This window comes from Shewanella waksmanii ATCC BAA-643, assembly GCF_000518805.1.
Lineage (GTDB): Bacteria > Pseudomonadota > Gammaproteobacteria > Enterobacterales > Shewanellaceae > Shewanella > Shewanella waksmanii.
In genome coordinates, this window is record NZ_JAEH01000009.1 from 57672 (window position 1) to 115342 (window position 57671).

Here is a 57671-nt window from a genome sequence, read left to right on the forward strand (position 1 = left end):
GGCGTGTCATTGTTAGGATCAATAGTGATAAATAAGAATGTCACCGCCAGTGTTTTTAGAACATCATCTTCAGCTATTACAGACTCAAGCTGATGCAACTGTTTAATACGAATAGGACAAATTTCAGAGCAGCTTAAGAATCCGGCGAACAGATAAGTATAAGTGGGTTGAGTAAAGGGAAACGAGCGATGATTCAACTGGCTGTCTTGCCATTCAAACGCCAGCGGCGCTAAAAACTCACCATTGATACCATATTGTGCAGTGGACTTGTCAGAAACGAGCCATTGGCTAGCCCACATAAGTACGGGGGCCAAAATAACAGCCGTAAAAATTATCACTGAAGCTGCAATAAATTGCATTTTTGACTTAAACAACCGCGTCTTACTCTACATATTACCCTGATTAAAACCAGTATAGACAATTGGCAGCAATCCACAGCCTAAAACAGTACGCAGTCAAGTTCACCCAGTAGCAACTTAAGAGTAAGAAAAAGGGGCGAAATGATATTCGCCCCTTTTTATCAATAAATGCCTATTACCGATAAATTATAGCTAGTTGCTAAATGTATTACTCAGCAATCGTTAGCGTTACAGCTGCTATAGCTACGCGCCATAGTGCCAGCGACAAATGCCCGGGTAGTAACAACAGCGTCATCTCCAAGAGCTAATGTTAAGAGCTAATGTTAAGAGCTCCTGCCAAGTGCTATAAGTACTTTATCCAGGCTTGTTTACTTTGGTGCTTGTACTGACTAAAGCGCTTTGTAGGAAAATACAGCAACACCGCCAACACTATGGTCATCAGCCAAACATAGCTCATACTACTGAAGGCATAGAGCTCTCCATAGTTAGGGCCGCATAAATTTAGCGCTAGTTGATACAAGACGAGTAGCAGATAAAGGTGGACAATATAAAAGAACATCGGCGCTGAGCCGAAAGTCGACAATACTTTTCCAGTTTGCAGTTTAACCGACTCTAACGCTCTTAAGCACAGTAGCATTCCGCCAAGAGTAAACAGTAAAAAGGCTAATGATGGCGGGTATTTAGTTAAGTTGAATATCGATTTAATAGTCATCGACAAACTTTCGCCCTGTTGCCAATCTAAGGTTTCACCATAGATATTCAGCCCGCGTAATATGGCAAACAACACAAAACACAATAACCCTAAGCCGATTAACCATCGGTGGCGCTGTTTATCATCAAAACTGGCGCTGTAAATGGGCCCCAACACATAACCCAATAAAATCACACCTATCCAAGGTAAAACCGGATAACTGGCGCGAATGCCGATAAGATCATTGGGCAGAATATTGCCACGTTCATGCAGTATCGCCCATAGGGTGTAGCCCCATTCATCAGGTGCCAAAGTAATGGGAGTCAGCAGATTATGGCCAAACACAATAGCAATGCCGATTGCCGCCAACCAAGTTCTTGGCAACGAAATGAGTGCAGCTAACGCCAACATGCTGACACCGATCGCCCAAATAACTTGCAACCAAATCATCTGATAATTCCCCATCCACTGGAATGTAATCACAGTGCATTCTAAGGCAATTAAAAACAGGCCACGTTTAATTAAGAAACTTCGCGCCGAACGCGGTGCGCCATGCTGAGGGTGACTATATAACCAAGCTGATACCCCGGTTAAAAACACAAACACCGGCGCGCAAAAATGCGCAGCAAGCCGACTGACAAACAGCTCGGTACTGGTTGTATCGAGCGCCATAGGATCGCTCACTTGCTGATGATAGAAAAATCGCTCTCTCACGTGATCTAATAACATGATCAACATGACGATTCCGCGCATGATATCGATACTATCAATACGCTTTTTAAGCACCGAAGGGCTCATAGCATTCATTAATTATAATCTCTTGGTCAATATACTACTGAAAGCTATGCCAGCGCACCCGTCTTATGGTTGCAAAATGCAGCTGGCAAGCCTATGCCTACTCCCCAATGTCATTGACTTGATAGCCGAACAACATGCGGTGATAAATAGGCTCAAATTGGAAAGGTAACGTTAAATATAAACGTTTCAGCAGCTAACCGGCGGTGCCCGACTAAGGTAAAAGGCCGTGTAAACATCATTAAATAAATGATGACTTGGGCTGAGATAAACCGTAAAAGAGTTTACGCTAATCAACTGCAGTGGCTGATAGGGTAAGCCTAACTGCTGTTGATATTTGTGAACACATAACGCGCAGGTGACTAATGAATCACTACTATGCTGCGCAACATGAGTAATGCTATGGGCAGCAGACACAACTGAAACAAACACCATTATGGCCAACAGCCACAATGATATGCTCCGTCGATATCGCGCTAACCTCGTCACCACTGCTCACCTATTTTGCTCACCTATTGTGAGCCCGCTTAAACAAAGGCCACGAGTATAGGTTAATCAAACTAAAAATGTAATTGTGCTGCTAGCAAAAACCGCAGTTAAATGGAGTTAAAGAACATGCCAGCCCCTTGGCAAGCGCCTGATAATGAACTCAATCCCTCAGCCATGTTCTGCAACGTTTAATGGCGCCAAAATGGGGCGCTGCCAACATGAAGTTAGCTCATTGGCTCTAGTAATAAAATCTAATCTGTAATACCTTGATAGCGTTAATAAATTGAATTTTCAGAACCTTTGTTATGGACAACGAATGACCAACGCCACAGGATTAACCAAGCCACCCCAAGCACCTTTACCAACCACTCGCCCAACGACAAGCTTAGCGACCGAACCTCACGCACAGGATCATACGCAGCGCTCAGCCAATCTAGATGCAATTCGTGGTTTTGCCTTGTTAGGCATCTTTTTCATGAATATCTATTTCATGGGCAATAATTTCTATGGCTACGCGCCGCATCAGCCACAAATTGCAAGCGATGTGATTGTCGAAGTACTAAGTAACTTTTTGGTTGAAGGACGGTTTATCAGTTTATTTAGCCTGCTTTTTGGAGTCGGCCTTTATATCCAATGCCAACGAATTGAACTGGATGAGCGACGCTCCATAGCACAAGTAAAGAGCAGACTGCGCTGGTTAATCGTGTTTGGCTTGGCGCATGGCCTACTGATTTTTTCTGGTGATATTTTGTTAACTTACGGCCTTTGCGGACTGCTGGCGCTTTGTTATATCGATTATCAACCTGAGCAATTGTTCCGCAAAGCCACTCAGTTTATTGTGATTGCTTTTGCCGTCATCGCCCTAGTCTCCATTACGATAGAATCTGATGGCTATTACCGCGGCTCTGAACTATTTTTAGAGCAGCTAACCATTTGGACGGGCTCATATAGCGATCAACTGCAAGCCCAAGCAATCATGATGGCTTACATGGCATTAGTCATTCCACTTACCCTGCTGTGGTACAACGGCGCACTGATGCTGATCGGCATTGCCTTGTATAAACGTGGCCACTTCGTCAACGGATTTTCCACCAGCCAGTTGCTTTTGATATTGATACTATCTTGCCTGTTAGCGCTGATAGATACCCTACTTGGTTTTAGCTCATCTGCCGTATTACAAGAATTAGCTAACCTATTTATGATGTTAGGGGCGATTCCTATGGCACTGATTTATATACATGTGCTCATAAAACTATGCCAAAACCGGCACCATTACCTAACATGGCTGCAGCAAGTCGGTAAGTTATCGCTAAGCTTATATATTCTTCAATCAATAGTAGGCATTATGCTATTTCGTCATTGGATGCCTGACTGGCAGCTTAGCTTTGATCGTTGGCATTACATGCTAGTCGCTGTGATATATACCTTGGTACAAATTGGCTTCGCCTGCGTGTATTTTAACTACTTCAAACAAGGACCTTTAGAGTACTTGTTACGTAGGCTCAGCCAGAAAACCAAGCTGCAAGGCAAAAGCACCACATGAGGCTAGCATCGCGGGTTTTACCTGGATTAACAAATAAACAAACAAAATTGAGCAAACATAGATGAATACAATGCGTGTTATCAAACCCCCAATTTTTATCATGCTAAGCCTATGTTTAACGGCTTGTATCAGCTGGGTGACACCGGATGTTGAGCCACAATTGCCTGAGCTGCAGCAAGGTGAGTATCAGCTCGATCCAAATCATGGTCGATTATTGTTTAAAATAGGCCATTTAGGCTTGTCGACTTATGTCGGTCGATTCAATCAATTTGACGCCAGTTTAGATTTTACCCCCCAAAACATGGCCCAAGCTAAGTTGTCGGCCGTGGTAGATATGAGCTCCATTGATATCAATAACACTAAACTAGAAGAGACTTTACGCGGCGGCAATTGGCTTAATGTTAATCAATATCCGCAAGCGGTATTTGTCAGTGACAGCGTGACCCCTATAACTGCCAGCCAATTTAGTTTTAATGGCCAATTGACCTTTCGTGGGATCAGCAAGCCTGTTAGCTTTAACGCCACCTTTCACGGTGGCGCAGATAATTGGATGACAGGTAAATACACCTTAGGTTTTAGCGCCACTGGCACCATCAAGCGTTCTGATTTTGATATGGGCAGTTATGTCCCTATGGTGGATGATGAAGTCACCATTGAAATCTATGCTGAATTTTTGAAAAATCGCGGCTAAAGCCGGATTACCCATCAGTGTCAGTTAGCATTTTCTCGGTTCGCTGTTGCCAACGCAGCAACTCTTTTTGATCCCGAGTAACCGTTTGCCCTTGCAACTGTGCCTGCTGTACATGGTTTGCCAACATCTGCTCGGCATTGAGCTCTAACTTTTCTAACAACTGCAGCAACTGCGCTTGTTCCTGTGCTGTGATCCCCTGCATCAACTGGGTTTGACGTTGCTGCATATGCAGTACAACTTTGTCATATATCAACTGCCCCGCCGCAGTTATTTGAACGGGTTTACTGCGCTGTTTATCTGCACTGGATGCCGCTTCGATATAACCAGCTTGCAATAAGCTGTTGATGGCGCGATTAACTGAGTATGGATCCAGCCGAGACTGATACGCAACATCGGCCGCATTAATGGGACCGTAACTGCCAACATTCAGCAACACCCTTATCTCGCGTGTTTGTAACTGCGTCTGCTGGCCAATTTTAGCATCACGATCAATTGCCAGTAGATTACTGGTTATGGCCACTCGATAAGGAATATGCTGATATAAATCAAATAGTTCCTCATCATTGATAGCTAATTGAAACGCGCCTTGACGCTGATTAGTGGTCATACTTGTTCCCTGTGGAATGCTTTTTACGCTGAATAATTAGACAACACCCTGAACATTGCGCTAAGTTATGTTGCATATGCAACATAACTTAAACAACATTGAGGAATATTATGGCGCTAGTTAACCCCCTAACTCAAGATGCAAATGCAGAAGTCGCTGAGCTGGCGAAGTTTTTTAACGAAACTTTAGGGTTTTGCCCTAACAGTGTGCTGACAATGCAGATCCGCCCTGCCATTGCCCGCTCGTTTATCAACCTCAATAAGGCCGTTATGGAAAATCATGGCCGAGTGACCGCTGAGCTTAAACGCTTAATCGGTTATATCACCAGCGCCAATACCGGTTGTCGCTACTGCGAAGCCCACACGATCCTTGCCGCTAAGCGTTACGGCGGCAGTGATGGCAGACTGAACAATATTTGGCAATTTAGGCAGAGCGATCTGTTTACCTCTGCTGAAAAAACCGCATTTGAGTTTGCTCTTGCCGCATCTAGCGTCCCTAATGCTGTGGATGCCAGCATTAGCCAAGCAATGAACGAATATTGGGATGAAGGCGAGATTGTAGAAATTCTCGGGGTGATCTCACTGTTTGGTTATCTAAATCGTTGGAACGACTCGATGGCAACCACACTTGAAGAGGGAGCAATTAGCGCCGGTGAAGCGCATCTTAAACAAAACGGATGGCAAGTCAGTAAGCACCTATAAGCGTAATTTACACCATAAAAAAACCGAACCCTAAATCAAATTTAGGGTTCGGTTTTGTCTATCTTAACAGCAGTTGTTGAAGGTTACTCTTCAACACCTTTGCTTTTAAGAAACTCTTCATAACTGCCTTTAAAGTCATTGACACCTTTATCTGAGATTTCAATGACTCGTGTTGCTAATGAAGATACAAACGCGCGGTCATGACTGACGAAAATCAATGTGCCTTCGTACATCTCTAACGCGTTGTTTAATGATTCAATCGATTCCATATCTAAGTGGTTAGTCGGTTCATCCATCACCAAAATATTCGGCTTTTGCATGATCAACTTACCAAATAACATACGGCCTTTTTCACCACCAGATAGTACTTTGACCGACTTTTTAATGTCGTCTGAACTAAACAGCATACGGCCTAGGTAACCCCGTACCGATTGATCGTCATCTTCAGGTTTACGCCACTGACTCATCCAGTCGAACAAGGTCATATCATTGGCAAAGTCTGCTTCATGATCCTGAGCATAGTAACCAATAGATGAGTTCTCTGACCACTGAATCGTACCGCTATCTTGGGCCAAATCATGGATTAGGGTACGTAGCATGGTGGTTTTACCCACACCGTTTTCACCCAGTACCGCGATTCGCTCACCAACTTCAGCAATCATATTGAAATTGCTAAACAGCGGGCCTTCATCGAAGCCTTTGGTGAGCTCTTCAACAACCAGCGCATTACGGAACAATTTCTTCTCTTGCTCAAAACGAATGAACGGATTAACGCGGCTAGATGCTTTAACTTCATCAAGTTTGATCTTGTCAATTTGCTTAGCGCGAGAAGTCGCTTGCTTAGCTTTAGATGCGTTAGCAGAGAATCGCGCCACAAAGCCCTGCAGTTCAGCAATCTGTGCTTTTTTCTTGGCATTGTCTGACAACAGACGTTCTCTGGCCTGTGTAGCAGCCATCATGTACTCGTCATAGTTACCAGGATAAACACGCAGTTCACCATAGTCTAAATCTGCCATGTGGGTACATACAGAGTTTAAGAAATATCTATCATGCGAGATGATGATCATGGTGCTGTTACGCTGATTCAACATCTCTTGTAGCCAACGAATGGTATCGATGTCCAAGTTGTTGGTAGGCTCATCCAGCAGTAACACATCTGGATCACTAAATAGCGCCTGCGCAAGCAGCACGCGTAGTTTAAAGCCTGGGGCAATTTCGCTCATTAGCCCGAAATGTTGCTCTAGGGGAATACCGACACCTAATAGCAGTTCACCGGCACGAGATTCTGCGGTGTACCCGTCCATCTCGGCAAATTCCATTTCTAGCTCAGCCACTTTAATGCCGTCCTCTTCGCTCATTTCTGGCAAAGAATATATGCGGTCACGCTCTTGTTTCACTTTCCAAAGTTCAGTGTGGCCCATGATGACGGTATCAACCACGTTGTATTCTTCATAGCCAAACTGGTTCTGGCTCAACTTACCTAGGCGCTCATTGACATCTAATGACACGTTGCCTGAAGTCGGTTCTAATTCGCCACCCAAGATTTTCATAAAGGTAGACTTACCGCAGCCGTTTGCGCCGATAAGACCGTAACGGTTACCGCCGCCAAATTTAACTGAAATGTTCTCAAACAGCGGCTTAGAGCCAAACTGCATGGTAATGTTAGCTGTAGTAATCAATGTGAAAATTTCGCTCTTGGTTATATGATTAAGTTAATCATAGATAAAACAAAAACTAGTAATAGGCGGCTAAGTGTAAAGCCAACACCCTAAGACTAGTCGATGGTTGACGCGCTATCGCATCAAACCCTCAAAAATAAGCGCGACACTATAGCATTTCAGGTTAATTTATCAACTGACAATAGTCGCTTTAGCCGACAATTCACTGAATCTTAGCAAGATAATTACTCCCATAAATCCGCCGCGGCTAATGACACATTTAAGCCATTAGCCGTGAACATTTTTTAGCCTAGCTTCACGCTTCTTAGGCGGTTGGCATTGCTCACCACGGTAAGCGAGGACAGCGCCATCGCCGCACCGGCTACCACCGGACTGAGTAGCATCCCGGTAAACGGAAACAGCAACCCTGCAGCAACGGGAATACCTAAGGTGTTGTAAATAAAAGCACCAAATAGATTTTGCTTAATATTGCGCATGCTGGCTTTGGCCAACAACAGTGTCTCTGCAATGACCATTAGACGCGATGACAGCAAGGTAAAATCAGCACTTTCTATGGCCACTTCTGTGCCGCTGCCCATCGCAATGCCAACATCAGCGCTCATAAGTGCGGGAGCATCATTAATACCATCGCCTACCATCGCCACAATTTCGCCTTGCTGCTGCAGTTGTTTAACATGCATTTGCTTATCTTCTGGCAATACCTCAGCTAACACTGTGGTGATGGCCAATTGCTTTGCCACAGCTTCTGCAGTTTGCTGATTATCGCCACTGAGCAATATGACATTGAGTCCGGCTTGATGCATCTTTTGCACCGCCTGCTTGGCATCTGGTTTGATTGGATCTGCAATGGCGATAATAGCAATAAGCTGCAACTCGCGAGCCACAAACACTGGTGTTTGCGCTAACAACGCAAACTGCTCAGCTTGCTGATGCACGTCCGCTAAATTGGCAATGCCCACCTGCTGCATCAAACTGGCGTTGCCGATACTGTACTGGCTATCATTCACGGTACCGATAATGCCTTTACCAACCACATTAGTGAAAGATTGCGGTTCGATAAGTGCAACATTTTCCGCCTTGGCTTTGTCAATAATGGCATCAGCTAATGGGTGCTGTGAATGTTGTTCTAAGCTGGCGATATTGCTCAATAAATCTAATTCATCAAGCTGCTGCAACATTACCAACTCGGTAACTTTGGGCGCCCCCATCGTCAAGGTACCAGTTTTATCCAGCACCACAGTGGTGACCTTGCTAGCGGTTTGCAACGCTTCGCCATTACGTACTAACACCCCCATTTGTGCGGCTCGGCCAACTGACACCATAATCGACAGCGGTGTGGCTAAGCCCAGCGCACACGGACAAGCGATAATCAACACACTCGTTAACACCACCAGTGCGTGAGACAACGCCGGTGCTGGCCCGGTTAAATACCAAAGCAGAGATGCAATTAGCGCAATCACAACCACCGCGGGGACAAAATAGGCGGAAATTTTATCCGTTAAGCGACCGATGGGCATTTTCGATGTTTGTGCCTGCTGCACCAACTGAATAATCTTCGCTAACTTAGTATCCTGCGCCCCCGCCGTCGCGCGGTAGGTCAACACACCGTTGCCATTCACTGTGCCGGCATTGACTGTATCGCCAATGGCCTTGTTGACTGCAATCGGCTCGCCGGTAAGCATCGACTCGTTGATTAAGCTCTGTCCTGATAGCACTTCACCATCAAGTGCCACTCTATCTCCAGGCCGCAGGCGTAAAATGTCGCCTACTTGCAGCTCAGAAATCTGTACTTGCTCATCACCATCATCGGTCATTCTGATGGCGGTGGTCACCTGCAGCCCAAGCAAACGTTGTACTGCTTGACTGGTTTTACCGCGGGCACGCAGCTCCAACGCATGGCCTAAATTAATTAACCCCAGTATCATGACGCTGGCCTCAAAATAGACATGGCGCGTATCGGCTGGGAACCATTGCGGTGCGATAACCACCATCATCGAGTATACCCAAGCGGCGCTGGTACCTAGGGCGATGAGGGTATCCATATTGGCACTCTTAGCTTTAATGGCTCGCCACATTCCCTGATAAAAGTGACGCCCTGTCAGCAGCATGATCAGTAAGCTGACGGCGCCAACCACACCCCAAGCCATTTGCTGCTGCGAGTTATTGACGCTCATCTCACCACCTAACAAGCCCCACAACATCAAGGGTATACCTAGGCCTAAGCCCACAATGGCCTGTAATAAGCGCACTCGATACTCTTTATGCTCATCACTGTTTTTTTGCTGCACTGCAGCGGCTGCATCGATAACTGGCTCACTGTCGTACCCAACGCTGGCAATCAGCGCCATTGCATCGTTGGCGGACATATTGCCCGCAACTATCACCTGCTTGTCTGCCAAGTTAACAGTGGCTTTTATCGCTTTGTGCGCTGTGCTTGCTTGGTTAAACGCGTTTTCAATTTTTGCTACGCAGCTTGCACAACTCATTTTAGGTACATATAAAATTAGATTAGTCATTAGCCTACATCCTAATTTGTGTCTTGATACAACTAAGGGTAATGTCTCCCATAAGGGGAGAGTCAAAGCCAAATTTGAAAAAATATTAAATCAGCTAAACAGGAGTCGCGATGAAGATAGGCGAAGTGGCAAAACGGGTCGGACTGTCTGTCAAAACAATCCGCTATTACCATGATATTGGTCTTGTTGTCGGCCAACGAGGAGACAATGGCTATCGTGAGTATAGTCCGCAGTCTATTGAGGCGCTGAGCTTCATCCAACAAAGCCGCGCACTCGGGTTTACTTTAGAGGATTGCAAAGCCCTACTAGATTTGCAGAACAATCACCACCGTAAAGCCGCTGATGTGAAAGCCCTTGCCGCACATCACCTTGATGATATCGACAACCGAATAAGCCAATTGCAAGACTTACGTGGCCAACTAGCACGACTGATTGAAGACTGCCAAGGTGGCGAGCAGCCCGACTGTGCGATACTCGCGGGCCTTAAACAAGATAATGGGGTTAAATAGATAATTACAAAACGTGTCAGTTGTCCAAATTATCTATTTTTAGCTCAATGCCTTTACCTGCCGGTTTAAAACCAAAAACCTGACCATAAAAAGATAATTCAGCCCGCAATGCTTCGACCTTATGCTTGGGCTGCTTTAATCCATGGCCTTCATTTTGATAAGTGATCAGCGCGGTCGGTACGCCACGTTGCTTCAATGACTGATAAATTGCATCGGCACGCACGGCCGGGGCAAGAGGGTCATTTGATCCTTGGATCTGCAGTAGTGGCTCTTGTACCTGTGAGAGGTGCGACATTGGCGAGCGCTCGCGATACGCTTCAGCGGTCTTAATGTCATGGCCAATCAATTGGGCAAGGTAACCCTTTTCAAACTTGGTCGTGCGCTGACTTAACGCCTCTAAATCACTAATGGCCGAATACGCCACGCCCGCTTTAAAAGTGTTATAAAAAGCCAATGCCGACAACACCGTATAGCCACCCGCTCCGCTGCCGCGTATTGCCAATTGAGTACCGTCAACCCAACCTTTGTTGACTAAATGGCCGGCCACTCTCACCGTGTCTTCAACATCGGCAATCCCCCACTGACCATACAAGCTTTCGCGATAAGCGCGACCAAACCCTGAACTGCCACGGTAATTAAGATCCATCACTGCAAAGCCACGGCTTGTCCAGAATTGAATATCGCGGCGAAAGCGTAAACTGGCGCGTTTAGTTGGGCCATCATGTAACAGCACCAGCAATGGAGGACGCGTGTCATTGGGGGCGACAAAATTGGGGTTTACTGGCGGATAAAAATAACCATAGGCTTGACTGCCCTCGCCGGTTCTAAAATCAACATGTTGCGCACGGGAAACAAAACGTGGGTCAAGCATGGGTAATTCAGGGGTATAAATTAGCTCAATCCCTGGACCATTGACGCGGTAAATCCCCTGCTCTGGCGTCACTTTGTGGCCAACAAACATCACTTGACCGCCCGCACTGACCACTTGAGATATCTCGCCAAAATCAACGGCAATCGATTCAGTGATCCCTGTATCAAGGAAAATACGGATCAGTTCAGCACGGCCCTGAGTGACGTAACTAGCAATGATGGCGTTGGCAGACTCGAAGGCATAATTATGATTGCCAAACTGCCAATCAGGCACGGCAAATTCGGCATCCATATCTAAAATTTGCTTCAGCTCGCCATTGTCACTTAAATGATAAATATTCCACCAGTTATCAAAATCAGCCACAAAGTAGAGCTCATTTTGTGGGCTGAACATTGGCTGAGATATCGCACCTTGGTGTTGTTTGGCTAGCTGACGAATGTTATTGATGCCCCCTTTGGCATCAACGTCAGCCATCCACAATGTGGTGTTATCCCAAGGCATGTTAGGTTGCTGCCAACTAAGCCAGACGAGTTTTTTACCATTGGGCGAAATGCGCAGTGAAGAGTAAAAATCGCCGCCGCTTACCAGTGTGGTGCCTTCATCGGCAAAATTGAGGTTAATCGCTTCAATGGTAGCGATGACGTCATTGGGATCGCGGTGATCTTCACGAATACAAATTAATTGGGTGCCTTTATCAACGCCAACACAATCGGCGTGCCGGGTTCCCAAAGGCGTAAGCGGAAAAGGCGGCTGATTTGGGGCTATGCGGTATAGGCGCTGATCGTCGGCTTTAGATGCAAATAAGGTATTGCCAATACCTACAAATGGCGAGCCACCATGCTCATGTACCGTAGATTGAACATTAAACTGAGCGTCAACCACATTGGTGATACCCGCCTCACTGAGGCGATAAATACCATAACCACCACCAAACTGAGCATCTGATTGTACAAAGTACAGCGCATCATCAATGCTCTGTAACTCACCAAACTCATCGGCTAAGTCATAGACATCGCTTGCATTGATAGGCGAAGGCCAACTGCCATAACTGGCCACTTTTAAGCCGCTGTGGGCGTCAATTTCAAACTCATCAGAATAAGGTTCGCAAGCCGTTAGACCGAGCAAAGCAATTAGCAAGATCACCGCATACCTGCAAAAACTCATTTAATTCACCTTGTCCACTTGCGTTTAAACCATGCATGCACAGCAGTTTGTTGTTTGGGGGTCAAACCAAAATAGATACAGGCCCAGGGGCACAACAAGAACAGCCAGTTAATCGCAGCCACGTTTCTGCCGCTAAACAACAGATAGAAGAAGCCGCCATATATCACTACTAACCCCATAACCCCCACAACCAACATCATTGTTTTGGTTATGCGATCAAACCACGCCATCGTATTACTTACCTTCAAATATGTCTTTATTGTGATAATTATCACTCATTTATTGGCATTTGTTAAATCAAGGTTCATTGTGCCACAGCCAAAAACAAAAAAGCGGGCTTATGCCCGCTTTTAACGCTTCCAGGTCGAGATTAGATGCGGATACCGCCATCAATTTCAAACACGCGACCATTAACATAGTCGTTTTCAACAATAAAACGCACGGTTGACGCTATCTCTTCTGCTTGACCCAATCGACCCACTGGCACCATTTTCTCTAAACGTGCTAGCGCTTCAGGCTTCATAGCAGCTGTCATTTCTGTTTCAATCACACCCGGTGCAACTGCGGCACTGCGAATATTATAGCGGGCAAGCTCTTTGGCCCAACCCACAGACATGGCGGCAACACCAGCCTTAGACGCTGAGTAGTTAGTCTGACCAATATTACCCGCTTTCGCTAAGCTTGAAATATTCACAATCACCCCAGCTTGCTCCGACTCAATCATCGCAGCTGCCGCTTCACGGCCACACAAGAATGAACCGGTTAGGTTGACATTAATCACCGCTTGGAACTGCTCAAACGACATACGGTCAGTCACTTTGCCTTCTTTGGCTTTAACTAACATGCCATCGTATAAAATACCGGCGTTGTTCACCAATACGTTGACTTGACCAAAGTCTTCCAAAATAAATTTAAAACCAGCAACCACATCTTCTTCATCAGTAATATCAAAAGCGTAGCCTTGCACTTCCGTCGAGTCACCAATATCAGCACAAGCGCGTTCTAACTTGTCTTGATCAACATCAATCAAAGCCAGTTTCGCCCCTTGAGCAGCAAATTCACGCGCCATGGCAAAGCCGAGTCCACCAGCACCGCCTGTTATGACAACGACTTTATCTTTTACATCCATCTGCTTACCCTTTTTTATTAAACTGTTCAAAAATACTTGAGAAATCTCGTTTGCCATTGCCTTGGCGCGCGTGATTAACATATAAACTGCGCGCTAATGCCCCCATTGGCGTACTAGACTGAGATTGCAATGCGGCTTCCTGAGATAGTCCTAAGTCTTTGACCATCAAATCAACCATAAATCCGCCCTGATAATCATTCGATGAAGGCACATTTTCCATTACATCTGGACAAGGATTATATTTATTTAGCGTCCAATTACCACCACTACTGACCTTCATGATTTCAGATAACACGCTGGGATCTAATCCGTGGTCCATGCCCATCTGAATAGATTCACTGGTGGCAACCATCAATACTGACAACAACATATTGTTGCAGATCTTTGCCACCTGCCCCGCGCCCGGGCCACCAGCATGAAAAATATTGGCTCCCATATCTGACAATACCCCGTGGGCACGCTCATAGGCATTATCGCTGCCACCGCAAATAAAGGTTAATGTGCCCGCTGCTGCGCCCGCAGTCCCGCCAGATACTGGCGCATCAATGAAATCTAGCCCTTTATCACTGGCAGCCTGTGCCACTGTTTTTGCGCTATCGGCATCAATGGTTGAGCAGTCGATAAGCAGGGTATCGTTGGCGACGACATCAATAATCCCCTTATTATCGGTATCTCCGATGTACAGCCCACGCACGTGTTTGCCTGCTGGCAACATGGTTACCACGACATCGGCGCCCGCAGCAGCACCGCAAGCACTGCTGGCGGTTAATGCACCTTGCTGTGCCAGTTGATTCATCGCTTCTGGGACCAAATCAAACACTTTTACCGTTTTGCCGGCTTTAAGCAAATTAAGCGCCATGGGGCCGCCCATATTGCCCAATCCAATGAAAGCTACTGTTGTCATGTTGTTGTCTCCTTTGTTGGCTTTGGGCCAGCTTTAAGCTAAGTCAGCTAACGGGTGAGTTTGCTCATCCCATGGCGAAGCAAGTAGTTGGCTTAACACACTCGGTTCAATACGCTCGACATGGGGAAATAACCACTGCGGGTTACGGTCTTTATCAATCAATAACGCGCGTACGCCTTCAGCAAAATCGCCAATCGCACAACATTGTACGCTCAGTCCCAACTCAAACTGGAATGCCTCAGCCAGACTCATCTCAGTCAAGTTGGCCTGGGCATAAATCAACGCCTGACTTATTGGGCTGCCCGCTTTAAAGGTCGCAACCGCACGTGATAGCCATTTTTCATCAGTACTGAGGTCTGCAAGTCTAGCGGCAATTTCAGCCACAGAACCGGCCATTAGCGCATCAATCTCTTGCTGGTGCAGTGCTAATACACTGTCGGCCATCGGGATTTGACAACGTCCAGTCATGGCTTCCAACAATTGATCCAGCTTTTGGTGATTACTCTCAGCAGACGCCACCCAGTCGATGCTACTGAGTGCTTCCAATAGCGCATGTTTATCATCACGATTGAGATAGTGATTACCTAGCCCAACGTAATAGGCGTCACTGCCAGACATGTTGTACGCGGTTAACCCTAAAAACAGCCCTGATTTACCCGGCATGGTATTGAGGAAATAACTGCCGCCCACATCAGGATATAACCCTATTGTTACCTCTGGCATGGCAATCCGTGAATGCTCTGTCACCACGCGATGACTCGCACCGGCCATCAGTCCGACGCCACCGCCCATGACGATACCATCTGCCCAAACTAATACCGGTTTATCATAGGTATGCAGCAAGTAATCTAACCGGTACTCTTGCTCAAAAAAGGTTTGTGCCGCCTCGGTGACCTCCCCCGGCGTGTCGATAGATGCCTGATATAAGGCTCTTACATCACCACCAGCACAGAAGGCTTTTTCACCGCTGCCATCAAGCACGACCATAGCGATATTGTCATCACTTTGCCATTGAGTTAGCTGGGCCAACATCGCTTGCACCATATCTAGGTTCAATGCGTTAAGCGCTTTCTCGATATTGAGAGTCACTACGCCGATCTGTTGGCCTGAAATGGTACCTAAGGTTTGAAAAATCACATCATTGGTGGCTGGTTTCATTAGCAGTTCTTCCATTTTGCTTGACGCTTTTCTAAAAAGGCATTCACACCCTCTTTTTGATCTAGGGTATCGAATAAACCAACAAATAGCTCTCGTTCAAGTGGTAAGGCTTGTTGGCGTGGCATTTGGCGACCCGCTTGGATAAGTTGCTTACATACAGTCACACTCGATGGGCTTTGATTAGCCACTTTTTCGGCCAGTGCAATAGCGCTATCAAGTGCCGTTGCTGTTGCCACTACCTCTTCAACTAAGCCAATTTGTAGCGCTTGTTGTGACTTAATGCGCTCGCCGCACAAAATCATCCGTTTCGTCCAGCCTTCACCGACCAGCGCAGTGAGGTTTTGGGTGCCACCTGCACAAGGTAGCAAACCGACGGTAGCTTCAGGTAATGCCATCACTGCTTGGGTTTCGCACAGTCGAATATCACAAGCTAATGCAACCTCTAATCCGCCACCCATGGCATACCCATTAATCGCAGCAATCGACACACCACGAAAAGCTGACAACGCTTCAAAAGCCTCGCCAAAATACTTTGCCATTGATGCTGCGTTACCTTTGTCGCCATCAGCAAACAGTTTTAAATCGGCACCAGCAGAGAAGAACTTTTCGCCTTCACCCGTTAACACTAGTGCGTAAACGTCAGCATCGTCATTGAGCTGTTCAACACGCTGCTTTAATGCCTGTAATGATTCCGCCGTCCACGTATTGGCTGGCGGATTGCTCATAGTAATGACCGCAGTGTGTCCAATACGTTGCTCTAACAATCCATTCATTTGACGACTCCCTGTTATAGAATTTGGCTGGCTGTTTCATCCAGTAAACGACGGGCGATAATCAGACGCATGATCTCATTAGTGCCTTCTAAAATCTGGTGCACACGTACATCTCTAAAGTGACGCTCTAGTGGATATTCACGTATGTAACCATAACCTCCATGTAGTTGCAGCGCATTATCACAAACACTAAAACCGACATCAGTTGCAAATCGCTTGGCCATCGCACAATATGCGGTTGCTTCTGGGTCTTGCTCATCCAATTTAAAGGCGGCTAAACGCACCATCTGCCTTGCCGCAACCAATTCAGTTGCCATATCGGCGAGTTTGAATTGCAATGCTTGGAATGCCGCAATCGGTTTGCCAAACTGTTTGCGCTCATTCATATACTGAGTCGCGCGTTCAAGCGCCGCTTGGGCGGTACCGATTGAACAGGTGGCAATATTAATGCGGCCACCATCTAACCCTTTCATGGCAAAGGTAAAGCCTTGCCCCTCTTCACCCAACAGGTTACTCACGGGGACGCGAACATTATCAAAGGTGATCTCGCGGGTTGGCTGCGCATTCCAGCCCATTTTGTCTTCTGCTTTACCGTAGCTAATACCGGCACTATCAGCAGGTACCGCAATGGCTGAAATGCCTTTAGCGCCTGCTTCACCCGTACGGCACATCACCACGAGCATTTCGGTATCACCGGCACCAGAGATAAACATTTTCGCGCCAGAAATAAGGTAATCATCACCGTCGCGCACGGCTTTAGTTTTCAGTGATGCTGCATCACTGCCGGCGCCAGCTTCAGTTAAACAGTATGAAGCGAGCTTTGCGCCGCTGGTGAGATCTTCAGACCACTGGCCACGCAGTGTCTCGCTGCCAAAGCTGGTGACCATCCAAGTTGCCATGTTATGGATAGTTAACATCGCTGTGGTAGCGGTGCAACCCATAGCAAGTTGCTCAAAAATGATAGACGCATCAAGGCGAGATAGGCCCATGCCGCCTTCAGACTCTGGTGAGTACAGCGAGCAGAAACCCAGCTCACCAGCTTTTTGAATCACGTCTTTAGGAAAGTGGTGTTGCTCATCCCATTGGGCCGCAAACGGGGCTAACTCATCGGTGGCAAACTGAGCGGCTAGCTCGGCAAATTGACGTTGATCTTCATTGAGGTTGAAATCCATACCGCGAACTCCTATTGCACCTTTAGTAGGCTTTTGTCAGCCTTTATTTAGTTTGTGGTGCTGTTGCTTGTGAATACGGGCCGAGGTTGAGTCGGCCCCAATTGTCTACGTTTAATGGTTATTTTAAGGCAATGGTCATATTCGGTGCTGTTTGCTCTGCATCACCAATTTGTGACTCAAACCAACGTGAAGTGATGGTTTTTGTTTCGGTGTAAAAGCGCACAGCCTGCTTGCCATAGGCATGTTGGTCGCCATAAAAACTTCCCTTCCAGCCAGTGAACGAGAAGAAAGGCAGTGGCACAGGGATCGGCACATTAATACCGACCTGGCCCACTTCAATTTCATGTTGGTATTTACGTGCAGCAGCGCCGCTAGCAGTGAAAATTGAGGTGCCGTTGCCATACGGACTGTTATTGACAATCTCAATGGCTTCTTCAAGACTGTCTGTTTCCATGGTGCACAGCACCGGACCAAAAATCTCTTGCTGATAGATACTCATATCGGTAGTCACGCCACTGAACATAGTGGGGCCAATCCAGTTACCTTCCTCATGGCCTGCGACGGTATAATCTGAGCCATCCAGTAAGCAGTTTGCCCCTTGCTGTTTACCTTCTTCAATTAAAGCCAATACCCGAGCTTTAGCGGCAGGACTAATTAACGGACCGTAACCCGCCTGCGCGTCGTCCCACAGTCCTGGTTTAACTTTAGCTAGCGCCTCTTTTAGTTCAGGAATCCATGCTTTCGCTTCGCCAACAAACACCGCCACAGACAAGGCCATACAGCGCTGACCCGCAGCCCCCACAGATGCACCCACTAAGTTATTTATCACTTGCTGTTTGTCAGCATCTGGCATGATCACACAGTGATTCTTAGCACCGGCAAATGCTTGGCAACGCTTTAGGTTGTCGGTAGCCGTTTTATAGATGTACTGACCAACGCCCACAGAGCCAACAAATGAGATAGCTTTGATATCACGATGAGAGAGTAAGGTATCGACCGCTTCTTTATCACCATGCACCAGTTGCAGCACACCTTTTGGCGCGCCTGCTTCTTCGAACAATTCAACCAAGCGTTGCGGCGTCATTGGATCTTGCTCTGATGGTTTAAGCACAAAGGTGTTACCGCAGGCAATGGCCAAAGGGAACATCCATAACGGAATCATCGCAGGGAAATTAAATGGGGTGATCCCGGCGCAAACACCTAATGGCTGCGTGTAGCTGTAGGTATCAATTCCACGAGCAACGTTCTCGACGGTTTCACCCATTAGTAGCGTAGCAATATTACACGCGTGCTCCGCCACCTCAATTCCACGCCAAACATCACCCTTAGCATCTTCAAAAGTTTTACCGGTTTCTTTTGCTAAAATGGTCGCAATTTCATCATGATGAGCTTTAAGTAGATGCTGGTAGCGAAACATGACTCGAGCACGTTCTGATACCGCCACTTCTTTCCAACTTGCGAAAGCCTGCTTTGCACTGGCTACGGCTTGCTCAACTTCAGCAACAGTTGCAGCATTAATTTGGGCAATAGGCTGATTGTCGGCCGGATTGGTGACTGTGATCTGCTTGTTACCTTGACCGGTGACAAATTCACCATCGATGTAATGTTTAACTTGAGTCGTCATGTTGCTTCCTTTTTACTAATACTGACTATCCATCAGTATTAGTGCTTGTTGATGCCGCTTTATTATTTTATTGATGAGTTACGGCTTATTGCTGTCGCTAATATTGCGCAAAAAATAAGCCCACAAAGTGTTATTGCGGGCTTAACTTTTTAAACTTCGATTGCCATCGCGGTTGCTTCGCCACCACCAATACAAAGAGAGGCGACACCACGGCTGAGGCCTTTGGCCTTAAGTGCATGAATAAGGGTAACTAAAACACGTGCGCCAGAGCAGCCAATTGGATGACCCAATGCACAGGCGCCACCATAGATGTTGACTTTATCTTCATCCAATCCAAGCTCAGAGATTGCCAACATGGTGACCATGGCAAAAGCTTCATTAATTTCGAATAGATCCACATCTTGTTTTTGCCAAGCCACTTTTGCTAATAACTTGTTCATGGCGCCCACAGGAGCGGTAGTGAACATTGAAGGCTCTTGAGCATGAGTAGCATGACCTTTGATCGTAGCCATAACCGCGAGCCCACGTTTAGCCGCTTCGTCGCGACGCATTAACATCAATACTGCAGCGCCATCAGAGATGGAGCTTGAGTTGGCAGCTGTGATCGTGCCGTCTTTAGCGAAAGCAGGTCGTAAACTCGGAATTTTGTCAGGACGTGCATTACCCGGTTGCTCATCAGTGTCGACCACAGTATCACCGCGGCGTGAGCTGACTGTCACAGGTGCGATTTCTGCATCGAATGCACCGGTTTCAATGGCGCTATTGGCTTTTTGTAATGAGTTAAGTGCAAATTGATCCATTTGCTCACGAGTTAAATTGAAATCATCTGCGGTTTTCTGTGCAAACGTTCCCATGGCGCCGCCGGTGTACGCATCTTCTAGGCCGTCAAGAAACATATGATCAAGCACTTTGCCGTGCCCCATGCGCATGCCACCGCGGGCTTTATCGAGCAAGTACGGAGCTTGACTCATATTTTCCATTCCACCGGCAAGCACAATTTGCGCACTGTCAGCCTTAATTAGATCATGTGCAAGCATCACTGTTTTCATGCCTGATCCACAGACTTTATTCACCGTAGTTGCACCTACTGACAACGGCAGCTCTGCGCCTAACGCTGCTTGACGTGCAGGCGCTTGACCAAGCCCTGCAGGCAATACGCAACCCATTAACAGCTCATCGACATCGGCGCCATTGACACCTGTGTCATGCATCACGGCTTGTACTGCGGTAGATGCTAACACTGGAGAAGCGACACTTGACAATGCACCTTGAAAGCCACCCATAGGTGTACGTTTCGCCGCTACAATTACAATATCTTGATCTCGATTTTCGCTTGTCATGATTCACTCCAAACTGACAGAATTTATTCGTTAGGCAGCACATGTATGAATGTGATCTGCATCAAATAATAGCACTCTGACGTTTACGCGAACGTAAAGCAAGTATTGTTTTGCAATTAGTAAAAGATAATCACTGTGTGGTTGTCATGTTGAATTTACACCCGAGCAATGGCTGCCAGATGTCAGCAGCCACACCTAGGTATGGTAACGAGTAAGTAGGCTTAAATTAATACGCAAACTATTGATAATGCGCCAATTAGTAATGAAATACTCTAGCAGTATCAAAGCTAAAACTAGTCATTTAATGACCAAAATAGCGGCTGACCATAAACTTGCTGTTGTCCATGGCTGTAAACAATCACGTCATTATCACTGGCAAGTACTATGGTATCGCTGTGCAATTGATCTACGTGATCATCAGCAAATTGTTGTAGCTTAGGGACTAACGCTTGTGGGTCTGTCACATGGGGAACGTACAGATTAGGGTATAAGCCAAGGCCCGATAGGTCCTTAAGACCAACGGCATTGTTGTCGCCACAGAGCGGCGCAGTTGCAATAGTATCAGTTAACAACATTGCCCCCGCACTTAAGCCAATAAAACTGCCCCCTTGCAGATAATACTGCACCAGTTGTTCGCTAACCTGCCTTTGTATTACACCTTGCAGAAAGCCAAATGTGTCACCGCCTGCCAAATGAATCATGTCGCAGTTAAGTAAGTCACTAAAAGCTTGTTCACTGTAATCTTGGGTAAGTTCGCAATAGGTATCCATCTGCGCCCCGAAAGATGCATACACTTGTTGGGTTGCACTGAAGTATTGGCGCTGAGCTTCGTGGCCAGAGGCCAGATAGCCCACATTAGGTGCCGAAGTCGAAAAGCGCATATGTTGTTGTAAGGCGATGGCGACATTTGGGCTATCAAGGGCACTGAGTAATATCAATTTGCCCAACTGTTGATGACTTGCCATTTTTGCTTCCTGTTAAATTAGCGTCCCATTGATAACTTAAGCGATTCTAAGAGGTTAAGTAAACCGTCTACAGGCGATTTCTGCCAAAACAGTCAACACTTGGGATGGCCTATCACAAAAGCCTACGGCTTTAGCTTGGCTGAAAATTTAACGCCATTTTTTTAATCTGCGCTAAATGGACTTGATGTTGATTGCGCTCAGCACAGAGTTGTTGGTGGCTGGAATCGAGCGGATCACCCACTAAAACAATACGCACTTGATAGCCTAATGCTTTAGCAGCAATTTCGTATGCCATAAATTCCCACAGCGCTAAATTGGTATTGTCGCAAATAACAACAGGCTCTTTGCTTGCTAAGGCTTGTATAAATCCACTAAGGTTTTTTTGATGATATTCAGCCAGTTTATGCGCTTGAAAGCGATATTGTCCTTTATGATAAAACCACTTATCGGTTGAGAAGTAGCCACGCTGGCGTATCGCCAGCGCTTGCTCAATGGATTGCGATTGAATAAATTGCTCAACCCAGTGACTTTTACCACTGCCCGGCAGGCCACGCATAATGATGGCAACCGGCGCAGCAACAGCACGTGTGTCAGTATCCTTTGAAGTCGGGCTCATCTATGCAGTGAGTTCTGTTTCATATTGATCGCTTATCACCTCATCGTTCAAGATACGCTCAACCAAATGCGGCACTAAGCTACTGGCTTTACCCTGAAGGTGATACTGGAACTGACTGTCATTATCTGGTGCAACAATATTGACCTCAACGGTTTGCGCCCCGTGATGATTCGCCGTATCAACAAAACCTGCGGCAGGATAAACACTGCCAGAGGTACCAATGGCAATAAAGAGGTCACAATGATCTAACGCGTGCTGCACTCTGTCTAGACCAATGGGCATTTCACCAAACCACACCACATGGGGACGTAGGCGCTGCGCTGGGATACAGCAAGTACACGTGTGATCTTCACCTAATGGGTCACGCAGTAAAAAAGTTTGACGAGAACGCGGGCAGCGACCTTTAGACAATTCACCGTGCATATGCAGCAGTCGACGCGAACCAGCACGTTCATGCAAATCATCAATATTTTGCGTGACAATCAATAACTCGCCTTGGAACTCTTTTTCCAATTTGGCTAACGCGACATGAGCCAAGTTAGGTTCAACATCGCCACTGTGTAACTGACGCCAGCGCTCATTGTAAAAGCGCTCCACCAGTTGAGGATCGCGAGCATAACCTTCAGGTGTGGCGACATCTTCAATTAAATGCTCTTCCCATAAGCCATCTTGAGAGCGAAAAGTTCGTAAACCAGACTCTGCCGAAATGCCGGCGCCGGTAAGCACTACGATTTGTCGATACATCAGCTTTCCTTTTTAGGTTATTGTTATTTCTAGTCACACTGTAGAGCATGCCCTATCACAAATTAAGCTGCTATTGGGCGTTAGTATAAATAACACTACAAAATGTATGCTTAAATTGCAGCATTTATCGCAGGTTTACCCCACTAATTGACTAATTTATTTGCTAAGCATCTATAAAGGCAGATCAAAGGTTTAAGTTTTTAATTTGTGCCCCTATAATGGGTTACAATATTCACACCATGAACCGTAATTGGCTGTGCTAATGGTTCTGCAATCAAGAGATTCGTAATGACAGATGGAAATCAAGCGCTAAAAAAAGCGGGACTGAAAGTTACCCTACCACGAGTCAAGATCCTAGAACTGATGCAAGGACCCGAGAACCAACACATCAGCGCAGAAGATCTGTATAAGAAGTTATTGGACATTGGTGAAGAAATTGGCCTAGCGACGGTCTATCGCGTACTTAACCAATTTGATGATGCCGGTATTGTTACCCGCCACCACTTCGAAAGTGGTAAAGCCGTATTTGAATTATCAACCAGCCAGCATCACGACCACTTGGTGTGTTTATCATGCGGTAAAGTGATTGAGTTTTCTGATGACGTTATCGAAACTCGTCAAGATGAAATCGCCATGAAACATAACATTAAGCTGACTAACCACAGCTTATACCTTTATGGTGTGTGCACTAATGACGAGTGCGACCACGGCGACGCTTAATACACATTAGAGTTGATAAAAAAACCAGCATTATGCTGGTTTTTTTGTATTGGTTATCCAGTGATTTTAACTTAACTGTTTAAAATACACTTTAACCCCATGACCCATAAACGTTGAATTTTCTCTAAAATGCATCCCCACTTTCTGGGCGACTTTTTCAGACGCATCATTGCCATTTAAAATCAGTGCGATGGTTTGAGTAATACCAAAACGGCCAAATTGATCGAGCGCTGCATTGGCCGCTTCGACCCCAATACCTTGGCCCCAATATTTAGGGAAATAACGATAACCTAGCTCGACTTCATTAAACTCTTCAATAAACTTAGGACCACAAAAGCCAATCACTCGCTTATCGGCTTTATGCTCAACTGCCCAGCGGGTATAACCTCTCGACGCATAGTCTGGCAATAGCACTTCATTAAATAACACCCGCGCCTGGCGAATGTCAGTCATTGCTGGCGTAGGAATATAAGTGAGGATTTTGGGATCACGATTCATATCATACAAAGCCGGTATATCATCTTCGGTAAACTGCCGAATAATCAACCTTTCTGTTTCAGCTATCTGCATACTGCCCCCCGCGGCAACGATGAAATGAACAATCTCGCTCGCTGTAATAGCAACGAGTATAAGCATATTACTCTGAGCGAAAAAAAAGAGCTTTGCAATTATTTTCAAATAACTACAGACAAAACCATGATTAGCAATATAATCAACAATCATAAACTGCACAAACATTGTACGGTTGCCACAAGGAGGTTCTATGACAATTATGCAAAAAGTGTTTTGGCTGATTGCGACTTTAGGTAATGCGCTAGCACTTTACTGGTATAGCACTGTGGGTGGCACGATTAGTGCGTTAGCGTTGTGCTTTAGCGTAGGCTATTCCATTATTGGTTACTACGATATCAAGCACAGCCCGCATACCTTAAACCGCCTCTATCCTGTGGTTGCCTATATTCGCTACTTCCTCGAATCCTACCGTGTTGAAATACAGCAGTATTTTATAGCGAATGACACAGAAGAGCGTCCTTTTAATCGTGAACAACGCTCGCTGGTGTATCAGCGAGCTAAAAACGTACGCGATACCATTGCTTTTGGTACGCAGCGAGACCTACTAGAAGAGAATTACTTGAGTCTGTGGCACTCGCTTGCCCCCCAGACCATCCGCCCAGAAGCTAAACGTGTATCCATTGGCGGACCACAATGTCAGCAAGTCTACCAAGCTTCTTATCTCAATATTTCGGCGATGAGCTATGGCTCGTTAAGTGCAAATGCCATTGAAGCCCTCAATCTAGGCGCCAAACTTGCGGGTTGTTACCACAATACCGGCGAAGGTAGCGCCAGCCCTTATCATTTAAAGCACGGCGGCGATATTGTTTGGCAAATCGGCTCTGGGCTATTTGGCTGCCGCGATGATGACGGTAACTTTCACCCTGAACGTTTTGCCGCAATGGCCACTCGACCTGAAATCAAAATGATTGAGATTAAGCTCAGCCAAGGGGCGAAACCTGGTCACGGTGGTGTACTACCAAAAGCCAAAATAACCGAAGAAATTGCAACAATACGCCATATTCGCCGCGATAGAGACTGCGTATCACCTGCGGTAAACCCAGAATGCACCACGCCTAAAGATCTACTTAATTTCGTTAGTACTCTGCGTGAGCTCAGTGGTGGCAAGCCAATCGGCTTCAAGCTGTGTGTCGGTAATCCGGCTGAATTTATGGCAATTTGTAAAGCCATGTTGGCCACCAATATCCTGCCGGATTTTATCACCGTGGATGGCGCAGAAGGCGGTACGGGCGCGGCCCCAGTTGAATTCACCAACCGATTAGGCATGGTGTGTTTAGAAGGTGTTTACTTTGTCCATAATGTGCTGGTTGGTTGCGGGCTGAGAGACAACATTCGTATCATCGCCTCAGGTAAAACTGCCTCTAGCTTTGATATCTTAAGTAAAATTGCCGCCGGTGCTGATGTAGTCAATGCCGCGCGCACCATGATGTTAGCCTTGGGGTGTATTCAGTCAAGGCATTGCAACACCAACCTTTGTCCCACAGGCATTGCCACTCAAGATCCTGCTCGCTCGAAAGCCGTAGATGCTGAAGACAAAGGTATGCGAGTAAAGAACTTTCATAGTAATACGTTAAAAAGCTTCTACGAATTGGTGGGCAGCATGGGGCTTGACGATCCCGCTAAACTCACAGCGCAAATGATTAAACGCCGGTCTCCATACGGTTTACTGATATCTTCAAGCAGTTTAATTCAGCCGCTTCAAGCCAACGCACTACTTGAGGGCAATATCAGCGATCCGGCTTGGTTGACATGGTGGGACAGCTGCTCAAGCGAACAGTTTTATTGTGAAGATACCTATGTACTCAAGCCAGCTGAATTCACACAGCATCAAAACTAGTGACACATAAAAAAGGCGCCTCAATGGCGCCTTTTTTCTACGTTAAACTAGCGGCTAATTACCAGCCAGTTTTCGTACGTAGTGCTTTACCGATATCAGCAAGTGAGCGAACAGTGCTTACGCCCGCCGCTTCTAGTGCTGCAAATTTATCTTCAGCAGTACCTTTACCGCCAGCGATAATTGCGCCGGCATGGCCCATACGCTTACCTTCTGGTGCAGTCACACCAGCAATGTAAGAAACAACAGGCTTAGTTACGTTAGCTTTGATATATTCAGCCGCTTCTTCTTCAGCAGTACCACCAATTTCACCAATCATTACGATCGCTTCAGTTTGTGGATCGTTTTGGAACATTTCCAATACATCGATGAAGTTAGTGCCTGGGATTGGGTCGCCACCAATACCAACACAAGTAGACTGACCAAAACCTTCGTCAGTGGTTTGCTTAACTGCTTCGTACGTCAAGGTACCAGAGCGTGAAACAATACCAACTTTACCTGGCTTATGAATGTGACCTGGCATAATACCAATTTTACATTCACCTGGAGTGATAACACCTGGGCAGTTTGGACCGATCATACGCACACCAGTTTCTTCAAGCTTAACTTTAACCTGAAGCATGTCTAGTGTTGGGATACCTTCGGTAATACAAACGATCAGCTCGATGCCACCGTCAATCGCTTCCAAAATAGCATCTTTACAGAAAGGAGCTGGTACGTAGATAACTGATGCTGTTGCACCTGTTTCAGCTACCGCATCTTTAACTGTGTTAAATACTGGAAGACCTAGGTGAACCTGACCGCCTTTTCCTGGTGATACACCACCGACCATTTGCGTACCGTATGCGATAGCTTGCTCAGAGTGGAATGTACCTTGACCACCAGTGAAACCTTGACAGATAACTTTGGTATCTTTGTTAATTAATACAGACATTATTTGCCCTCCGCAGCTTTAACTACTTGCTCAGCCGCGTCAGTTAGACTTGTAGCAGCGATAATATCTAGATCAGAGTTAGCAAGAACTTCACGACCTAAATCAGCATTGGTACCTTCTAGACGCACAACAACTGGGACTTCAACGCCCACTTCTTTAACTGCGCCGATGATACCTTCAGCAATCATGTCACAACGTACGATTCCGCCAAAGATGTTCACAAGAACCGCTTTCACGTTTGAATCAGATAGGATGATCTTGAATGCTTCTGCTACACGCTCTTTAGTTGCTCCACCGCCCACATCAAGGAAGTTAGCTGGCTTGCCACCATGTAGATTAACGATGTCCATTGTACCCATTGCTAGGCCGGCACCGTTCACCATGCAGCCAACGTTGCCGTCTAGTGCTACATAGTTAAGTTCAAATTTCGCTGCGTGCGCTTCACGTGCATCGTCTTGAGACGGATCGTGCATGTCGCGAATTTTTGGTTGACGGAACAACGCGTTGCCGTCGATACCGATTTTGCCATCAAGACAGTGGATATTACCTTCGTCGGTAATAACCAGTGGGTTGATTTCAAGTAGTGCAAAATCATGATCTTCAAACATTGTCGCTAAGCCCATAAAGACCTTAGTGAACTGCTTCATTTGAGTTGGGTTTAGGCCCAACTTGAAGCCTAGGTCACGTGCCTGATATGGCTGTGGACCCGCTAGTGGATCGATGATAGCTTTGTGGATTAACTCTGGCGTTTCTTCAGCCACAGTTTCAATTTCAACACCACCTTCAGTCGACGCCATAAACACTACGCGACGAGTTGCACGGTCTACAACCGCACCTAGATAGAGTTCATTGGCGATATCGGTGCAGCTTTCTACCAGAATTTTAGCAACTGGCTGACCTTTTTCGTCTGTTTGATAGGTGACAAGATTTTTGCCTAACCAGTTTTCTGCAAAGGCTCTGATCTCTTCTTTATCGCCGGTAACTTTTACGCCACCTGCTTTACCACGGCCGCCTGCGTGTACTTGACACTTAACAACCCACATATCTCCGCCAATACGGCCTGCCGCTTCAACAGCTTCTTGAGCTGTATCACATGCAAAACCTTCTGACACTGGTAAACCATATTCGGCAAATAGGGCTTTTGCCTGATACTCATGCAAATTCATGATGATCTATCCGTATACTTCTTATCAAATCCAACCAACTCATTTGAGTCAGTAGCGAGGGGTGATGCTCACCCAATGATGAGCATCCAAACAACATCGTCTTACAGGTCGAGTAGTAGACGAGTCGGGTCTTCTAGGAAGTCTTTAATAGCAACCAAGAAGCCAACAGACTCACGACCATCGATAATACGGTGGTCATAAGAGAGTGCTAGGTACATCATAGGCAGGATTTCAACCTGACCATTCACTGCCATTGGGCGATCTTTGATAGCATGCATGCCTAAAATCGCACTTTGTGGCAGGTTCAAAATTGGCGTCGACATTAGTGAGCCAAATACGCCACCGTTAGTCACAGTGAAGTTACCGCCAGTCATGTCGTCAACAGTCAGTTTACCGCCACGGCCTTTAAGTGCTAATTCACGTACGTTACGCTCGATATCAGCAAGGCTCATCGTGTCGGTATCACGCAGTACAGGAGTCACTAGACCACGCGGTGTTGAAACGGCAATGCTTACGTCAAAGTAGTTATGATAAACAAGATCATCACCATCAATTGATGCATTCACTTCAGGGTAACGTTTTAGTGCTTCAGTCACGGCTTTGACATAGAAAGACATGAAACCTAAACGGATGCCATGACGCTTTTCAAACACTTCTTGATACTGCTTACGAATGTCCATGATAGGTTTCATGTTCACTTCGTTAAAAGTGGTCAGCATCGCTGTTGAATTTTTAGCCTCAAGCAAACGGTTAGCAATTGTTTTACGTAGACGTGTCATAGGGACACGTTTTTGGCTACGCTCAGCTAATGGCTCAACGGCTGCAGGTGCAGCTTTGGCAGCAGCTGCAGGCGCGGCTTTAACGAAAGCTTCAACGTCTTCTTTAGTGATTCGTCCACCTACACCAGTACCTTTGATTTGCGCGGCATCAACATTGTGCTCGGCAATCAGGCGGCGTACAGATGGGCTTAGCGCATCGTTAGATTCGTCAGTGGCTTCAGCAGCTGGGCTTGCCGCTTCTGCTTCAGCTTTAGTCACTTCTTGACCTGCTACAGCGCCAGCAACAAACTTAGCAATCACGGCTTCTGCAAGCACGGTATCGCCTTCTTCGGCTAGAAACTCAGTAATTGAACCATCTTCTGGTGCAACCACTTCTAAAACCACTTTATCTGTTTCGATATCAACTAGGTTTTGATCACGTGAAACTTGTTCGCCAGCTTGAACGTGCCATGTGGCAATTGTTGCATCAGCAACTGATTCCGGCAGTACGGGTACCTTGATTTCGATACTCATGGATCACTATCCTTTTTATAAATTGTCTATTACTACAGTTTTAATGCGCTATTAATCAATGCTTCTTGCTGCTTGGCGTGCAACGCTGGATAACCACATGCAGGTGCCGCAGAGGCTTCACGACCGGCATAAGTTAAGGTTGCGCCATTAGGAATCGCCGTCCAGAAATGATGCTGGCTACAGTACCATGCACCCTGGTTTTGTGGCTCTTCTTGACACCAAACGAAATCGTTTACGTGTTGGTAGTCAGCAAGCACTTTTTCCATATCCTCATGGGGGAATGGATACAGCTGCTCTACTCTAACTAATGCAACGTTGTCCGCTTTCTCTTTGCGACGTTTTTCAAGCAATTCGAAGTAAACCTTACCGCTACAGAACACCACGCGATCAACTTTGCTGGTATCGATATCATCGGTTTCAGCAATCACGTTTTGGAATGTACCTTCGGCGAGCTCTTCTAAACTCGATACCGCTAGTGGATGACGCAGCAAAGACTTAGGTGACATGACGACAAGTGGACGACGCATTGGGCGCACGACCTGACGACGTAACATGTGATATACCTGAGCCGGAGTTGACGGAACACAGACTTGCATATTGTGGTTTGCACACAACTGTAAGAAGCGCTCTAAACGTGCACTCGAGTGCTCAGGACCCTGCCCTTCATAGCCATGGGGTAACAACATGGTTAGACCACACAAGCGGCCCCACTTTTGCTCACCACTTGATAAGAACTGGTCAATCACCACTTGGGCACAGTTAGCGAAGTCACCAAATTGCGCTTCCCAAATTGTTAAGCCACTTGGTTCAGCGGTCGCATAACCATATTCGAATGCCAATACCGATGCTTCAGACAAGACTGAATCAGAGATATCAATCGGTCCTTGCTCATCAGCAATGTGGCGCAGTGGTAGATAGGCTGTCGCGTCATTTTGATTGTGTAGTACCGCATGACGGTGGAAGAATGTACCCCTTCCAGAGTCTTGGCCAGTAATACGCACGCGTTTGTTGTCTTCAAGGATAGAAGCATAAGCTAAGGTTTCAGCGAAACCCCAGTCCAATAGTTTTTCGCCATTGGCCATCAAAACGCGGTCTTTGTAGATTTTAGCGACACGAGATTGCAGTTTATGCCCTTCTGGTACATCACTAATCTTGTTAGCAAGATTTTGTAAACGTGCCATTGGCATCTGCGCATTGTAGCCGTCATCCCACTCTTTATTGATATAGGGTGACCAATCGACAGAATGCAGTGTCATTGGGCGCCACTCTCTGACCACACAATCGCCGTGATCTAATGCATCACGATAATCGTTAATCATGGAGGTGACTTCATCTGCTGCCAGCGTTGATTCTGCAATCAGGCGATCAGCATAAATCTTACGTGGCGTTGGGTGTTTTTTGATTTTGGCATACATTAGCGGCTGAGTAGCGCTAGGCTCATCAGCTTCGTTATGGCCATGACGGCGATAACAAACCAAATCAATCACAACATCACGTTTAAATTCATTACGATAATCAACAGCTAGCTGAGCAACAAATGCCACAGCTTCAGGATCATCAGAATTAACATGGAAGATAGGTGCCTGAACCATTTTCGCGATATCAGTACAGTACTCTGTTGAACGTACGTCTTCGGTTAAGTTAGTGGTAAAACCAACTTGGTTGTTAACCACAATGCGAATACTGCCGCCGACTTTAAATGCGCGCGTTTGAGACATGTTAAATGTCTCTTGCACAATACCTTGACCGGTAATAGCACTATCACCATGAATGGTAATTGGCATTACCTGCAAACCGGTATCACAACCGCGGCGATCTAGACGAGCCCGAACAGAGCCCATAACCACAGGGTTAACGATTTCAAGATGCGATGGGTTAAAGGCTAGCGCTAGATGAACATTGCCACCTGGCGTTTCAAAATCGGATGAGAAACCTTGGTGATATTTCACATCACCAGAGCCGAGCGCGTCATTGTGTTTGCCAGCAAACTCGTCGAACAACTCTTGAGGCTTTTTACCTAAAATGTTGATCAGCAAGTTAAGACGACCACGGTGAGCCATACCGACGACCATCTCTTTGGTACCCGCTTGGCCACCGCGATAGATAATCTCACGCATCATTGGTACCAACGCATCACCACCTTCAAGTGAGAAACGCTTAGCACCAGGGAACTTAGCACCAAGGTATTTTTCCATACCTTCGGCTGCATTGAGTCCTTCTAAAATGCGGGTTTTAATGGGTTTATCGTAATTCGCTCTACCTAAGGACGGCTCCAAACGTTGTTGAATCCAACGTTTCTCTTCGGTATCGGTAATGTGCATGTATTCCGCACCAATCGAGCCACAATATGTGGCCTTAAGTGCCTTAACAAGATCACGTAGCTGCATGGTTTCGCCACCATGCGCAAATGAACCTGTATTGAATTCACGCTCCATATCTTCGTCAGTTAACCCATGGAAGGCTGGGTCCAATTCTGATACCGGCTCACGATTCCATAAACCTAGTGGATCCAGATTCGCATTCTGGTGACCACGGAAACGGTGGGCGTTAATCATCTGTAGGACTTTAACTTGTTTAGCATCAACTTCAGGATCCGTCACGCGGGCAGAACCCTTTTGACGGCCTTCAAGAGCTAGACTACGAAAATAGTCTCGTACTTTGGAGTGGGCAGCTTCCGGTACTTCTTTTGACGCACCGTTAGCATAAGGGAGGTTATCAAATACCACCTGCCAGTCTTGTGAAACTGACTGAGGGTCCTCTTGATAGGCTTCATACATCTCTTCTACATAGGTCGAATTCGCACCACTTAGGTGAGACGATTCGAGCCAGGCTTTCATGATGCCTTGGTGCATTTCTATTCCTTTCAAACTTTATACACGTGTTTAGCCAAAGTCTTCAAAATGCAATAGTCGGGCTGCGCCCTGTATTGCAAAATATTTGCCGCCCGAGAGAAGCATATTGATTACCAATACGACACTCTTCTATCCAGAGTCACGGCATTATTGTAGTTCCATTACACAAAAGAGCCACTTCCCCAATTAGAGAAGTGACTCAGCACGAGCTATATGATTATTAAAATTAGCCCGGGATGCTGCATTTATACTGCTCTCTTAAGCAACATAGACTTAATATGTCCAATTGCTTTGGTTGGATTTAGTCCTTTAGGACAGACATCCACACAGTTCATGATACCGTGACAACGGAATACGCTGTAGGCATCATCAAGCTCAGATAAGCGCTCTTCTGTAGCGGTATCGCGGCTATCGATTAGGAATCGATATGCATGCAATAAACCACTTGGTCCAATAAACTTATCTGGGTTCCACCAGAATGATGGACAAGCTGTAGAACAACATGCGCACATAATACACTCATACAAACCATCTAAGTGTGCACGTTCTTCAGGTGATTGCAGATGTTCACGCGCAGGTGTTTTATCATCGTTAATCAAATACGGCTTAATCTTCTCATACTGCTTGTAGAACTGAGTTAAATCTACAATCAAGTCACGTACAACTGGCATGCCTGGCAATGGACGTACTTCAAGCTTCTTGCCCTTGAAGGTCGAAATTGGCGTAATACAAGCCAAACCATTTTTACCATTCATGTTGACACCATCACTACCACAAACACCTTCACGGCATGAGCGACGGAATGCCAAAGTTGGATCTTGCTCTTTAAGCAACATCAGCACGTCCAGCACCATCATATCGGTACCTTCGGCAACTTCCAACGTATAATCCTTCATGTAAGGCTTTGTGTCTACATCAGGATTATAGCGATAAACTGCTATCTTCAAATTCATCTCAAATTCCTTAGTAGGTACGCTTCTTCGGTGGGAATGCTTCACGAAGCTTAGGCTCCATGTTCACCGCTCGGCGTGACATCTCTTCAGTCGCTGGGTCAAACAGGCTGTGACACAACCAGTTATCATCATCACGCTCAAGGTAATCTTCACGAGAATGCGCACCGCGACTTTCTGTACGGAAATTCGCTGCGTATGCTGTCGCAATAGCCGTCGCCATTAAGTTATCTAACTCTAAGCATTCAATACGTTGAGTATTAAACTCAGTTGAGTTGTCTGATAGCTTGGCATTAGCTAATCGATCACGAATCGCTTTAAGCTCTTTTAGACCTTCTGCCATTGCATCGCCACTACGGAATACCGAGAAGTTAAGCTGCATACAAAGTTGCAAATCTTTACGAATTTGTGCTGGGTCTTCTCCGTCTTTGTTGCTTTCCCAACGGTTAAGTCGCGCTAAAGACTGCGCAATATCAGCATCAGTTGCATCTTTTGGTGTTGCCGTCGCATCAAGGGCTTTGCCTAAATGCTGACCTGCTGCACGACCAAATACCACTAAATCAAGCAGTGAGTTACCACCAAGGCGGTTCGCACCGTGCACTGATACGCAGGCAATCTCACCAACAGCAAATAAGCCAACAACATCTTCTTCGCCGCCATCTGCGTTTTGGCGAACAACTTGTCCACTCACTTTAGCAGGTAGACCACCCATCATGTAATGACACGTTGGTAGTACAGGAATTGGGCCATCAGCTGGATCAATATGCGCAAAGGTACGTGATAGTTCACAAACACCTGGAAGACGTGCTTCTAGTGTTTCTTTACCTAAGTGATCCAGTTTAAGTAAACAGTGAGGACCTAATGGGCCATCTAAACCACGACCTTCACGGATCTCTGTCATCATTGAACGAGCAACGACGTCACGAGAGGCTAAGTCTTTGGCATTAGGTGCATAACGCTCCATGAAACGCTCGCCGTCTTTATTGAGTAGATATCCACCCTCACCACGACAACCTTCAGTGACCAGCACACCTGCACCGGCGATACCGGTTGGGTGGAACTGCCACATTTCCATATCTTGCATTTGTACACCCGCGCGCATTGCCATACCCACGCCGTCACCGGTGTTAATGTGAGCATTGGTCGTTGACGCATAGATACGTCCTGCACCGCCTGTCGCTAAGATAGTGGCTTTAGCTTTGAAATAAACGATTTCACCGGTTTCAATTTCGATGGCAGTACAACCAACAATGGCACCGTCTTCGTTCTTGACTAGGTCTAACGCATACCACTCAGAGAAAACCTCTGTTTTGTGCTTTACGTTTTGTTGGTACAAGCAATGAAGCAGTGCGTGACCGGTACGGTCCGCTGCCGCTGCAGTACGTGCAGCTTGCTCGCCACCAAAATTCTTTGACTGACCACCGAAAGGACGCTGATAAATTTTACCGTTTTCAAAACGAGAGAAAGGTAAACCCATTTGCTCAAGTTCGATAATCGCTTCAGGTCCTGTTTTACACATGAACTCAATCGCTTCTTGGTCACCAATAAAATCAGAGCCTTTAACGGTATCGTACATGTGTTGTTCCCAGTGATCTTCGTGCGCGTTACCTAACGCAACGGTGATACCACCCTGCGCAGATACCGTGTGCGAACGAGTTGGGAAAACTTTTGATAAAAGCGCGCAGCTTTTACCTTCTTTTGAAATCTGTAATGCGGCACGCATACCGGCGCCACCAGCACCAATAACTACTGCATCAAATTCGCGTACTGGAATACTCACTTAGACACCCCACACAATTGTAATGCCCGCTGCTAGGTAAGCAAAAGCGGTAACGACGAAAACAAACAGGAGTACACCACGTAGGGCTAGCGGCTTAACGTAATCTGTTAGCACTTGCCAGATACCGATCCAAGCGTGAACTAGAATCGCAACCAATGCGAGTAGTGTAAACACTTTCATAGGCAGCGTGCTGAATAAACCGTGCCAAGCGTCATAGGTGAGAGGAGAACTAGTTGCGATAAAACCCACTAAGAAAATGGTGTAGAGGGTTAAGATTACAGCACTAGCGCGTATAAGAATAAAATCATGAACACCACTGCGTCCAAGACTGGCTGCATTTGTTACCATACCCAAACCCCCGCAATGATAGATAGTGCTGCCGCAATAACAAATGCGACCTTCGCTGAAGCATTTCCTGACTCAAGTTCTTCCCAGAAGCCAGCATCCATCGCAAGATGGCGTAAGCCAACTACAAGGTGATAACCAAGCGCGGTAAGAATTGCCCAGACAATGAACTTAACGATGACATTATCGAACAGGGATTGAATGCCTGCGAAACTCTCTGCTGATGCGAGTGATTCACTCAACAACCAGATAAGAATGCCGACGGCAAACAGCATGATGACACCGGATATACGGTGAAGAATTGACGCAATCGCAGTCGCTGGAAAGCGAATGGTCTGCAGATCTAAATGGACAGGTCTTTGCTTTTTCACGTTCTGCTCACTCTGCTCCATTGAGCATTATTTTTGTTATTTGAACCTCTTTTGTTCAAAATTTGCACATCAGTTTGGCTAATATACAAACTCGCCACAAAAGAAAAGTTTAAACAAACAGTTAATCAATTAAGAAACGACTAATTCAGCATGTAAAAAAGTGGTAACTGAATTGAAATGTTTGTAGCTCCTAAGAGCCGAAGCAAGTATACGCCCGGCAAATGTCAAATACAAACATCACATTATGCAAATTTTGTTTTTTTGGTAAAAAAATCTGCCAACATGCTGTTCTGGCAAGGGGTTTGGTCAATTTAAGACCATGGTCTAAGGAATTTAAACGGTTATTTAAATTGAAATGTGATCTAGATTCACTGTAAAGTATGGGCGTTTGATAAGCCGCACTCACATAAGAATGAAGTAAGGAGAACGGGGTATGGCTGATAATATAGCCAAATTGGAACTGCCAGGGAACGACTCGATTGATCTGCCTATCAAAAAGGGAACGGCAGGATTTGATGTCATTGACATCAGTAAACTCGGTAGCAAAGGTCACTTTACCTTTGACCCAGGATTTTTAGCGACAGCTTCTTGCGAATCTGCAATCACCTACATTGATGGCGCCCAAGGTATTCTTACCCACCGCGGTTACCCTATCGGTGAACTAGCTGTTGAATCTGATTACTTAGATCTTTGTTATCTACTGCTTTACGGAGAGTTGCCAAACAAGGCACAGTACGACGAGTTCGTACACACCGTAAAAACTCACACTATGGTGAACGAACAGCTAGCAACCTTCTTCAAAGGTTTCCGCCGTGACGCTCACCCAATGGCCATGCTATGTGGTGTGACTGGTGCACTTTCAGCGTTCTATCAAGACTCGCTAGATGTTAATGATGAGCGTCACCGCGAAATTGCAGCATTCCGCTTAGTGTCTAAAATGCCGACTATTGCAGCTATGTGCTACAAGTACTCAATTGGCCAGCCATTTGTTTATCCACGTAACGACTTAAGCTACGCGGGTAACTTCCTAAGCATGATGTTTGCAGTGCCTTGTGAAGAGTACAAAGTAAATCCAATCGTTGAGCGCGCCATGGATCGTATCTTCATCTTGCATGCTGATCACGAACAAAACGCATCAACTTCTACCGTACGTTTATCAGGTTCTTCTGGTGCTAACCCATTTGCATGTATTGCAGCGGGTATCGCGTCACTATGGGGCCCTGCTCACGGTGGTGCTAACGAAGCTTGTTTGAACATGCTTGAAGAGATTGGCAGTGTCGATCGTATTCCTGAGTTCATTGCACGTGCAAAAGATAAAGAAGATCCATTCCGTCTAATGGGCTTTGGACACCGTGTTTATAAGAACTTCGACCCTCGTGCTAAAGTGATGCGTGAAACGTGTCATGAAGTACTGAGTGAGCTCAAAGTGAATGATCCACTGTTAGATGTGGCGATGGAACTTGAGCGCATTGCACTTGAAGATGAGTACTTTGTGTCTAAGAAACTTTATCCAAACGTCGACTTCTACTCAGGTATCATCATGAAAGCGATTGGCATTCCAACTAGTATGTTCACAGTGCTATTTGCACTAGCTCGTACTGTCGGCTGGATTGCACACTGGAAAGAGATGCTAGACCAACCTGGTCACAAAATTAGCCGTCCACGCCAGCTATACACTGGTGCTGACGACCGCAGTTTTGTACCACTAGATAAGCGCTAATCAATTGCTTATAACGGCTGAGTAGCCAAGCTATCGAGTCGACATAAAGGCACCCTCGGGTGCCTTTTTTATTGGCAGTTAAACGCCATCAATATGCCGATAATGAACAGTTTGGCAATCGCCTATGAACAGTTTGGCAATCGCCTAATTCGCTAGTCGCAGTTTAGTTCCATGCTACAAATTATTACGACAACTCATGCTATAGCTCGTGCGGTAAAACATGAGATGAAACGTACAACTAAAAGGTAAATAATTTTTACCATTGGCGCTGCCGCTTTAGACTAAATGCTCAAATATCACCCAAACTCTGCCTGTTTTTCTTGCTCGCGCATAAACCTCAATAAGTCATGCTGATCAACAGCGACACAGTTGCAATGTTTTACGCTGTTCTCTTCGCTGACTGGCAATTGCAGGCAGACAATTATTAGCGATGCCGATTGTACTAGTTATACCAATCAGTATAAGAATTTGATCTACTCAGCGCGCTTTGGGCAAACTAATTCAAGGCGAATGATTGAAACAATGGTTGTTCCCTTGTGAAATTATTCAACGCAGAAGTAGGCAGCCTAAAACGCGCCAGAATGGCGAGTTTTAGCGATTCTGATGCTGTGTTAACGAGCTTAACCGTAGAATAACTATGCTCTTCACTCGTTGCAAACCACATGGATGTGGTGAATGTCATTAATGCAGGAGCATTTAAGGACCTTACCTCAGAACCGCTAAATTCTCGCTGAGTGACTAAATGTTTATACTGATTGGTATTAGTGGCTAATTATAGCGATATTACTCTACTCGACTGATGCCACATTTTAGCCGTGCAGTGGATTCATTTTATCCGCAACCCATCGCGTTGAGTTTACATTGTTAAAATCCTCACAATTTATACATTTTCACTACATTTAGTGAAAAATTAACATTCCCAATGTTGGTATGAACACCTAAACCCTTGTAAAAGTTAACTTTAAAAACATGGCACGCATCATGCTTATCTCTAGTCACTGGACTAATATAATTAAGGTAAGATCACATGGACACTGCGGCTAAATTTAAAATCGCTCTCCCCCTTCTGCTCATCTCTGTATTAAGCGCTTGTGGTAATGAAGAACAGGTTAAAGAGGAAGAGAAGTACGCTATCCCAGTAGAAACCACTACCGTCATACAAGGTGATGTTTCATCTTTCTATAGCACCACCGCCACCTTAGAAGCCCCACAAGAAGCACACGTTGTGACTCGTATCGCCGGTTTAATTGAAAACCTTAATGTTGAAGAAGGCGATCGAGTTAGCAAAGGACAATTATTAGCGGTTATTGATGCTAAACGTCAGAAATATGATTTAGCACGCTCGCAAGCAGAAGTTGAAATCATCGAGCAAGAATTAAATCGCTTGAAAAAAATGAGCAACAAAGAGTTTATCAGTGCCGACAGCATGGCCAAACTTGAATACAACCTACAAGCGGCAATTGCCAAACGCGATTTAGCAGCACTACATGTTGAAGAAAGTATGGTGCGCTCCCCCATCGATGGCGTCGTGGCGACTCGGTTTGTTAAAGCGGGCAATATGGCCAAAGAGTTTGAGCAACTATTTTATGTTGTTAATCAAGATGAGCTCTACGGAATTGTTCATCTACCCGAAGCTCAACTTTCTAGTTTGCGCCTTGGACAAGACGCGCAGCTTTTTGCCAACAAGCATACCGATCAGGTGGTTCACGCTAAAGTGCTGCGTGTCAGCCCAGTAGTAGATGCGAACAGCGGCACCTTTAAGGTCACGCTTTCTGTACCCAATGAGCAAGCAAAATTAAAAGCGGGTATGTTCACCCGAGTCGAGCTGCGCTATGACACCCACAGCGATGTGATCACCGTGCCGTACAATGCGGTTATTAACCAAGATAACCAATACGCGCTGTATGTCGTAGAGGGCGAAAACGCCGCCAGACGCGAAGTAACCTTAGGTTACCGTGAAGCAGAAACGGTTGAAGTGGTATCAGGTATTAACGCTGGTGAACAAATAGTGGTTCGCGGTCAGCAAAACTTGAAGGATCAATCGTTAGTTGAGGTGATTGGCGGCAGCCAAATCGCTACAGCTAAACAATAGCAGGGAGTCGCTAATGTCAATCATAAACACATCTGTGAAACGTCCCATTTCGGTGTGGATGTTTATGTTAGCCATCATTTTATTCGGTATGGTTGGCTTTAGCCGTCTGGCAGTTAAGCTACTGCCCGATCTCAGCTATCCAACCATTACTATCCGTACTCAATACATCGGCGCTGCGCCCGTTGAGGTAGAACAATTGGTGTCAAAGCCAATAGAGGAAGCGGTCGGTATCGTCAAAGGCTTGCGTAAAATTAGCTCCATTTCCCGCTCTGGTATGTCAGATGTTGTGCTTGAGTTTGAATGGGGCACTGAAATGGACATGGCGAGCCTTGATGTACGAGAAAAACTCGACACCATCGAACTCCCTTTGGATGTAAAAAAGCCCCTGCTATTACGCTTTAATCCTAATCTTGACCCGATTGTACGTTTAGCTTTGTCAGTACCTGATGCTTCTAGCGCTGAATTAAAACAGATGCGAACCTATGCAGAGGAAGAGTTAAAGCGCAATCTTGAATCGCTCACTGGCGTGGCCGCCGTCCGTCTATCCGGTGGTCTAGAGCGGGAAGTTCATATTCAGCTCAATCAAAACAAGCTGAGTCAACTCAACCTAAACGCAGAAAACATCCGCAATCGTATTGCAGAAGAAAATATTAACCTGTCAGCGGGTAAAGTTGTTCAGGGTGATAGAGAGTACTTAGTTAGGACACTCAATCAATTCAACTCTTTAGATGAGTTAGGACAAATCATCATCTATCGTGATGATCAAACCTTAGTGCGCTTATTCGAGGTTGCTACCATCACTGACGCCCATAAAGAGCGCAATGATATTACCCGTATTGGCTCGCAAGAGTCGATTGAGCTAGCCATCTATAAAGAAGGCGATGCTAATACGGTCGCAGTAGCCCGCAAAGTCACCGCAGAACTGGCTAATCTCAATGCCAAAAGCGAAAAAGCGCAACTTGAAGTCATTTATGACCAATCGGAATTTATTGAAAGTGCTGTAAAAGAGGTCACCTCAGCCGCATTGATCGGTAGCTTACTGGCTATGTTAGTTATCTATCTATTTTTGCGAGATATTATTCCAACGCTGATCATCTCGATATCGATTCCGTTTTCTGTTATCGCCACTTTCAACATGATGTATTTTGCTGGCATCAGTTTAAATATCATGTCACTAGGCGGTATCGCACTCGCAGTGGGTCTGTTGGTTGATAATGCCATTGTGGTGCTGGAAAATATCGACCGCTGTAAAAAAGCTGGCATGAACAAGCTAGAAGCAGCCGTTACGGGTACCAAAGAAGTGGCTGGCGCTATTTTCGCATCAACATTGACGACCTTAGCGGTATTCATTCCGTTGGTTTTTGTCGATGGTGTCGCCGGTGCGTTGTTTTCAGACCAAGCCTTGACGGTCACCTTTGCACTTTTAGCTTCACTATTTGTCGCATTAACCACCATACCTATGTTGGCCTCCAGAGAAGGCTTTAAGGCACTACCACAGCTAATTAAACCTGAGCCAAAACCGAAGCCGGTTGGCAAAATGGCCAAGATTAAACATTACAGTGCCACAGTGTTTTCTTTCCCGTTTATCGTATTGTTTAGCTATCTCCCGTCGTTATTACTCACAGTGGGTTTGATGATTGGCCGAACCATTGCTTGGGCTGCGGGTATGATCATGCGCCCAATTACCGCGGCATTTAACTGGAGTTACCAGCTATTAGAAAAACTATATCACGGCCTACTTAGCCAAGCGTTACGTCACAAAGTCACCACGATAGCGATTGCAGTAGCCATCACGGCTGGTGCGGGCAGCTTAGTGCCGCGTCTGGGCATGGAGCTTATTCCACCGATGAACCAAGGTGAGTTTTACATGGAAGTTCTACTGCCACCAGGTACCCAAGTCAGCGAAACTGACCGTGTATTGCAAACCTTAGCCTTATCCATCAAAGACCGGGAAGATGTTAAGCACGCATACAGCCAAGCGGGTAGCGGTGGGCTAATGACCTCTGATACCTCGCGCGGTGGTGAAAACTGGGGTCGCTTGCAGGTTGTACTGGCAGACCATCAAGCCTTTAACGCTGTTACTGAAGTACTGCGTACTACCGCGATGCGTATACCTGAGCTAGAAGCCAAAATTCAGCACCCAGAGTTATTTAGCTTCAAGACACCGCTTGAAATTGAAGTGACAGGTTACGATCTACCTTTACTGAAGCAAACGGCTGACGATTTGGTGAATGCCCTGTCTGATTCAGAGCGCTTTGCAGACATCAATACCAGTTTGCGTGATGGTCAGCCAGAGCTCAGCATTCAGTTTGACCATGCCAGACTTGCAGCGTTAGGCATGGATGCGCCGACCGTTGCTAACCGTATCGCGCAGCGAATTGGTGGCACAATTGCCAGTCAATATACGGTTAGGGATCGTAAAATCGATATTTTGGTGCGCAGCGAAGTACAAGAGCGCGATCAAATAAGCGACATAGATTCGATGATCATTAACCCCAATAGCAGCCAGCCTATTCCACTAAGCGCAGTGGCTGATATTTCGCTCGACCTAGGCCCATCTGCCATTAACCGCATTAGCCAGCAGCGCGTAGCTATTGTGTCGGCCAATCTTGCCTATGGCGATCTCAATGAGGCGGTTAAAGAGGCGCGTCAAATCCTTAATATGCAAACGATACCTAGCTCTATTCAGGTACGATTTGGTGGCCAAAATGAAGAGATGGAACATTCATTCCAGTCACTACAAATAGCCCTAGTGTTAGCCGTTTTTCTGGTTTACTTAGTGATGGCTAGCCAATTTGAGTCACTGTTGCACCCATTATTGATTTTGATTGCGGTGCCGATGGCTGTAGGTGGCAGTATTTTAGGGCTGTATATCACCCAAACCCATTTGAGTGTGGTGGTGTTCATCGGTCTTATCATGCTGGCGGGTATTGTGGTCAACAATGCCATTGTGCTTGTCGATCGTATTAACCAATTGCGCCAGCAAGGGGTTGAGAAACTGCTCGCGGTAGAACAAGCGGCTAAGTCGCGCTTACGTCCGATTATTATGACCACCATGACCACGGCGTTGGGCTTGGCGCCTATGGCGCTGGGTCTAGGAGATGGTAGCGAAGTGCGCGCCCCCATGGCAATTACCGTAATTTTCGGTCTCACCTTGGCAACCTTGTTGACACTGGTGGTGATTCCTGTGCTCTACGCGCTGTTTGATCGCAAACAATTCGACACCGACCCTCAGCCAGCATCGACTAGCAAGGAGGCGTTAGTATGAATATAACCCGTCAAGCTTTAAAGCGACCGGTCACCACAAGCATGTTTTTTGTTGCCATCTTGCTGTTTGGCATGGCATCGAGTCGTCTACTGCCATTGGAGATGTTCCCTGGTATTGATATTCCACAGGTATTCATTGAGGTGCCCTATTCCGGCTCAACGCCTGCAGAAGTTGAACGTGATATCACTAATGTGTTGGAAGAGTCGTTAGCAACCATGGGCGGCATTGATGAGCTACGCAGCCGTTCTTCACAAAATGGCGCCGAAATTGAGCTGCGCATGAAGTGGGGACAAAATGTCGCCACTAAAAGCTTAGAAGCGCGGGAGAAAATCGATGCGGTGCGCCACTTGCTACCGAAAGATGTTGAGCGAGTGTTCATTCGTCAGTTCTCAACCGCCGATATGCCCGTGCTCACCATTCGAATATCCAGCGAGCGTGAACTATCCGGCGCCTTTGACCTGCTCGATAAGCAGTTAAAGCAACCATTAGAGCGCGTGGAAGGGGTCTCGCAAGTTGCGCTGTACGGTGTTGAACAAAAGCAGATAGAAATCAGGATTAATGCAGACAAGCTCAGTGCAAGCGGCATTAGCGTGCAAACCCTGCAGCGCCGTTTAGGTCAAGAGAACTTTGTGATTAGTGCTGGCTCACTGCGGTCTGCTAATCAAGTATTGCAAGTCTCTCCTAAAGGCGAATTCCTCGATTTAGATCAGATAGCTCAAGTGGTGCTCGCGCCTGGCATTCGCTTAGGCGACATCGCCAGTGTTAATTTTGCCCTGCCAGAGCGTTTTGAAGGTCGTCACTTAGATCAAAACTACGCCGTGGGATTGGATGTATTTAAAGAATCAGGTGCCAATCTTGTCGATGTGTCAGAGCGCGTGCTAAAAGTGATTGAAGCTGCGAAAGAGGACAAGCAGTTTAATGGCATTAAATTGTATGTCATGGAAGATCAAGCTTACGGGGTTAAGTCTTCTTTGACCGATCTGCTCACCGCAGGATTGATCGGTGCCCTGTTGTCCATTGCGGTTTTGTACTTGTTCATTCGCAACCTAAAAATGACCTTAGTGGTGGTATCTTCAGTACCAATTGCAATTGGTATGACGCTGGCCGCCATGTGCCTACTAGGCTATAGTCTCAACATTCTTTCAATGATGGGCTTGCTGCTTGCCGTGGGTATGCTGATTGATAATGCGGTGGTGGTGTGTGAGAGCGTACTGCAGCAAAAACAGCAACAAAACGTCGATAAGCAATCTCTTGCCGACAACCAAAGCGCAGTGCTAAAAGGGGTTAACAAAGTCGCATTAGCGGTATTAGCCGGCACGCTCACAACCGCTATCGTGTTTTTGCCCAATATCTTTGGTGTGAAAGTTGAAATGACCATCTTCCTTGAGCACGTGGCCATTTCTATCTGTATTTCTCTGGCCGCCTCCCTGCTGGTAGCGAAAACCTTAATCCCGTTAATGCTAAGCCGGATGGATTTTGACTTAGACAAGCAAAACCACACGGGCAAATTGCAACATTACTATCAGCAATCGCTCAACTGGGTGCTTACCCATCCTAAAATCTCTGGAGTGATTGCCATTTTAATGTTGGTATCGACCGCCCTTCCCTTAAGTATGGTCCAGCAGGACCAGCAAGATGGTGCCAGCAATAACCGCTTGTTTATTAACTATCAAGTTGAGGGACGTCATAGCCTAGAGGTCACCGAAGCGATGATTAATCGCATGGAAGATTACCTCTACGCTAATCAAGAAGCGTTTCACATTGAATCGGTATATAGCTTTTACTCTCCAGACCGAGGACAGTCGACGTTAATTTTGCATGAAGATACCGATGTCAATATCAATGAGCTCAAACGCACCATTCGTGAGGGATTTCCTAAGTTTGCAATCGCTAAACCGCAGTTTGGTTGGGGCAGCGAAAACAACGGTATTCGGGTCACCTTAACGGGTCGCTCAACTGCTGAACTTATCAGCTTGAGCGAGCAAGTGCTGCCACTATTAAGTGATATTGAAGGGCTCGCTGATGTGCGCTCTGAGCTTAACGGTGCTCAGCAAGAGGTAGTGATTCAAATTGACCGTCAAATGGCAGCCAGGCTTGACTTAAAACTCAATGAAGTGGCGTCAGCTATCTCAATGGCATTACGAGGCAGTCAATTACGCTCATTTAGACATGATCCCAGCGGCGAGCTACGAATTGAGCTTGCTTATGACCGTCAATGGCGTGATTCGCTGGAACGTTTAAAGCAACTGCCCATAGTGCGACTAGAAAATCGCGTCTATACCTTAGAAAGCCTAGCGACTGTCGCAATTCAGCCTAGATTTGACACCATACGACACTATGATCGCCAAACAGCATTATCTATTGGGGCTAACTTGGACGAAATCACGACCGAAGAAGCACAAAAGCAAATAAGCCTAGTGATGGACGCGATTGAATTCCCACCAGGGTATGACTATTCACTGCGCGGTGGTTTCCAGCGTCAAGATGAAGACCAAGCCATCATGGTGACCAATATGCTGCTGGCCATTGCAATGATTTACATCGTTATGGCAGCCCTGTTTGAGTCACTGTTATTGCCTACTGCTATTATTACCTCAATCTTGTTCTCTATCACCGGGGTATTTTGGGCGCTGCTAGTTACCGGCACACCAATGTCGGTCATGGCGATGATAGGCATACTGATCTTAATGGGGATAGTGGTCAATAATGGCATTGTTTTAGTGGACCAAATCAACCAGAAGACGCCGGACTTGGCGGAGTTAACCCAAGCGGTACATCAAGTATGTATCACTCGGTTGCGTCCTGTGTTGATGACAGTGGGGACCACAGTATTAGGTCTTGTACCACTCGCAATGGGCGACACTCAAATTGGTGGCGGTGGCCCGTCATATTCACCTATGGCGATCGCCATTATCGGTGGACTGACCTTCTCTACGTTAACGAGCTTGTATTTGGTGCCGCTGTGTTATCAAGGCCTGTACCGTATGCGTCACCGAGCGGGCATGAAGCTATCGCAAGCCGATGCAACATCAAGACGTTTGTTACCTTGGGTACATCACTAAGCCACAGACATAACCTTATTCTGCACCACAAAAGAAGCGGCTAAATGCCGCTTTTTTAATGCCTGAAACATTAGAAATGGTAATTATTTGCAGCTACGAATAAATGCAGTTAAGTTAAGCGTTAGGAAAATGTTAACGGAACCAATTCAATGATAACCATAAAAACAAAGATTTGGGCAATAGCAGCAATGACCTTGGCCAGCACTGCTTTTTACAGTCACGCGACAAAAGATAAGTATGCTGATGTGGAAATCAAAGCGACTAAGCTATCAGACAACGCCTACATGTTCACCGGTGCAGGTGGCAATATCGGTGTCTCAGTGGGCCCCGATGGCATCATTATTATCGACAATCAATTTGCGCCTTTGGCTGGTAAGATTTCAGCGACATTAGCTGACATCCAACTAGGATTACCTAAGTACATCATCAATACCCACTATCATGGCGATCATACTGGTGGTAACAATACCTTCGGCCAAACGGGGACGATTTTCGCTCACAATAACGTGCTGAAGCGTCTCAGCGCTAACCCATCTTATAAAGATGTGGGTTTGCCAACAATCACTTACTCCACAGACACTTCGATTCACGCCAATGGCGATGTGCTAACACTGATGCATGCTGGCGCTGGACACACTGATGGCGATAGCATTGTTTTATGGCAAAAAGAGAATATTGTTCATATGGGTGATCTGTTTTTTAAAGATCGTTTCCCCTATGTCGATCTTGATGCCGGGGGTTCCGTTAAGGGTTACCGAGACAATGTGGCCAAAGTGATTCGTAAAATCGATGCCGATACTGTGGTGATACCTGGACACGGTTCACTGGCGACGCGCGATGATCTCATTCGCTTCAAGCACATGTTAGATGCATCAATTAACTGGATGGAAAGTCAACTTGCTAATGGTGGCTCGCTGGAAGATATTCAAGCGAAAGGCATGCCTGAGCAGTGGAAAGATTGGGGCTGGCGCTTTATCTCTGAAGAGCGTTGGATAGCAACGCTACACAAAGGACTGTCGCCACAATAATCATCCAGCCCGCCTATATATTGGTTACTTAAAGTGTTTAAGTAACCAATATATAGGGCGTAGATCTTTACCGCCGATGTTTTTAAGCGGTGCCACTATCCAATTCGCCCACTGCCATGCTTTCATTTTAACACGCGCTGCCTGCCAGATAGTCTCGCCTTGCGCTTGTCGATACGCTTCAATTGCCGCATCAACAATATCTTCATGTTCGCCGATATAGCGATATAAACTGTGGATATAAACAAGCAAGTCGCGCACCTGTTGGTCGTGGATATCTTGCTGACTTTGGTTGGCTTCAAAATCGATAAATGCCACTTGCCCATCCTGCCAGCTAATATCTCTTAGTGCAGGCCGGCCATGGGCCAAACCCAATTGATGAAGTTCAGCGAGGGCAATGGCAGAATCGACAACCACTTGCTGTAATTGCACTTTAGGCGTTTTCGGATCGTATGCCCATTGGGTGACTGTGCGGCCCACATCAGCAACCACCAAATAATGGCTGCCGTGACTGACGAGTTGAGGCACTGCAGCACCTTTGGCCGCTAAAGATTGCAAAGTGGCAATCTCTTTATGCAATGCTATATCAGGTTGTTGCTTCAAAAAACGCATTGCTCCGGTGAGTTTCTCGGCCTGTTTCAGCCAATAACGCTTACCTTGGTGCTCAAAACTCACAATACGTTCGCCAGCATGTTCAAGTAATTGCTGCTCAATAACATCAGCTAATGATTGACTCTTCACGCATCGACTCCCTGATAAAATAGCGCTGAATTATGCGCATTTACCAAGGGAAATGCAATGTTATCGGTATGGCAGGAGGGCTTAACGGCGTGAAAATAACCGATTCTATGCAGGTTAACAAACTGATATACGGGCCGATGAGCTTGCACTATTGTAAAGCTCACCAGCTCGATGTATTTGCCGTCAATCTGAATTACGCTTCAGATTGCAGTGGCTCAGCTTTGTTTTCTAATAGTACAGGAATACCATCGTTTATCGCATAAGCTAAGCGGTCAACCTTACAAATAAGCTGTTGTTTATCTTTGTTATATTCTAACTTACCCTTACATACTGGGCAGGCAATAATATCCAGCAATTTTTTATCAAACGCCATTCGGGTTTCCTTTTTTATGCGCTAGTTGATGGTGAATCTTGGCCATCAACGCTGTTTCAAATTCGGTGGATAGCTTGGCACTTACCGGCAAATACCACCAGTTATCTTTTGCAAAATCGCGACATTTAACCGCATCTTTTTCGGTCATGATGACTAAGCCATTATCGCTAACCGCTTCAATGTCTGCGGCAGTCAACATTTGATGATCATCAAAACCATGTTGTTTTCGAGTGTTAAATCCAGCCTGAGATAGGGTGTCAAAAAATCGCTGCGGATTGCCAATAGCGGCGATGGCATGCCAATCCTCACTGAGCGCTGGCGTTGCCCCTTGATACATAGGGTTAACCGGCCTAATGGCTTCGGTCACTAAGCTCATGGTTTCGCCTACTGCGGTGGCGATGCCATTGTTGATCACAAAATCCACGTGTTGTAAGCGCCATGCACCTTCACGCAACGGACCGGCAGGAATTAAACACCGATTGCCTAATTGCCGCTGCCCATCTATCAATACCAGTTCAATATCTCTCGCTAAAGCATAATGTTGTAAACCATCGTCACTGATAACCACATCAATATCATATTCATTGACTAGTGCTTGCGCAGCGGCAACCCGACTTGCACCAATCACCATAGGTACCGACGTCCGGCTTACAATCATTAATGGCTCATCACCCACCTGTTGTGCTTCAGATTGTGGCGTTACATGCCGCACACCCTCAAAGCTCACGCCATAACCACGACTAATCACACCGGGTTTGAGTCCATGCTGACGGAGCAGATTAATAAGATAGACAACCGTAGGCGATTTGCCACTGCCGCCGACTGTGATATTGCCTACCACAATGACCGGTGCATCAACACGAGTGGTTTGTTTGATCTTATAGGTAAACAAGCCCCGCCTTACCGCGGTAATAACGGCAAACAAGCCCGACAGTGGCAGCAACAATAGCCACAATAATCTGGTGCCTGCCGTGGGTTTCCCATACCACAACCGATTGACAAACGCCTGCATCTAACTACCGAACTGCATCTGATATAGGTTGTAGTACACACCTTGCTTAGCCAGCAAACTATCGTGGGTGCCGCGCTCAATAATCTTACCTTGGTCAACCACCAAAATCTGATCAGCATTCTCAATCGTCGATAATCGGTGCGCAATCACAATTGATGTGCGGTTTTGGCGTAGATTATCCAAACCGCCTTGAATGGCTTTTTCAGATTCAGTATCCAGAGCCGATGTTGCTTCATCTAACACCAGTAACGGTGCATCTCTTAATATCGCCCGGGCAATGGCAATGCGTTGACGTTGGCCGCCTGATAACATCACGCCATTTTCACCCACTTGGGTTTGCAACCCTTCAGGTAATTGTTCAATAAACTCCATCGCATTGGCTAACTGCGCAGCGTGCTCTATCTGCTCTTGGCTTACTACACCTGGGTAGGCATAGGCAATATTGGCGGCAATGGTGTCATTAATTAGCGTCACTTGCTGTGACACTAAAGCAACTTGGCTTCGAAGTGATGCTAATTTATAGTCTCGTAAACTGACATCATCTAACGTGATATCACCCGACTCTAAATCAGAATAAAAGCGTGTGATAAGGCTCGCAATGGTTGATTTACCCGAACCTGAGCGCCCCACTAACGCTAATGTTTCACCGGGTTTGACACTAAAATCGACACCATCTAATGCTAAGCCCTCTTGATTATTGTATCTAAAATCGACCTGTTTGAAGCTTAAGTGACCATTGACGCGCTCGGTTTCAAAGCTACCTTTATCGGTTTCCGCCGGTACATCTAATAGTTCAAAAATCGTGGTACATGCCGCGATACCGCGCTGAAACTCAGCGTTAACGCGAGTCAGACTCTTAATTGGTTGTAACATAGCTAACATTGCCGCCAGAATCGTGGCAAACGTACCTGCGGTTAAATCCGCTTTCATGCTGTCTAAGCTAGAGGCGTATAACACAAACGCCAACGCAAATGAGCCAATGACCATCACTAACGGCTGACTGATTGACTGCGCAAGTGCCAGTTTCATCGTACGCGAGCGATTGTCATCATTGACCTTAGCAAAGCGCTTAGATTCGGTATCTTGACCACCAAACACCAGCACATTTTTATGGCCTTTAATCATCTGCTCAGTGACTGACGTGACGCCACCCATCGCCGCTTGAATTTGCTTAGACACCTTACGGAACTTGCGACTCACCACCGCGATAACTAAACCGATCAACGGCCCAACAATCAAAATGCACAGCGACAATTTCCATGAGTTATAAAACATCACCCCAAGCATACCAATAACGGTAATACCATCGCGCACAATAGTAATCAGCGCGCTTCCCGATGCTCTGGCTATCTGCTCGGTATCGTAAGTCACCCGTGAAATCAGATTACCGCTGCTTTCTGAATCGATGTAGCTAACCGGTAAACGTAGATAATGCTCAAACACTTGCTGACGCATATCCATGATCATTCTGGCACTGATATAGGAAATACCGTAGGTAGACAGGAAGTTAGCGAGGCCACGCAGAGTAAACAAGCCTACCACCACAAATGGTGCCATACGCAACACATCGTTGTCGGAATCAAAGCCAGCGCCCATTCCTAGATCTACTGCACTGACTGCACCAGTCGCTGAATCAGGAATATTGCTGGCGAAACCTTGATCGATAAAAGGCTTAATTGAATAAATAAATGTTGCATCGACAAGTCCATAAAGAATCAAGCCGAATACCGACAAACATAGCACCCCTTTTAATGGCACAAAATAAGTTAACAGTCGCAGAAATACTACGCGAACTTCACTTTGAGAAGATGTCGTCATTTAATAATCTATACTTAAGAACAAAGGTAACATTCTACTCGCTAATCTTAATCTCACCAAACTCAAACAGGCTGTTATACCAAAATGGCGCAAAATCTGAGCGATATGCCTTCACTTGCATACCTAAGTGAGTAAATTTTACGCTAACCTGCCCTTGTTCTCCGGCAACAAAGCTCAACGAATCGACGTCATGATAGCGTTCCATGACGGCAGTTTTTGGCAAACCATAGCGATTTTGATAACCCGCTGGCACCAAAGCAAGTAGTGGTGAGATCTGGTTAACAAATTCAGGGGTTGATGAGGTTAAGCTACCATGGTGAGGAACAATCAACACATCTGCTGTTAAATGTGGATAGCGTTTCATTAATTGCCGCTCACTACTGGCCTCAATATCGCCAGTAAACAATACCGTGTACTGGCCATCAGAAAGCAGCAACACGCATGAACCATTATTGCCTGCACGGTTTTCAATTGGCAGCAAAAACTGCAATGAGAGTTGTTGCCAGCTCAGCTTACTGGGTCGACAATGATTTGCTTTACCGTCACGGTTAGCATGACTGTCGCTAATCAAATGTAAATCTGGATAGCGCGCATAAACCTGCTCTACTCCACCGGCATGATCATTATCATCATGGCTCACAATGAGATAATCAACCTCACTTATGCCGCGAGCCGCCAAAAAAGGCAACAGGCTGCGCTCAGCATAGCTGAACTGCCCGAAAGCCGCGCCAGTGTCATACACAATCGCCCGGTTTCCTGATTGCACCACTAAGCTTAGCCCTTGGCCCACATCAAGCATGTGCAGTTGCCAATCGCTTTTATCAGTGGGCACTACGGGCATCAATAGGCTTACTGCTAAAGGGAGCTGTAGCGCCAGCGCTAAGGTTCGCCAGCGCCAAGTTTTGACAACAAAAAGGACAATGACGCCAACTAAACAAAAAATGAGCGCCGCACTTTGCACATCAGATATGCTCCACCACGCACCGGGTAACACTAATAATTGTTGATAAAGATAATCAACTGGCACGAGGAACACATCAATAACTCTGGCCGGCCAATAAACTGCACTCTCAGCGGCGGTAAAGGATACTTCAACTGGACTTGCCAAATGGGACATTGCAAGATCCTGCTCACCATTAGCCAAACCGCTTATAAAGCGAGACCCGCTAAAAACGACTAAAGTCATGGCTAATAGAGCGAAACAAGCCGGAATGATAACTAAACTAAAGTATGGCACTAAGAGTAAATTAACCAGCAAGCTATAGGGCGCGACACCGCCAAATAAAATGCCTTGTAGCACGCTCATTAAGACAGTTAAGCGCCACTGAATCGCCCATAAACGTTTTGCAGCGTCGGTGAGCCTTGCACGCCAATGGTGCGGTTTTTTATCACTGGAATTTAATGAGGTTAATTGGCCAGCATCATGACTTGCTGGCAATAAGTAGTACATCGAAAATATAATGCTAATCGCTGCAAAAGATAACCAAAACCCAGCACCGAGCAAACTGGCGGGATCCACCAGTAACACCAGAAACAGTGCCCAAAGTAAGCGCTCATAGGGCTGACTATAACGCTTGATGATGCCAAGTATCGTGAGCACCAGTAACATAATCAGCGCCCGAGTCGTAGGCAGTGCAAAGCCCGACAACGCAGCATATCCGATGCAAGCCAGTACCATAACAACAGTGGCGATAAACCAATTTCTCATGCCATGGCTAATACTTAGGTATTTGAGTATCAAAAAGCACAAGCCAAAGCTCCACATGGCCACCACGGTCAAATGCAAACCTGAAATTGATACCAAGTGGCCGGTGCCCGATAAACGCAGCGCTTGCCAACGCTCGCTACCTATAGCTGATTTATCGCCAAATTGCAGTGCCTGAATTAAATCGCCTTGTGACAACGTCCTCAATATAGGTTGGGCAAAGGCAAGCAACTCTTGGCGTAACGAGCTAGATTCACCGAGTTTGTGCGCGGTGATTACTCGACCTTTAGCAATTATATGACGATTAAGAAAGTAACGCTGACTATTAAACCCGCCTTGATTCAATACCGACGTAATTGATTTAGGTTTGAGAGTAAACTGCCATTGCTCACCGACTTGTATCTTGTCGGGCTTTTGCCATGAAACCCGCATTTTTTGTGAAGGATGTTGCAAATTTTTTGCATCTAACAGGCGAATATCCATACTAATCCAGTCGCTGTTTTGATTAACTAGTGATATGATTTCCGCCCTCACGACAATCTCACCATTAGTAGAGGTTGACGGTAGAGTTAACATTTGAGTAAAAAATAGACTTAGCCAGCCCAAGGAAAACAGACAACCAGAAAGTATGGGTGCCCTTTTGACGACCACCACGGCCATCAACAAGGTAAGCATTGCCCATAAGTTAGATAATAGATTTGGCCATAAAAGTGAAGAAATACTGGCTATCACGTAGCCGAACATAAATCGATTCATAACAGATAAGTTAAGACTGTAATCCGACGCTATGCCAAAAAAATTCATCGAAAGATTCATGCCAAAACCAGAAACATTGCAGAACCATAAACATCTGCGCATGTTTGGCAAGCTGTTACATAAGCCTAACCTCTGGTCGTTGAATCGCCGTTCTGCTCCCAAAGCATTTGCTGTTGGACTATTTGTTGCTTGGATCCCAATGCCTTTTCAAATGGTGCTTGCCGCGGCATTGGCAATAATGTTCAACTGCAATTTACCCGTCGCTGTGGCCCTCGTTTGGATCACAAACCCAATCACTATGCCGTTTATGTTTTATGCCGCTTATATGCTAGGGGCGAAAATACTCAATCATCCACCACAAGCGTTTGCATTTGAGGCCAGTTGGCAATGGATAGAGGCCTCTATCTCTACCATTGGCCCACCATTTATCGTCGGCTGCTTAGTACTTGGTGCTATTTTTGCGGTGATCGGCTACTTCACTATCCATAACCTATGGAAGTATTCGATTCTGTTTAAATGGCGCGCACGCAATTAGCCACAATTCAATAAGTCATCGCGGTGGCTCACACGGCATTAAGCATAAATCGCTGGCTTTATGAAACTCATCAAACAAATCCACTTTCTGTCCGCAAAATTCAATGGTTAATCCTCAGTCCTATTAGCGGCGAGGCTGGCTAACATGTGATAAGCTTTGCAACATAATGATTACAGGTGTTGCTCGCTTTACTCGGCATTGCTAGCGCATGTGAATGCTCACGATAACATTGAATTCTGGAGTCATCTTGCTTAAACGCCTCAGTATAATTAGTCTATTTTTACTGCCCTTTTTTGCTTGTTCGGTGGCCGGTTTTCAAGGCGATATTAACGAACTAGAGCAGCAATTAAGTACGCTCAGCAGTGATGAAAAAATTACTCTATTACACCAAGCAAGTGACAAGATGACAGTCTGGCCACAAGCAGATCAAGGTCGATACTTTTTCTGGTTGGCGTTTGAATATGACCAGAGCAATCAGATGCAAAAAGCCATTGATTATTATAATAAAGCTATTGATATTTTAGGTCTGTTGCCACCGACTGAAGAATTAGTTAAAAGTCACTCTGGACGCTCTTATGCAACTTATCAACTCACCAATGATCCACAACAATTCTGTCCAGATCGCGAGCAAGCTCTGAGTTATGCCCAGCAACTAGACAATGCTGATTTGCTCGCACAAACCTTAACCCAAACAGCATTTTGCTTTGATCGTATGGGTAACTTTTCTTTAGGGATTCAGAGACTAGAAAAAGCCATGAAACTGGCGCAGGCAAGTCAGTTAACCCCAAATCGACAAGCAATGATATTTAATGCCACAGGCTTACTCTATCGCCGCAACGGTTTACATAGTCGTGCCTACGATAATTTACACAAAGCCTATGACTTGTGGGAAGAAGTCGACGACCGCCAAGATATGTTTAATATGCTGCACTCGCTAACAGGTGAAGCCATCGAATTAGGCCAGTGGAGTAAGACCAATCAACATGTAGAGCAAATGTTTACCATGGCGGAGCAGTCTCCCCAATTTGCCGATTTTGAATTTTTTGCCCTTTACAACGCAGGCCGCAACGCGCTAGCCCAAGGCGACTTTCAATTAGCCATTGAGTACCTTGAACAAGCCATCGCTAAGCAAGCGCTTACCCAAGAGCGATACTTTATTGCAGCAAGCTATATCACACTCGGTATTGCCTACGTAAGAGCTAAGCAAACCGGCAAAGCTGCGCAAATGGCGCAGCATTATTTAACTCACCCCGAGTTTAGTGGCCAGACGGAGCAACACAAACTCATCGCTAATAGCATCGTTGCGTTAAATAATAACGACCCGCAAACCGCGGTGATCTCCCTCTATGAGTTATACGATTTAGAAAAACGACTTTTCTCAGCCAAAATTGATAACCAAGTGGTCTATAGCGCATTAGATCACGCAGCGCAGCTTGCCGAATTTGAAAATTTGCTGTTGGAAAATAAATTATCAATCAATCAACTACGATTGAATACTGAAAAAGATAAACAGCATATCTCGCAACTGACTACGGCATTATTTGGCTTAATGAGTTTAGTGTTGGTGGCTCTCACCGTGTTCTTATTCCAATCTCGGCGCTTTTTTAAGCACAGTGCCCAAACGGACTACTTAACCGGCATAGCTAATCGCCGGTTTACTATGGAAGCGGGCGAGAAAGCACTTACCAGAGCAACGAAAAGACAGCGGGCGTTATCTTTGCTGATTTTCGATATCGACCATTTCAAACGCATTAATGACACCTACGGCCACGATGTGGGTGATAAAGTGATTAAAGCGGCCGCAACCCGAGCCAAGCAAGTGTGCAACACGCAAAAATACAGCACTGTGGGTAGGATAGGTGGTGAAGAGTTTTTGGTTATACTGCCCAATGTTGACCAACAACAGGCAAGGACTCTGGCGCAATCACTTCTACATGCCATTGCAGACCAACCGGTGCAATTAAAACAACAAGCGATTACATTCACCGTCAGTATTGGTGTGAGTACATTAACCGAGGCAAGCAATAGCCTACCTCTGTTAATCAATCAGGCTGACAGCGCCTTGTATAAAGCCAAGCACAAAGGCCGTAATTGTGTCATTGTCGCCGACACTGACACCCCCTTGTAGCGGTTAGCGCCCTGCCAATGCACGTGCTGGCGGGGTTTGACTGGCTTTCCAGGCTGGATAGAGCGTGGCAATTAAACTCATGGCAAATGCCAAACTAACCACAAGTCCCACATCTTGCATCATTAGTTTCGAGGGAAGAAAATCAATAAAATACACATCGGTAGACAGAAATTTAACCGCAAATAATTGCTCGATAAACAGCGCGATTTGACTCAAATTACTTGCCACCAGCACACCCAACCCCGCACCTAATAGACAGCCTAGTACGCCATTTAATGCCCCTTGTACAATGAATATCCCCATCACTGCGACTCGGCCCATGCCCATTGTCAGTAATATGGCAATTTCAGACTGCTTATCTCTGACCGCCATCACCAGTGTTGATACGATATTGAAACAAGCCACAGCAATCACCAGCGCTAGCACGAGATACATTATCGTGCGCACCAATTGAATATCTTGATATAAATGCCCTTGGGTACGAGTCCAGTCACTAAGATAGACATATTGATGCTGACTGTAGCCTAAGTCTCTAATTAATTGCGGCGCTTGAAAAAGATCAGCAACTTTAATCCGTAAACCCGACACCCCGTCGCCTAACCCTAACACTTGCGCGCCATACTGCATGGGTATATACGCCGTGGCCATATCCAGCTCACCGCCTATTTGGAATACACCGGCAACGGTAAAACGATGGCTCTTGGCCGCCCCTAAACGACTGGTCTTGGCACCCATCTCTGGCATATATAAACTTAACGTATCGCCCACTTGCAGTGATAAGGAATCCGCAAGTCCTTTACCTAGCACAATATTATTACTATTAGTGGCTAAACTTTGCCAAGCACTGTCAGACATAAAATCTGCAATATTAGATACTTGCGCTTCATATTCCGGTAGTACTCCCACCACCGACAACCCTTGAAAACCACCCGGATTTTGGATCAAACCTTGAATGCGGACAAAAGGTGCACTTGCTGTAATACCGACAATTTTATTGGCGTCACTGGCAACCGCCGGCCAGTTTTGCAATGGCTCATTCACTCCGGTTAGCTCACCGTGAGAAACCACGCCTAACAAACGATGTTCAAGCTCATCTTCAAAGCCATTCATAGCCGATAACACCACGATAAGCACTGCTACACCAAGTGCAATACCCGCGGTTGAAGCAAACGAAATAAAGCTAATAAACCGATTAGATTGCCGGGCACGATAAAAACGCCAGCCCACCCAAAGCGATAACAATGGCTTCATGCTGGCGCCTCAAGTGCATTGAGTACACCATCTTTCATGGTCAGCTGTCGATCCATTCTATTGGCAAGTTGGGGGTCATGGGTCACGATAACAAAGGCGGTTCCCAATTGTTCACCCAACTCACGAATTAAGTCATACACCGCATCACCACTAGCCGCATCTAGATTACCCGTAGGCTCATCCGCAAGTACGAGCTTAGGTTGATTGATCAACGCCCGTGCTATCGCGGTACGCTGACGCTCACCGCCAGACATCTCTGCAGGTGTATGCTGTAAACGATGGCTTAGACCCACTCGAGTCAGTAATTCGGTCGCCTGCTGTTCAACTT

46 protein-coding genes (2 of these 46 cut by a window edge) are annotated in these 57671 nt (G+C 46.1%); 13 read left to right on the top strand and 33 right to left on the bottom strand.

Annotated features, from left to right (window positions below):
• A protein-coding gene (locus tag L865_RS23220) for an SCO family protein (protein WP_169732694.1) crosses the window boundary here: on the bottom strand, positions 1 to 314 show its 5' portion. The gene continues 250 nt to the left of window position 1, outside the view; 314 of the gene's 564 nt are visible here — the first part of the coding sequence; the start codon lies at positions 312 to 314; its stop codon lies off the left edge, out of view.
• Between the two features lie 388 nt (positions 315 to 702).
• Positions 703 to 1857, bottom strand: a complete 1155-nt coding sequence (locus tag L865_RS0106030) for an acetyltransferase domain-containing protein (protein ID WP_028772406.1) — start codon at positions 1855 to 1857, stop codon at positions 703 to 705.
• A gap of 793 nt (positions 1858 to 2650) precedes the next feature.
• Here L865_RS0106030 and L865_RS0106040 point away from each other — a divergent pair.
• Together L865_RS0106040 and L865_RS0106045 are read left to right on the top strand one after the other, a co-directional pair.
• A complete protein-coding gene (locus L865_RS0106040; RefSeq protein ID WP_028772407.1) occupies positions 2651 to 3877 on the top strand; it encodes a DUF418 domain-containing protein in 1227 nt (408 codons plus the stop codon).
• 61 nt (positions 3878 to 3938) lie between these two features.
• Positions 3939 to 4568, top strand: a complete 630-nt coding sequence (locus tag L865_RS0106045) for a YceI family protein (protein ID WP_028772408.1) — start codon at positions 3939 to 3941, stop codon at positions 4566 to 4568.
• A gap of 7 nt (positions 4569 to 4575) precedes the next feature.
• On the opposite strand, the gene L865_RS0106050 is transcribed toward L865_RS0106045, so the two are convergent.
• On the bottom strand, positions 4576 to 5175 hold the full coding sequence (locus L865_RS0106050; RefSeq protein ID WP_028772409.1) for a MarR family transcriptional regulator: 600 nt from the start codon (positions 5173 to 5175) through the stop codon (positions 4576 to 4578).
• A gap of 110 nt (positions 5176 to 5285) precedes the next feature.
• On the opposite strand from L865_RS0106050, the gene L865_RS0106055 reads away from it, so the two are divergent.
• Complete coding sequence (locus L865_RS0106055; RefSeq protein WP_028772410.1) at positions 5286 to 5876, top strand: carboxymuconolactone decarboxylase family protein; 591 nt, start codon at positions 5286 to 5288, stop codon at positions 5874 to 5876.
• Positions 5877 to 5959: 83 nt separating this feature from the next.
• Here L865_RS0106055 and L865_RS0106060 read toward each other — a convergent pair whose 3' ends face one another.
• Positions 5960 to 7555: an ABC-F family ATPase gene (locus L865_RS0106060; protein WP_084632477.1), complete on the bottom strand. Its 1596-nt coding sequence runs from the start codon at positions 7553 to 7555 to the stop codon at positions 5960 to 5962.
• A gap of 284 nt (positions 7556 to 7839) precedes the next feature.
• Positions 7840 to 10071: a heavy metal translocating P-type ATPase gene (locus L865_RS0106070; protein WP_051484472.1), complete on the bottom strand. Its 2232-nt coding sequence runs from the start codon at positions 10069 to 10071 to the stop codon at positions 7840 to 7842.
• Between the two features lie 110 nt (positions 10072 to 10181).
• On the opposite strand from L865_RS0106070, the gene cueR reads away from it, so the two are divergent.
• A complete protein-coding gene (gene cueR, locus L865_RS0106075) occupies positions 10182 to 10580 on the top strand; it encodes a Cu(I)-responsive transcriptional regulator (RefSeq protein ID WP_028772413.1) in 399 nt (132 codons plus the stop codon).
• Positions 10581 to 10596: 16 nt separating this feature from the next.
• On the opposite strand, the gene L865_RS0106080 is transcribed toward cueR, so the two are convergent.
• The 12 genes from L865_RS0106080 to cobB all read right to left on the bottom strand — a co-directional run bounded on the left by L865_RS0106080 (position 10597) and on the right by cobB (position 23040).
• Positions 10597 to 12615, bottom strand: a complete 2019-nt coding sequence (locus L865_RS0106080) for a S9 family peptidase (protein WP_028772414.1) — start codon at positions 12613 to 12615, stop codon at positions 10597 to 10599.
• 5 nt (positions 12616 to 12620) lie between these two features.
• The gene (locus tag L865_RS25850; RefSeq protein WP_028772415.1) at positions 12621 to 12845 is read right to left on the bottom strand and encodes a hypothetical protein; all 225 of its coding nucleotides are present in this window, start codon (positions 12843 to 12845) and stop codon (positions 12621 to 12623) included.
• A gap of 140 nt (positions 12846 to 12985) precedes the next feature.
• Complete coding sequence (locus L865_RS0106090; protein ID WP_028772416.1) at positions 12986 to 13744, bottom strand: SDR family oxidoreductase; 759 nt, start codon at positions 13742 to 13744, stop codon at positions 12986 to 12988.
• A gap of 4 nt (positions 13745 to 13748) precedes the next feature.
• The gene (gene mmsB / locus L865_RS0106095) at positions 13749 to 14648 is read right to left on the bottom strand and encodes a 3-hydroxyisobutyrate dehydrogenase (protein ID WP_028772417.1); all 900 of its coding nucleotides are present in this window, start codon (positions 14646 to 14648) and stop codon (positions 13749 to 13751) included.
• A 33-nt stretch (positions 14649 to 14681) separates the two neighbouring features.
• Positions 14682 to 15806, bottom strand: coding sequence for an enoyl-CoA hydratase/isomerase family protein (locus L865_RS0106100; RefSeq protein ID WP_157577467.1), 1125 nt, complete (start codon positions 15804 to 15806; stop codon positions 14682 to 14684).
• On the bottom strand, positions 15806 to 16579 hold the full coding sequence (locus L865_RS0106105; RefSeq protein WP_028772419.1) for an enoyl-CoA hydratase: 774 nt from the start codon (positions 16577 to 16579) through the stop codon (positions 15806 to 15808). Before L865_RS0106105 ends, L865_RS0106100 begins: the two co-directional genes overlap by 1 nt.
• 14 nt (positions 16580 to 16593) lie before the next feature.
• A complete protein-coding gene (locus L865_RS0106110; protein WP_028772420.1) occupies positions 16594 to 17751 on the bottom strand; it encodes an acyl-CoA dehydrogenase family protein in 1158 nt (385 codons plus the stop codon).
• A gap of 118 nt (positions 17752 to 17869) precedes the next feature.
• On the bottom strand, positions 17870 to 19375 hold the full coding sequence (locus L865_RS0106115) for a CoA-acylating methylmalonate-semialdehyde dehydrogenase (protein WP_028772421.1): 1506 nt from the start codon (positions 19373 to 19375) through the stop codon (positions 17870 to 17872).
• A 149-nt stretch (positions 19376 to 19524) separates the two neighbouring features.
• A complete protein-coding gene (locus tag L865_RS0106125) occupies positions 19525 to 20715 on the bottom strand; it encodes an acetyl-CoA C-acyltransferase (protein ID WP_028772422.1) in 1191 nt (396 codons plus the stop codon).
• A 293-nt stretch (positions 20716 to 21008) separates the two neighbouring features.
• Positions 21009 to 21680 carry a Type 1 glutamine amidotransferase-like domain-containing protein gene (locus L865_RS23230; protein ID WP_051484473.1) on the bottom strand — a complete coding sequence of 224 codons (672 nt, stop codon included), beginning with the start codon at positions 21678 to 21680 and terminating at the stop codon, positions 21009 to 21011.
• Between the two features lie 130 nt (positions 21681 to 21810).
• The gene (locus L865_RS0106135) at positions 21811 to 22296 is read right to left on the bottom strand and encodes an ATP-binding protein (RefSeq protein WP_051484474.1); all 486 of its coding nucleotides are present in this window, start codon (positions 22294 to 22296) and stop codon (positions 21811 to 21813) included.
• On the bottom strand, positions 22297 to 23040 hold the full coding sequence (cobB, locus tag L865_RS0106140) for a Sir2 family NAD+-dependent deacetylase (RefSeq protein ID WP_028772424.1): 744 nt from the start codon (positions 23038 to 23040) through the stop codon (positions 22297 to 22299).
• A 288-nt stretch (positions 23041 to 23328) separates the two neighbouring features.
• Between cobB and fur the strand changes: the two genes are divergently transcribed.
• Positions 23329 to 23760, top strand: a complete 432-nt coding sequence (gene fur / locus L865_RS0106145) for a ferric iron uptake transcriptional regulator (RefSeq protein WP_028772425.1) — start codon at positions 23329 to 23331, stop codon at positions 23758 to 23760.
• A 66-nt stretch (positions 23761 to 23826) separates the two neighbouring features.
• Here the strand turns inward: fur and L865_RS0106150 are convergent, their stop codons facing one another.
• Positions 23827 to 24330: a GNAT family N-acetyltransferase gene (locus L865_RS0106150; RefSeq protein ID WP_028772426.1), complete on the bottom strand. Its 504-nt coding sequence runs from the start codon at positions 24328 to 24330 to the stop codon at positions 23827 to 23829.
• 193 nt (positions 24331 to 24523) lie between these two features.
• On the opposite strand from L865_RS0106150, the gene L865_RS0106155 reads away from it, so the two are divergent.
• The gene (locus L865_RS0106155; protein WP_028772427.1) at positions 24524 to 26170 is read left to right on the top strand and encodes an FMN-binding glutamate synthase family protein; all 1647 of its coding nucleotides are present in this window, start codon (positions 24524 to 24526) and stop codon (positions 26168 to 26170) included.
• Between the two features lie 58 nt (positions 26171 to 26228).
• Here L865_RS0106155 and sucD read toward each other — a convergent pair whose 3' ends face one another.
• The 8 genes from sucD to sdhC all read right to left on the bottom strand — a co-directional run bounded on the left by sucD (position 26229) and on the right by sdhC (position 35878).
• Positions 26229 to 27101: a succinate--CoA ligase subunit alpha gene (gene sucD / locus L865_RS0106160; RefSeq protein ID WP_028772428.1), complete on the bottom strand. Its 873-nt coding sequence runs from the start codon at positions 27099 to 27101 to the stop codon at positions 26229 to 26231.
• Positions 27101 to 28267 carry an ADP-forming succinate--CoA ligase subunit beta gene (gene sucC / locus L865_RS0106165; RefSeq protein ID WP_028772429.1) on the bottom strand — a complete coding sequence of 389 codons (1167 nt, stop codon included), beginning with the start codon at positions 28265 to 28267 and terminating at the stop codon, positions 27101 to 27103. The genes sucD and sucC overlap by 1 nt, the downstream gene beginning before the upstream one ends.
• A 101-nt stretch (positions 28268 to 28368) precedes the next feature.
• Positions 28369 to 29559 carry a 2-oxoglutarate dehydrogenase complex dihydrolipoyllysine-residue succinyltransferase gene (odhB, locus tag L865_RS0106170; RefSeq protein WP_028772430.1) on the bottom strand — a complete coding sequence of 397 codons (1191 nt, stop codon included), beginning with the start codon at positions 29557 to 29559 and terminating at the stop codon, positions 28369 to 28371.
• Positions 29560 to 29591: 32 nt separating this feature from the next.
• The gene (sucA, locus tag L865_RS0106175) at positions 29592 to 32411 is read right to left on the bottom strand and encodes a 2-oxoglutarate dehydrogenase E1 component (RefSeq protein WP_028772431.1); all 2820 of its coding nucleotides are present in this window, start codon (positions 32409 to 32411) and stop codon (positions 29592 to 29594) included.
• Positions 32412 to 32656: 245 nt separating this feature from the next.
• The gene (locus L865_RS0106180; protein ID WP_028772432.1) at positions 32657 to 33364 is read right to left on the bottom strand and encodes a succinate dehydrogenase iron-sulfur subunit; all 708 of its coding nucleotides are present in this window, start codon (positions 33362 to 33364) and stop codon (positions 32657 to 32659) included.
• Between the two features lie 10 nt (positions 33365 to 33374).
• On the bottom strand, positions 33375 to 35141 hold the full coding sequence (gene sdhA / locus L865_RS0106185; RefSeq protein ID WP_028772433.1) for a succinate dehydrogenase flavoprotein subunit: 1767 nt from the start codon (positions 35139 to 35141) through the stop codon (positions 33375 to 33377).
• On the bottom strand, positions 35142 to 35489 hold the full coding sequence (gene sdhD / locus L865_RS0106190; RefSeq protein WP_028772434.1) for a succinate dehydrogenase, hydrophobic membrane anchor protein: 348 nt from the start codon (positions 35487 to 35489) through the stop codon (positions 35142 to 35144).
• Entirely contained in the window at positions 35483 to 35878 is a 396-nt protein-coding gene (gene sdhC, locus L865_RS0106195) for a succinate dehydrogenase cytochrome b556 subunit (RefSeq protein ID WP_028772435.1), read from the bottom strand. Before sdhC ends, sdhD begins: the two co-directional genes overlap by 7 nt.
• Before the next feature lie 412 nt (positions 35879 to 36290).
• On the opposite strand from sdhC, the gene L865_RS0106200 reads away from it, so the two are divergent.
• The 5 genes from L865_RS0106200 to L865_RS0106220 all read left to right on the top strand — a co-directional run bounded on the left by L865_RS0106200 (position 36291) and on the right by L865_RS0106220 (position 47027).
• A complete protein-coding gene (locus L865_RS0106200) occupies positions 36291 to 37577 on the top strand; it encodes a citrate synthase (protein ID WP_028772436.1) in 1287 nt (428 codons plus the stop codon).
• A 1027-nt stretch (positions 37578 to 38604) separates the two neighbouring features.
• Positions 38605 to 39669: an efflux RND transporter periplasmic adaptor subunit gene (locus tag L865_RS0106205; RefSeq protein WP_028772437.1), complete on the top strand. Its 1065-nt coding sequence runs from the start codon at positions 38605 to 38607 to the stop codon at positions 39667 to 39669.
• Positions 39670 to 39682: 13 nt separating this feature from the next.
• Complete coding sequence (locus L865_RS0106210) at positions 39683 to 42937, top strand: efflux RND transporter permease subunit (protein WP_028772438.1); 3255 nt, start codon at positions 39683 to 39685, stop codon at positions 42935 to 42937.
• Positions 42934 to 45999, top strand: coding sequence for an efflux RND transporter permease subunit (locus L865_RS0106215; RefSeq protein WP_028772439.1), 3066 nt, complete (start codon positions 42934 to 42936; stop codon positions 45997 to 45999). Before L865_RS0106210 ends, L865_RS0106215 begins: the two co-directional genes overlap by 4 nt.
• A gap of 149 nt (positions 46000 to 46148) precedes the next feature.
• A complete protein-coding gene (locus tag L865_RS0106220) occupies positions 46149 to 47027 on the top strand; it encodes an MBL fold metallo-hydrolase (RefSeq protein ID WP_037470627.1) in 879 nt (292 codons plus the stop codon).
• Positions 47028 to 47051: 24 nt separating this feature from the next.
• Here L865_RS0106220 and L865_RS0106225 read toward each other — a convergent pair whose 3' ends face one another.
• The 5 genes from L865_RS0106225 to L865_RS0106245 form a co-directional block, all read right to left on the bottom strand.
• The gene (locus tag L865_RS0106225; protein WP_028772441.1) at positions 47052 to 47765 is read right to left on the bottom strand and encodes a BUD32 family EKC/KEOPS complex subunit; all 714 of its coding nucleotides are present in this window, start codon (positions 47763 to 47765) and stop codon (positions 47052 to 47054) included.
• Between the two features lie 193 nt (positions 47766 to 47958).
• Complete coding sequence (locus L865_RS0106230; RefSeq protein WP_028772442.1) at positions 47959 to 48138, bottom strand: Trm112 family protein; 180 nt, start codon at positions 48136 to 48138, stop codon at positions 47959 to 47961.
• Positions 48128 to 49150 carry a tetraacyldisaccharide 4'-kinase gene (gene lpxK, locus L865_RS0106235; protein WP_028772443.1) on the bottom strand — a complete coding sequence of 341 codons (1023 nt, stop codon included), beginning with the start codon at positions 49148 to 49150 and terminating at the stop codon, positions 48128 to 48130. The genes L865_RS0106230 and lpxK overlap by 11 nt, the downstream gene beginning before the upstream one ends.
• The gene (gene msbA / locus L865_RS0106240) at positions 49151 to 50968 is read right to left on the bottom strand and encodes a lipid A export permease/ATP-binding protein MsbA (RefSeq protein ID WP_028772444.1); all 1818 of its coding nucleotides are present in this window, start codon (positions 50966 to 50968) and stop codon (positions 49151 to 49153) included.
• Positions 50969 to 51002: 34 nt separating this feature from the next.
• A complete protein-coding gene (locus L865_RS0106245) occupies positions 51003 to 53531 on the bottom strand; it encodes a DNA internalization-related competence protein ComEC/Rec2 (RefSeq protein ID WP_084632478.1) in 2529 nt (842 codons plus the stop codon).
• Here L865_RS0106245 and L865_RS0106250 point away from each other — a divergent pair.
• Together L865_RS0106250 and L865_RS0106255 are read left to right on the top strand one after the other, a co-directional pair.
• Positions 53461 to 53964 carry a DUF2062 domain-containing protein gene (locus L865_RS0106250; protein ID WP_028772446.1) on the top strand — a complete coding sequence of 168 codons (504 nt, stop codon included), beginning with the start codon at positions 53461 to 53463 and terminating at the stop codon, positions 53962 to 53964. The two genes, L865_RS0106245 and L865_RS0106250, sit on opposite strands and share 71 nt — an antisense overlap.
• A 247-nt stretch (positions 53965 to 54211) precedes the next feature.
• Positions 54212 to 56092, top strand: a complete 1881-nt coding sequence (locus L865_RS0106255; RefSeq protein WP_051484476.1) for a tetratricopeptide repeat-containing diguanylate cyclase — start codon at positions 54212 to 54214, stop codon at positions 56090 to 56092.
• Positions 56093 to 56095: 3 nt separating this feature from the next.
• Here the strand turns inward: L865_RS0106255 and lolE are convergent, their stop codons facing one another.
• Both lolE and lolD read right to left on the bottom strand, forming a co-directional pair.
• Positions 56096 to 57343: a lipoprotein-releasing ABC transporter permease subunit LolE gene (gene lolE, locus L865_RS0106260; RefSeq protein ID WP_028772448.1), complete on the bottom strand. Its 1248-nt coding sequence runs from the start codon at positions 57341 to 57343 to the stop codon at positions 56096 to 56098.
• Positions 57340 to 57671 carry the end of a lipoprotein-releasing ABC transporter ATP-binding protein LolD gene (lolD, locus tag L865_RS0106265; protein WP_028772449.1) on the bottom strand. 376 nt of this gene lie beyond the right edge of the window, so the window shows 332 of its 708 coding nt (coding positions 377-708); its start codon lies beyond the right edge, outside the window; it ends in the stop codon at positions 57340 to 57342. Before lolD ends, lolE begins: the two co-directional genes overlap by 4 nt.

What these genes read in the sequence shown, in the direction of transcription:
- L865_RS0106030 (WP_028772406.1), bottom strand. Translation starts at nt 1,857, where the DNA reads ATGAATGCTATGAGCCCTTCGGTGCTTAAAAAGCGTATTGATAGTATC.
- L865_RS0106040 (WP_028772407.1), top strand. Translation starts at nt 2,651, where the DNA reads ATGACCAACGCCACAGGATTAACCAAGCCACCCCAAGCACCTTTACCA.
- L865_RS0106045 (WP_028772408.1), top strand. Translation starts at nt 3,939, where the DNA reads ATGAATACAATGCGTGTTATCAAACCCCCAATTTTTATCATGCTAAGC.
- L865_RS0106050 (WP_028772409.1), bottom strand. Translation starts at nt 5,175, where the DNA reads ATGACCACTAATCAGCGTCAAGGCGCGTTTCAATTAGCTATCAATGAT.
- L865_RS0106055 (WP_028772410.1), top strand. Translation starts at nt 5,286, where the DNA reads ATGGCGCTAGTTAACCCCCTAACTCAAGATGCAAATGCAGAAGTCGCT.
- L865_RS0106070 (WP_051484472.1), bottom strand. Translation starts at nt 10,071, where the DNA reads ATGACTAATCTAATTTTATATGTACCTAAAATGAGTTGTGCAAGCTGC.
- cueR (WP_028772413.1), top strand. Translation starts at nt 10,182, where the DNA reads ATGAAGATAGGCGAAGTGGCAAAACGGGTCGGACTGTCTGTCAAAACA.
- L865_RS0106080 (WP_028772414.1), bottom strand. Translation starts at nt 12,615, where the DNA reads ATGAGTTTTTGCAGGTATGCGGTGATCTTGCTAATTGCTTTGCTCGGT.
- L865_RS25850 (WP_028772415.1), bottom strand. Translation starts at nt 12,845, where the DNA reads ATGGCGTGGTTTGATCGCATAACCAAAACAATGATGTTGGTTGTGGGG.
- L865_RS0106090 (WP_028772416.1), bottom strand. Translation starts at nt 13,744, where the DNA reads ATGGATGTAAAAGATAAAGTCGTTGTCATAACAGGCGGTGCTGGTGGA.
- mmsB (WP_028772417.1), bottom strand. Translation starts at nt 14,648, where the DNA reads ATGACAACAGTAGCTTTCATTGGATTGGGCAATATGGGCGGCCCCATG.
- L865_RS0106100 (WP_157577467.1), bottom strand. Translation starts at nt 15,806, where the DNA reads ATGAAACCAGCCACCAATGATGTGATTTTTCAAACCTTAGGTACCATT.
- L865_RS0106105 (WP_028772419.1), bottom strand. Translation starts at nt 16,579, where the DNA reads ATGAATGGATTGTTAGAGCAACGTATTGGACACACTGCGGTCATTACT.
- L865_RS0106110 (WP_028772420.1), bottom strand. Translation starts at nt 17,751, where the DNA reads ATGGATTTCAACCTCAATGAAGATCAACGTCAATTTGCCGAGCTAGCC.
- L865_RS0106115 (WP_028772421.1), bottom strand. Translation starts at nt 19,375, where the DNA reads ATGACGACTCAAGTTAAACATTACATCGATGGTGAATTTGTCACCGGT.
- L865_RS0106125 (WP_028772422.1), bottom strand. Translation starts at nt 20,715, where the DNA reads ATGACAAGCGAAAATCGAGATCAAGATATTGTAATTGTAGCGGCGAAA.
- L865_RS23230 (WP_051484473.1), bottom strand. Translation starts at nt 21,680, where the DNA reads ATGGCAAGTCATCAACAGTTGGGCAAATTGATATTACTCAGTGCCCTT.
- L865_RS0106135 (WP_051484474.1), bottom strand. Translation starts at nt 22,296, where the DNA reads ATGAGCCCGACTTCAAAGGATACTGACACACGTGCTGTTGCTGCGCCG.
- cobB (WP_028772424.1), bottom strand. Translation starts at nt 23,040, where the DNA reads ATGTATCGACAAATCGTAGTGCTTACCGGCGCCGGCATTTCGGCAGAG.
- fur (WP_028772425.1), top strand. Translation starts at nt 23,329, where the DNA reads ATGACAGATGGAAATCAAGCGCTAAAAAAAGCGGGACTGAAAGTTACC.
- L865_RS0106150 (WP_028772426.1), bottom strand. Translation starts at nt 24,330, where the DNA reads ATGCAGATAGCTGAAACAGAAAGGTTGATTATTCGGCAGTTTACCGAA.
- L865_RS0106155 (WP_028772427.1), top strand. Translation starts at nt 24,524, where the DNA reads ATGACAATTATGCAAAAAGTGTTTTGGCTGATTGCGACTTTAGGTAAT.
- sucD (WP_028772428.1), bottom strand. Translation starts at nt 27,101, where the DNA reads ATGTCTGTATTAATTAACAAAGATACCAAAGTTATCTGTCAAGGTTTC.
- sucC (WP_028772429.1), bottom strand. Translation starts at nt 28,267, where the DNA reads ATGAATTTGCATGAGTATCAGGCAAAAGCCCTATTTGCCGAATATGGT.
- odhB (WP_028772430.1), bottom strand. Translation starts at nt 29,559, where the DNA reads ATGAGTATCGAAATCAAGGTACCCGTACTGCCGGAATCAGTTGCTGAT.
- sucA (WP_028772431.1), bottom strand. Translation starts at nt 32,411, where the DNA reads ATGCACCAAGGCATCATGAAAGCCTGGCTCGAATCGTCTCACCTAAGT.
- L865_RS0106180 (WP_028772432.1), bottom strand. Translation starts at nt 33,364, where the DNA reads ATGAATTTGAAGATAGCAGTTTATCGCTATAATCCTGATGTAGACACA.
- sdhD (WP_028772434.1), bottom strand. Translation starts at nt 35,489, where the DNA reads ATGGTAACAAATGCAGCCAGTCTTGGACGCAGTGGTGTTCATGATTTT.
- sdhC (WP_028772435.1), bottom strand. Translation starts at nt 35,878, where the DNA reads ATGGAGCAGAGTGAGCAGAACGTGAAAAAGCAAAGACCTGTCCATTTA.
- L865_RS0106200 (WP_028772436.1), top strand. Translation starts at nt 36,291, where the DNA reads ATGGCTGATAATATAGCCAAATTGGAACTGCCAGGGAACGACTCGATT.
- L865_RS0106205 (WP_028772437.1), top strand. Translation starts at nt 38,605, where the DNA reads ATGGACACTGCGGCTAAATTTAAAATCGCTCTCCCCCTTCTGCTCATC.
- L865_RS0106210 (WP_028772438.1), top strand. Translation starts at nt 39,683, where the DNA reads ATGTCAATCATAAACACATCTGTGAAACGTCCCATTTCGGTGTGGATG.
- L865_RS0106215 (WP_028772439.1), top strand. Translation starts at nt 42,934, where the DNA reads ATGAATATAACCCGTCAAGCTTTAAAGCGACCGGTCACCACAAGCATG.
- L865_RS0106220 (WP_037470627.1), top strand. Translation starts at nt 46,149, where the DNA reads ATGATAACCATAAAAACAAAGATTTGGGCAATAGCAGCAATGACCTTG.
- L865_RS0106230 (WP_028772442.1), bottom strand. Translation starts at nt 48,138, where the DNA reads ATGGCGTTTGATAAAAAATTGCTGGATATTATTGCCTGCCCAGTATGT.
- lpxK (WP_028772443.1), bottom strand. Translation starts at nt 49,150, where the DNA reads ATGCAGGCGTTTGTCAATCGGTTGTGGTATGGGAAACCCACGGCAGGC.
- msbA (WP_028772444.1), bottom strand. Translation starts at nt 50,968, where the DNA reads ATGACGACATCTTCTCAAAGTGAAGTTCGCGTAGTATTTCTGCGACTG.
- L865_RS0106250 (WP_028772446.1), top strand. Translation starts at nt 53,461, where the DNA reads ATGCCAAAAAAATTCATCGAAAGATTCATGCCAAAACCAGAAACATTG.
- L865_RS0106245 (WP_084632478.1), bottom strand. Translation starts at nt 53,531, where the DNA reads ATGCGCAGATGTTTATGGTTCTGCAATGTTTCTGGTTTTGGCATGAAT.
- lolE (WP_028772448.1), bottom strand. Translation starts at nt 57,343, where the DNA reads ATGAAGCCATTGTTATCGCTTTGGGTGGGCTGGCGTTTTTATCGTGCC.